At 59.4% G+C, this 57,671-nt stretch carries 48 protein-coding genes and 1 tRNA gene (1 of these 49 only partly in view); 43 read left to right on the top strand and 6 right to left on the bottom strand.

Going from position 1 to position 57,671, the window contains the following annotated elements; translation table 11 throughout:
• The first annotated feature begins 356 nt into the window (after window positions 1–356).
• From ACESWY_RS00755 to ACESWY_RS00735, 5 genes are all read left to right on the top strand, one after another.
• On the top strand, window positions 357–2,252 hold the full coding sequence (locus ACESWY_RS00755) for a BglG family transcription antiterminator (protein ID WP_373093259.1): 1,896 nt from the start codon (window positions 357–359) through the stop codon (window positions 2,250–2,252).
• 119 nt (window positions 2,253–2,371) lie between these two features.
• Entirely contained in the window at window positions 2,372–2,698 is a 327-nt protein-coding gene (locus ACESWY_RS00750) for a PTS lactose/cellobiose transporter subunit IIA (RefSeq protein ID WP_117648559.1), read from the top strand.
• A 46-nt stretch (window positions 2,699–2,744) separates the two neighbouring features.
• Window positions 2,745–3,038, top strand: coding sequence for a PTS sugar transporter subunit IIB (locus tag ACESWY_RS00745; RefSeq protein WP_117648560.1), 294 nt, complete (start codon window positions 2,745–2,747; stop codon window positions 3,036–3,038).
• Window positions 3,039–3,047: 9 nt separating this feature from the next.
• Window positions 3,048–4,397: a PTS sugar transporter subunit IIC gene (locus ACESWY_RS00740; protein ID WP_117776361.1), complete on the top strand. Its 1,350-nt coding sequence runs from the start codon at window positions 3,048–3,050 to the stop codon at window positions 4,395–4,397.
• Window position 4,398: 1 nt separating this feature from the next.
• Entirely contained in the window at window positions 4,399–5,853 is a 1,455-nt protein-coding gene (locus ACESWY_RS00735; RefSeq protein ID WP_373093260.1) for a family 1 glycosylhydrolase, read from the top strand.
• Between the two features lie 461 nt (window positions 5,854–6,314).
• Here ACESWY_RS00735 and ACESWY_RS00730 read toward each other — a convergent pair whose 3' ends face one another.
• Entirely contained in the window at window positions 6,315–7,145 is an 831-nt protein-coding gene (locus ACESWY_RS00730) for a C39 family peptidase (RefSeq protein ID WP_373093261.1), read from the bottom strand.
• Window positions 7,146–7,709: 564 nt separating this feature from the next.
• Between ACESWY_RS00730 and ACESWY_RS00725 the strand changes: the two genes are divergently transcribed.
• The 25 genes from ACESWY_RS00725 to ACESWY_RS00605 all read left to right on the top strand — a co-directional run bounded on the left by ACESWY_RS00725 (window position 7,710) and on the right by ACESWY_RS00605 (window position 35,487).
• The gene (locus ACESWY_RS00725; protein WP_260700062.1) at window positions 7,710–9,161 is read left to right on the top strand and encodes an APC family permease; all 1,452 of its coding nucleotides are present in this window, start codon (window positions 7,710–7,712) and stop codon (window positions 9,159–9,161) included.
• Between the two features lie 131 nt (window positions 9,162–9,292).
• Window positions 9,293–10,570, top strand: coding sequence for a metal-dependent hydrolase family protein (locus tag ACESWY_RS00720; protein WP_055310078.1), 1,278 nt, complete (start codon window positions 9,293–9,295; stop codon window positions 10,568–10,570).
• A gap of 117 nt (window positions 10,571–10,687) precedes the next feature.
• Window positions 10,688–12,073, top strand: coding sequence for a histidine kinase (locus ACESWY_RS00715; protein WP_373093264.1), 1,386 nt, complete (start codon window positions 10,688–10,690; stop codon window positions 12,071–12,073).
• 40 nt (window positions 12,074–12,113) lie between these two features.
• Entirely contained in the window at window positions 12,114–12,848 is a 735-nt protein-coding gene (locus ACESWY_RS00710; protein WP_343006507.1) for a LytR/AlgR family response regulator transcription factor, read from the top strand.
• A 91-nt stretch (window positions 12,849–12,939) separates the two neighbouring features.
• Complete coding sequence (locus ACESWY_RS00705; protein WP_343006508.1) at window positions 12,940–13,884, top strand: zinc dependent phospholipase C family protein; 945 nt, start codon at window positions 12,940–12,942, stop codon at window positions 13,882–13,884.
• A 101-nt stretch (window positions 13,885–13,985) separates the two neighbouring features.
• Entirely contained in the window at window positions 13,986–15,245 is a 1,260-nt protein-coding gene (locus ACESWY_RS00700; protein ID WP_373093265.1) for an MFS transporter, read from the top strand.
• A gap of 171 nt (window positions 15,246–15,416) precedes the next feature.
• Window positions 15,417–16,604 (top strand): glycosyltransferase, encoded by a 1,188-nt coding sequence (locus tag ACESWY_RS00695; protein ID WP_373093267.1) that lies wholly within the window; start codon window positions 15,417–15,419, stop codon window positions 16,602–16,604.
• Window positions 16,601–17,944: a histidine kinase gene (locus tag ACESWY_RS00690; protein WP_055310084.1), complete on the top strand. Its 1,344-nt coding sequence runs from the start codon at window positions 16,601–16,603 to the stop codon at window positions 17,942–17,944. The genes ACESWY_RS00695 and ACESWY_RS00690 overlap by 4 nt, the downstream gene beginning before the upstream one ends.
• Window positions 17,945–18,016: 72 nt before the next feature.
• Window positions 18,017–18,733, top strand: a complete 717-nt coding sequence (locus ACESWY_RS00685) for a LytR/AlgR family response regulator transcription factor (RefSeq protein ID WP_006235156.1) — start codon at window positions 18,017–18,019, stop codon at window positions 18,731–18,733.
• Window positions 18,734–18,829: 96 nt separating this feature from the next.
• Entirely contained in the window at window positions 18,830–19,297 is a 468-nt protein-coding gene (locus ACESWY_RS00680) for a YfcE family phosphodiesterase (protein WP_138340919.1), read from the top strand.
• A 410-nt stretch (window positions 19,298–19,707) separates the two neighbouring features.
• Window positions 19,708–19,785: transfer RNA gene (locus ACESWY_RS00675), tRNA-Asp, on the top strand.
• A gap of 359 nt (window positions 19,786–20,144) precedes the next feature.
• Entirely contained in the window at window positions 20,145–20,630 is a 486-nt protein-coding gene (locus tag ACESWY_RS00670; RefSeq protein ID WP_195239506.1) for an RrF2 family transcriptional regulator, read from the top strand.
• Between the two features lie 21 nt (window positions 20,631–20,651).
• Entirely contained in the window at window positions 20,652–21,557 is a 906-nt protein-coding gene (locus tag ACESWY_RS00665; RefSeq protein WP_195247015.1) for an HhH-GPD family protein, read from the top strand.
• A 114-nt stretch (window positions 21,558–21,671) separates the two neighbouring features.
• Window positions 21,672–22,211 carry a rubrerythrin gene (gene rbr / locus ACESWY_RS00660; protein ID WP_271737338.1) on the top strand — a complete coding sequence of 180 codons (540 nt, stop codon included), beginning with the start codon at window positions 21,672–21,674 and terminating at the stop codon, window positions 22,209–22,211.
• A gap of 279 nt (window positions 22,212–22,490) precedes the next feature.
• Window positions 22,491–23,123, top strand: coding sequence for a hypothetical protein (locus ACESWY_RS00655; RefSeq protein ID WP_117746790.1), 633 nt, complete (start codon window positions 22,491–22,493; stop codon window positions 23,121–23,123).
• A gap of 463 nt (window positions 23,124–23,586) precedes the next feature.
• On the top strand, window positions 23,587–24,021 hold the full coding sequence (locus ACESWY_RS00650; protein WP_373092789.1) for a hypothetical protein: 435 nt from the start codon (window positions 23,587–23,589) through the stop codon (window positions 24,019–24,021).
• A 154-nt stretch (window positions 24,022–24,175) separates the two neighbouring features.
• Window positions 24,176–24,388, top strand: a complete 213-nt coding sequence (locus ACESWY_RS00645; RefSeq protein WP_373092791.1) for a DUF6036 family nucleotidyltransferase — start codon at window positions 24,176–24,178, stop codon at window positions 24,386–24,388.
• A complete protein-coding gene (locus ACESWY_RS00640; protein WP_373092793.1) occupies window positions 24,385–24,948 on the top strand; it encodes a hypothetical protein in 564 nt (187 codons plus the stop codon). The genes ACESWY_RS00645 and ACESWY_RS00640 overlap by 4 nt, the downstream gene beginning before the upstream one ends.
• 51 nt (window positions 24,949–24,999) lie before the next feature.
• Window positions 25,000–26,355, top strand: a complete 1,356-nt coding sequence (locus ACESWY_RS00635) for a DNA recombination protein RmuC (protein ID WP_373092795.1) — start codon at window positions 25,000–25,002, stop codon at window positions 26,353–26,355.
• 126 nt (window positions 26,356–26,481) lie between these two features.
• Complete coding sequence (locus tag ACESWY_RS00630) at window positions 26,482–28,284, top strand: ABC transporter ATP-binding protein (RefSeq protein WP_373092797.1); 1,803 nt, start codon at window positions 26,482–26,484, stop codon at window positions 28,282–28,284.
• Between the two features lie 63 nt (window positions 28,285–28,347).
• Window positions 28,348–29,013, top strand: coding sequence for an endonuclease III (gene nth, locus ACESWY_RS00625; RefSeq protein WP_373092799.1), 666 nt, complete (start codon window positions 28,348–28,350; stop codon window positions 29,011–29,013).
• A 158-nt stretch (window positions 29,014–29,171) separates the two neighbouring features.
• Window positions 29,172–32,804: a transcription-repair coupling factor gene (mfd, locus tag ACESWY_RS00620; RefSeq protein WP_373092801.1), complete on the top strand. Its 3,633-nt coding sequence runs from the start codon at window positions 29,172–29,174 to the stop codon at window positions 32,802–32,804.
• Window positions 32,805–32,884: 80 nt separating this feature from the next.
• Window positions 32,885–33,748 carry a phosphatase PAP2 family protein gene (locus ACESWY_RS00615; protein ID WP_118226085.1) on the top strand — a complete coding sequence of 288 codons (864 nt, stop codon included), beginning with the start codon at window positions 32,885–32,887 and terminating at the stop codon, window positions 33,746–33,748.
• Window positions 33,749–33,793: 45 nt separating this feature from the next.
• Window positions 33,794–34,819, top strand: coding sequence for a threonine aldolase family protein (locus ACESWY_RS00610; RefSeq protein WP_118226087.1), 1,026 nt, complete (start codon window positions 33,794–33,796; stop codon window positions 34,817–34,819).
• A 77-nt stretch (window positions 34,820–34,896) separates the two neighbouring features.
• Window positions 34,897–35,487, top strand: coding sequence for a GNAT family N-acetyltransferase (locus ACESWY_RS00605; protein ID WP_373092804.1), 591 nt, complete (start codon window positions 34,897–34,899; stop codon window positions 35,485–35,487).
• A 21-nt stretch (window positions 35,488–35,508) separates the two neighbouring features.
• Here the strand turns inward: ACESWY_RS00605 and ACESWY_RS00600 are convergent, their stop codons facing one another.
• Entirely contained in the window at window positions 35,509–36,231 is a 723-nt protein-coding gene (locus ACESWY_RS00600; protein ID WP_373092806.1) for a GntR family transcriptional regulator, read from the bottom strand.
• A gap of 375 nt (window positions 36,232–36,606) precedes the next feature.
• On the opposite strand from ACESWY_RS00600, the gene ACESWY_RS00595 reads away from it, so the two are divergent.
• Complete coding sequence (locus tag ACESWY_RS00595; protein WP_373092808.1) at window positions 36,607–37,404, top strand: PTS mannose/fructose/sorbose/N-acetylgalactosamine transporter subunit IIC; 798 nt, start codon at window positions 36,607–36,609, stop codon at window positions 37,402–37,404.
• 20 nt (window positions 37,405–37,424) lie between these two features.
• Window positions 37,425–38,306 carry a PTS system mannose/fructose/sorbose family transporter subunit IID gene (locus ACESWY_RS00590; RefSeq protein WP_373092810.1) on the top strand — a complete coding sequence of 294 codons (882 nt, stop codon included), beginning with the start codon at window positions 37,425–37,427 and terminating at the stop codon, window positions 38,304–38,306.
• A 1,215-nt stretch (window positions 38,307–39,521) separates the two neighbouring features.
• On the opposite strand, the gene ACESWY_RS00585 is transcribed toward ACESWY_RS00590, so the two are convergent.
• The gene (locus ACESWY_RS00585) at window positions 39,522–40,391 is read right to left on the bottom strand and encodes a sugar phosphate isomerase/epimerase family protein (RefSeq protein WP_373092812.1); all 870 of its coding nucleotides are present in this window, start codon (window positions 40,389–40,391) and stop codon (window positions 39,522–39,524) included.
• Window positions 40,392–40,587: 196 nt separating this feature from the next.
• Here ACESWY_RS00585 and ACESWY_RS00580 point away from each other — a divergent pair, with 196 nt between their 5' ends.
• The 9 genes from ACESWY_RS00580 (at window position 40,588) to ACESWY_RS00540 (ending at window position 49,966) form a co-directional block, all read left to right on the top strand.
• Window positions 40,588–41,013, top strand: coding sequence for a PTS sugar transporter subunit IIA (locus ACESWY_RS00580; RefSeq protein ID WP_158572433.1), 426 nt, complete (start codon window positions 40,588–40,590; stop codon window positions 41,011–41,013).
• Window positions 41,010–41,477 carry a PTS sugar transporter subunit IIB gene (locus tag ACESWY_RS00575; RefSeq protein ID WP_118385297.1) on the top strand — a complete coding sequence of 156 codons (468 nt, stop codon included), beginning with the start codon at window positions 41,010–41,012 and terminating at the stop codon, window positions 41,475–41,477. Before ACESWY_RS00580 ends, ACESWY_RS00575 begins: the two co-directional genes overlap by 4 nt.
• 297 nt (window positions 41,478–41,774) lie before the next feature.
• Window positions 41,775–42,758 (top strand): SIS domain-containing protein, encoded by a 984-nt coding sequence (locus ACESWY_RS00570; RefSeq protein WP_373092815.1) that lies wholly within the window; start codon window positions 41,775–41,777, stop codon window positions 42,756–42,758.
• 160 nt (window positions 42,759–42,918) lie between these two features.
• Window positions 42,919–43,548, top strand: a complete 630-nt coding sequence (locus ACESWY_RS00565; protein ID WP_373092817.1) for an HAD family hydrolase — start codon at window positions 42,919–42,921, stop codon at window positions 43,546–43,548.
• Between the two features lie 355 nt (window positions 43,549–43,903).
• Entirely contained in the window at window positions 43,904–44,911 is a 1,008-nt protein-coding gene (locus ACESWY_RS00560) for a YitT family protein (RefSeq protein WP_118450051.1), read from the top strand.
• A 219-nt stretch (window positions 44,912–45,130) separates the two neighbouring features.
• Entirely contained in the window at window positions 45,131–45,850 is a 720-nt protein-coding gene (locus tag ACESWY_RS00555) for a GntR family transcriptional regulator (protein ID WP_373092820.1), read from the top strand.
• Window positions 45,851–46,112: 262 nt separating this feature from the next.
• Window positions 46,113–48,095, top strand: coding sequence for a RecQ family ATP-dependent DNA helicase (locus tag ACESWY_RS00550; RefSeq protein WP_373092822.1), 1,983 nt, complete (start codon window positions 46,113–46,115; stop codon window positions 48,093–48,095).
• The gene (locus tag ACESWY_RS00545; RefSeq protein ID WP_373092824.1) at window positions 48,095–48,853 is read left to right on the top strand and encodes a GntR family transcriptional regulator; all 759 of its coding nucleotides are present in this window, start codon (window positions 48,095–48,097) and stop codon (window positions 48,851–48,853) included. Before ACESWY_RS00550 ends, ACESWY_RS00545 begins: the two co-directional genes overlap by 1 nt.
• Before the next feature lie 144 nt (window positions 48,854–48,997).
• The gene (locus tag ACESWY_RS00540) at window positions 48,998–49,966 is read left to right on the top strand and encodes an SIS domain-containing protein (protein ID WP_373092826.1); all 969 of its coding nucleotides are present in this window, start codon (window positions 48,998–49,000) and stop codon (window positions 49,964–49,966) included.
• 132 nt (window positions 49,967–50,098) lie between these two features.
• Here ACESWY_RS00540 and ACESWY_RS00535 read toward each other — a convergent pair whose 3' ends face one another.
• The gene (locus ACESWY_RS00535; protein ID WP_373092829.1) at window positions 50,099–51,076 is read right to left on the bottom strand and encodes an L-lactate dehydrogenase; all 978 of its coding nucleotides are present in this window, start codon (window positions 51,074–51,076) and stop codon (window positions 50,099–50,101) included.
• Window positions 51,077–51,286: 210 nt separating this feature from the next.
• On the opposite strand from ACESWY_RS00535, the gene metA reads away from it, so the two are divergent.
• Both metA and ACESWY_RS00525 read left to right on the top strand, forming a co-directional pair.
• Window positions 51,287–52,213, top strand: coding sequence for a homoserine O-acetyltransferase MetA (gene metA, locus ACESWY_RS00530; protein ID WP_117765542.1), 927 nt, complete (start codon window positions 51,287–51,289; stop codon window positions 52,211–52,213).
• A 483-nt stretch (window positions 52,214–52,696) separates the two neighbouring features.
• Complete coding sequence (locus ACESWY_RS00525; RefSeq protein WP_373092832.1) at window positions 52,697–53,659, top strand: hypothetical protein; 963 nt, start codon at window positions 52,697–52,699, stop codon at window positions 53,657–53,659.
• 218 nt (window positions 53,660–53,877) lie between these two features.
• On the opposite strand, the gene ACESWY_RS00520 is transcribed toward ACESWY_RS00525, so the two are convergent.
• On the bottom strand, window positions 53,878–54,474 hold the full coding sequence (locus ACESWY_RS00520) for a 5-formyltetrahydrofolate cyclo-ligase (protein ID WP_373092834.1): 597 nt from the start codon (window positions 54,472–54,474) through the stop codon (window positions 53,878–53,880).
• Window positions 54,475–54,840: 366 nt separating this feature from the next.
• Window positions 54,841–57,671 carry the 3' portion of an insulinase family protein gene (locus ACESWY_RS00515; RefSeq protein ID WP_373092838.1) on the bottom strand. The gene runs 214 nt beyond the window's last position, so 2,831 of the gene's 3,045 nt are visible here — the last part of the coding sequence; its start codon lies beyond the right edge, outside the window — the gene reads right to left on this strand; its stop codon occupies window positions 54,841–54,843.

The raw sequence follows: 57,671 nt of genomic DNA, 5'->3' as shown, positions 1-57,671 counted from the left end.
CTCTCGTGGGCGCCAGGCAAGACGCCCACAAACTAGCCTCTCTTCATGAGCCCCGCGGCCCGCTCCGACCGCGGGGCTTTTGCTATTCACCTGGTCCCCGATGGGTGGGTAGTCATTGGGGACGTTCTTAAACGACTAGTCAAACAAGAACGTCCTCAATGACTACTAATTTAAATCTGTCCCCAATGACTGCGGAAAGCGCATCTCACACCGACGCATTGCTTTCGGGCCCTCTCTCCGTGCCCCCTATAAGTTCAGCTGGACTCCCCGCAACCTGTTCCGCGTTGGCGGAACGAGAGCGACGTGGAGTGTCATTCTTTACCGCGTTAGACTAGACGCAGGGAAAGGAGGAGGACATGGATGCTCGCGTCAAGCAGCTTGTAAATATGATCGAGGACGCTCAGCCTGTCGCTGTCGCGGTGCTTGCCAAGCGTCTCGAGGTAAGCGAGCGCGCCGTGAGAAACTATATCCATCGCGCAAACGACAATCTTGCGGGGGTTGCACGCATCGTTGGCAGCAAAGGGCAATATCGTATCGATGTTGCACATGCAGATGAGCTTGCTCGCTTGCTAGACGGTGCGGCTCTGGCCCATCCGGGCATTCCTGATACGCGCGACGGCCGTGTGTCCTTCCTTCTTAACGACCTCCTCATGCGGTCCCAGTGGGTGACGATTGAGGAGTATGCGGATTTACTCTACGTTTCGGCGCGAACTCTGTCCAATGACATGCGTCTGGTAGAGCAGAAACTCGCCCAATTTGACTTAACGCTCGAAAAGCGCCCACGCTACGGAATCCGCGTTGCGGGCGGGGAGTCGCAACGGCGCCTGTGCCTGGCCTCGCTGGTGAGGCCCGTGTTGCCCGACACTGACGATGCAAAGCTCGCCGAGCGCCTGCGGGCCATCGCCGCATGTGTGGACGATGCCCTGACGGCCTCGCCCGTCACGGTGAGCTCGCTGGCATCCCGCAATCTCATCATGCATCTTTACATTGCTCTTGGCCGCATCGAGCAGGGCTGCTATGTCCCAGCTGCAGAATCGGACGTTCAAAAACTGGAGGGAACGCGCGAATACGCCGCGGCTTTCCAGATTGCCGCAAACATCAAGGATGCCCTGGGCGTGAGCATGCCCCGAGAAGAGGTTGCCTTTATCGCAATCCATTTGCTCGGCAGGGGCACGGGCGTGCCCGAGAAGGGCTCTGCCGTTATCTCGGACGAGATGTGGGAGATTGCTTCCGAGATGGTACGTGCGGTCAACGATGAGTTTAGGTTTGACTTTAGCGGCGATCTTGAACTTCGCATGAACCTTGCTCGGCATATCGGCCCTCTGGGCTATCGCCTTGAATATCACATGCATATGGATAACCCCATGCTGCCCGATATCAAGACGAGGTTTCCGTTGGCCTATTCGATGGCAGCTGGCACCTCGCAGGTACTCGAGCGCCATTTTGGCAGCCAGCCCTCTGATGAAGAGCTCGGCTACATCGCCATGGCATTTGCCCTGGCCCTCGAGCAGCAAGCCGACCAGCCGCGTCGCAAGCGCATCCTGATCGTGTGCGCCTCGGGAGCGGGAAGCGCCCGTATGCTCGAGCACCAGTACCGCAAGCAGTTTGGCATGTATATCGATTCGATTGAGACATGCGATGTCGCCCGCGTGGGAACGTTCGATTTTTCGCACATCGACTACGTGTTCACAACGGTGCCGCTCAACGTCAAGTTGCCCGTGCCCGTCCGCGAGGCCGATTTCTTCTTGGAGACGAGCGATGTCAACGCTATCCGCAAGGTGCTGAGCGACGACACTGCGCAATCGGACTCCGTAAGCTCTTTCTTTAGCCGTGCCCTGTTCTTCAACCGCGTTGAGGCGTCGTCGAAGCAGGCCGTTCTCCGATATCTCTCCGAGCGCGCCGTCGAGAGCGGCCGTGTCGATGCCCAGTTTGCCCAAGAGGTCGCCGAGCGCGAGAGCGCGAGTGCCACCTCGTTTGGCAATGGGGTAGCCATGCCCCATGGGATGCATCCCTTGAGCGCCGAGGCCTTTGTTACCGTGGGCCTGCTCGAACACCCCATTCTTTGGGACGAATACGGCCATGAGGTCGATATCGTCTTTATGGTGTCGTTTGCCCGGTCGGGCGGCGATGAGGCGCGGATCTTGAGCTCACTGCTCGCCGAGATCTTTATGGACCGCCAGGGGGTCGAGCGCCTACGCGAGCGCCGGTCCTGGCATGAGCTGATGGCGCTTGTGCAAGCGCATACGGCTTAAGACTTCTTTTGTCGATAACCCTGTCTGTCTACCTGCAATAAACCTCGAGGATTGCGGGCGGGAGATAGGCGTTTCGAATATTCAAGTACAAACCAAACATCACGGGAGAGGAGACCGTTATGGACGATCAGGGAACCGAGATGGTTTCGTTTCAGCTGGTCGCTGCAGCGGGAGAGGCACGCAGCCTTGCCTTCGAGGCCCTTGAAAAGGCAAAAGCGGGGGATTTTGACGCCGCCGCCAAACTCATGAAGCAGTCAAAGGATGCGGGAATCAAGGCTCACCACATCCAAACGCAGCTGCTTTCGACTGAGGCAGCGGGCGAGCATCTGTCGGTGGATGTGTTGCTGGTCCATGCTCAGGACCACCTCATGTGCTCCATGCTTGCTCAGGAGCTCGTGCAGGAGCTGATCTGCCTGTATGAGTGCACTGCAACCAAGAACGCCTAGCGGCGTGCGGTGACTATCCAACCAATCAATGCGAAGGGAATCCCTTATGAAGATCCTTCTTGTTTGCGCAGCTGGTCTGTCTACAAGCATTCTGATGAAGAAACTCGAGAAATATGCGGAGCAAAACGGCATCGAGCTCGATATCGATGCGGTGGGTATCGGCGAGTATCAGGAGACGTGCGCCAATTATGACGTGCTGCTCTTGGGGCCGCAGGTGTCCTACCAGCTCAACACCGTCAAGCAGGGGAGCGGTAAGCCGACCGCGGTCATCCCCGCACAGGACTACGGCATGGGCAACGCCGCCAACGTGCTGGCACTCGCCCAGTCGCTGTTGGGTTAGGAGGCGACCATGGAGAAGTTCATGACCCTGCTTCAGGAAAAACTGACCCCTATCGCCAATTTCTGCGGCACCGAGCGCCACTTTGCCTCCATGCAAAAGGGCTTTATGAGCGCGATCAGCTTCATCTTGGTATCTGCCGTCTTTATGATCCTCGCCAACCCGCCGGTCACGGCCGACCTGGTGGCGCAGGGCGGGTTCTGGTCCGTCTTTGGCCCTTGGCTCGATTTTGCGACGGCCAATAAGCTCACGCTGCTCATCCCCTTCAATATGACGATGGGCATACTGTCGGTGATCGTGACGTTCGCAATCGCCTATAACCTGGCGGGCACCTACAAGATGCCCAAGCTTAACGCCGGCATGACCTCGCTGGTGATGTTCCTGATCGCCGCGGCGCCGTCGTCCTACTACCAGCTTGCTGACGAGTCCGTGCTCCAGGCGGTCCCCTGCACCTATCTGGGTGCGCAGGGCCTGTTTACCGCCATCATCGTTGCCTTGGTCTCCGTCGAGGTCACGCGCTTCTGCCAGACCAAGGGCATCACCATCAAGATGCCCGATGGCGTGCCGCCGTTTTTGTCCGAAACCTTTGGCGCCATCGTACCTATGCTCGCCAACATCCTCATCTTCTTTGGCGGCAACCTGCTGATCCAGATGATCGATCCCGCGCTGTCCATCCCCTCGGTTATCGAGAAGCTGCTCGCTGCCCCGCTTTCCGTCGCAGTTGACTCTGTGCCCGGCGCACTGCTTATCTGCTTCATGACGCTGCTGTTTTGGTGCTTTGGCGTCCACGGCAACATGATCGTAATGCCCATCACCGCCCCGGTCTCGCTTGCCGCCTTTGCCGCCAACGCCTCGCTCTATGCTGCCGGGCAGCCGCTTGAGTTCCACCCGGTGCTCATGTCGTTGGCCATCAACCTCATCGGCGGCACGGGTAATACGTTCTCTTTTGTGGCGCTCTGCGCGTTTAGGGCAAAGTCGCAGCAGCTCAAGGCATTTGGCAGGGCATCGATCGTGCCGAGCTTCTTCCGTATCTCCGAGCCCGCGATCTTCGGCGCGCCCATCATCTTCAACCCGATCCTCATGATTCCGTTTGTGCTAGGCGGCATGATCTCGGCCCTGCTGTATTGGGGTGCGGTCTCACTGGGTCTTGTCTCTAACTTCTACATCTTGGTGAGCGGCACGTTCCCCATCTTCGTTCAGGGCTTTGTCCAGTGCCTCGACCCGCGCATCTGGGTGTTTACGATCGTTTTGATCGTGGTCATGGCTGTGGTCTGGTACCCGTTCTTTAAGGTGTACGATAACCAGCTCCTGGCTCAGGAGCAGGAGAACGCCGCGGCAGCTTCTGCCGAGGATGCTGAGTAGCATGAGTTACTTTGACAGAACGTCTGCCGCCGGTATGCCCGAGGGCTTTTTGTGGGGTGGTGCCCTCGCCGCCAACCAGGCCGAAGGGGGCTGGAACGAGGGCGGCCGCGGCATGTCGCACTCCGACCTGATCCCACAGGGTTCCGACCGCTGGGATGTAATGTTTGGCAGGCAAAAGCCCGTGGACGATCCGGACAGGCTGTATCCATGCCGCTGGGGCAACGACTTCTTCCATCATTGGCACGAGGATGTCGAGCTCTTTGCCGAGATGGGCTTTAAGTGCCTGCGTCTTTCAATTTGCTGGAGCCGTATTTTTCCCACAGGGATGGAGGCCGAGCCCAACGGCGAGGGCTTGGAGTTTTACCGTCAGGTATTCGAGGCGCTGCGCGAGCATGGAATCGAGCCGCTTGTGACGCTGTCGCACTACGACTATCCGTTGGCTCTGGTCGAGCACTATGGTGGCTGGCAAAGCCGAGAGATGATCGAGCGGTATGCGCACTACGTCGAGACCGTCGGACGCGCGTACCAGGGCCTCGTGCGTTATTGGCTTACGTTCAACGAGATCAACAGCGTGGCGCTGTCCTATCTCAACGCGGGTGTCACGCTCGAGGATGAGCGTGACCGTGCAGCCGTGACCGCGGCGTTCTCGCACCATATGTTTATGGCGAGCGCTCGCGCTGTCGAGATCCTGCACAAGATCGATCCCGCAAACAAGGTGGGTTGCATGATCGCTGCCGGTGCGACCTATCCGTACCGTTGTGCGCCCGAGGACGTATGGCTTGCGTATGAGGAGGACCGCGGCCGCTACTTCTACACTGACGTGATGGCTGCGGGCGCCTATCCTACTTGGAAGCTGCGTGCGCTCGAGAAAGAGGGTGTTCACGTGCCCTTTGAGCCGGGCGATACGGAGTATCTGGCCGAGCATACCGTCGACTTCATCTCGTTCTCGTACTATTGCTCGCGCTTGGTGTGCGCCGATGACCAGGTGATCGCTGAGAAGGCGGAGGGCAACGTGTTCCCGACGCTGCGCAATCCGTACCTCAAGGATAAAGAGACTGCCTGGAAATGGCAGATCGATGCGCTGGGTTTGCGCGTGACGCTTGCCGGCTACCACGATCGTTACCATCTTCCGCTCTTTATCGCTGAGAACGGTGTGGGCGGACTCGATGCGCTGGAAGACGGCAAAGTCCACGATGCGTATCATATTGATTACCTGCGCAGGCATATTCTTGCGCTACGCGATGCAATTGTCGAGGACGGTGTTGACCTGATGGGATACACGCCGTGGGGCTGTATCGATCTGGTATCGGCCTCGACGGGGCAGATGAAGAAGCGCTATGGCTTTGTTTATGTCGATGCCGATGATACGGGCAAAGGCACGTTCGATCGCTACCGAAAGGACAGCTTCTGCTGGTATCAAAAGGTCATTGCATCAAATGGCGAGGACTTGAGTTAACCCTTGCAAGCCTGCTGCCCCCGCGGCCCGTTTCGGCCGCGGGGGCTTTTGCTATTTACCTAGTCCCCGATGAGACCCTCATTCTGTGGGTAGTCATTGGGGACGTTCTTAAAAGACTAGTCATTTAAGTCTGTCCCCAATGACTGCGGAAACCCGGCACTTGGGGACGTTCCTTTTCTGCTGGCAGCTTGGAACAGTCCTTAAAGCCCGCATCAATCAACTGCGGAAAGCGCATCCCAGAATGAGCGTCCAACATGGGACATAGTTTCCCTTGAGGGCCTCAACCGGAAAATGCATCCCGGAATGTTGCCGGAAAGTGGAACGTAGTTTCCCAAACGGGCCGCTAACGGAAAGTGCATCCCGCTATTGAGCTCCAAAATGGGATGCGCTTTCCGTGTCGGCAGTTCCTGGCAGCCTGGGGCTACTCATTTAAGTCTGTCCCCAATGATTATCCCCAATGACTAGTAGTAGGCCCACATGGCTTCGACTTCGTTAAGGACTTCTACGACGCCCCAGCGGCGGACGCTGCGGCTGGCCGAGTTGGGGTCGTAGACGCCAATCTGGTCGGCGTCGTCAATACCGTAAAGCACAATGTAGTGGCCCACGTTGGTAAAGGTGCCCGGCCGAACGGCGGCGATGACGGGCGCTCCCGAACGCAGCGCCTGGGTCATCGAGTCGCGATCGATATGGAGCTCCGTTCCGTTAAGTCCCAACTGCCACGCGCCGCTCGTCATAAACGACCATTCGGTTGCACCGGTGGGGGCGTAATTGCCCGCCTCGGAAAGCGCACACATATCGACGGGGGTCATATCGGTGCGTCCCGTCTTAAAGATGTAGACCATGGTGAGGCACGTAGGCCCACAGGCATTTTGGCGGATGGTGCCGCCGGCGTAAGGCAGCTCCGACCACGCAGGGTCGATCTGATAGATATGGGGCATCGTGCCGGCTTGCCATTGCGAGCGCGGGGTCGAAAAGGCGAAAGAATAACCGGGTGCGACGGGGGCCTTGAGCAGCTTGTCCTCGGCGGTGGGCTCGAGACCGGCCGAACCGTGGGACATACAGGAGCTCATAAGCACAAAGACCAGACAGGTAAGGATAGAGCACAGTGCGAGGCGAAGTCGACGAGCCGGCAGGGCGGGGGCATTCGCGTGCGATGTCGAGCGGTAGGGCTTGCCGTCGCGTCCGCCTTGGGGATGCGAAAAGAAGCGGTTGATATGGATGCCGGGCTGACGTGCGCCGTTGCGGCGCAGTTGCGGAACCTCGGCCTGACGCTGTCGAGTGCGCGCGCCCAAGCGGCCATCTTGCTGCGCGCTTGTGCCCGTGCTCAGACGGCCACTCTGCCGCGTTCTGCTTGCCTGCTGCCGAGACGAAGGCCTGGGTTGCTCTTGAGGACGTTGCGGATTGCTGCTCGTGGCACTTGTGGGCGTAGGCGTGGTACGGCCAGCAAGGCGAACGCTTTGTCGCCGTTGATCACCGTCGTTGTATCCGTATGCCATTCGTACCGCCTTGTCTCATGTATAACCTGTCCATCCTACAAAAAAGATGTGCAACAAATGGGTCTGCGCGTCAAAAGCTCGGTAAACGGTACGAAAGGCGCAAAACACACGGCCTCAAAAACAACTCTATATGCGTCCGATGAGCGTACGCCCGTCGGACGGGCGGCAACAATGAGCGGCAAACCGTGCCGTTCGTCCCAAAAACGGCGCCGCTCGTTTTGCAGTTCTGCCTTCGGTCGAGCTACAAGCGGAGCTGCTGCGCCAAGGCCGTATCTTAAAGCCACGAAATAAAAGAGCGCGGCAAAACAGACCGCGCAAGGGGTGACGTCAAGGGGCGTCAAAAAGGAAAGGAGGGGAACAATGGCGGACAAGAACGCAGAAGTTGCAGTCGAGGATAACGGCGGCATGAAGAAAACGCTTTCGCTCTGGAACTTCTTCACCATCGGTTTCGGTGCCATCATCGGTACCGGTTGGGTTCTGCAGGTCGGCGACTGGATGGTCGTGGGCGGCGGTCCCGTTCCCGCTATGATCGCATTCCTCTTGGGTGCAATCTTCCTCGTGCCCGTCGGAGCTGTTTTCGGTGAGCTCACGGCTGCCATCCCCATCTCGGGCGGAATCGTCGAGTATGTCGATCGTAGCTTTGGCCGTACTCTGAGCTACATCACCGGATGGCTTTTGGCCCTGGGCAACGGTATCCTGTGCCCGTGGGAGGCCATCGCCATTTCGACCCTCGTGTCCGAGATGTTCGGCAGCCTGCCCGGTCTTGAGTGGCTGCGCGCCGTCAAGCTCTACACCATCCTGGGCGCCGACGTTTACCTGTTCCCGACGCTGATCGCGCTCGGCTTCGCAGCCTACGTCATCTTCCTCAACTTCCGCGGTGCCAGCTCGGCCGCCAAGCTCCAGGCCTTCCTGACCAAGGCTCTGCTCTGCGGCATGCTGCTCGCCATGGGCGTCTCGCTGTTCACCGGCTCGCCGGACAACGCCATGCCCGTGTTCTCCCAGGTCACCGGCGCTGGCGGCGGTAAGGCCGCTACCGAGGGCACCAGCCTGTTCGCCGGCATCGTGTCGGTCCTGGTTCTGACCCCGTTCTTCTACGCCGGTTTCGACACCATTCCTCAGCAGGCTGAGGAAGCAGCCGAGGGCCTCAACTGGAACAAGTTCGGCAAGATCATCTCCCTGGCTCTGCTGGCCGCCGGCGGCTTCTACATGGTCTGCATCTACTCGTTCGGCACCATTCTCGACTGGCATGAGTTTGTTAAGAGCCCGGTTCCCGCGCTTGCCTGCCTCAAGGGCATCAACATGCTCCTGTACCTGGCCATGCTCGTCATCGCCACGCTTGGACCCATGGGCCCGATGAACTCCTTCTACGGCGCCACGAGCCGCATCATGCTTGCCATGGGCCGCAAGGGCCAGCTGCCCGAGAAGTTCGCCGAGGTCGATCCCAAGTCCGGCGCTCCCAAGCTCGCCTGCGTCGTTCTGGGCGTCATCACCGTCATCGGTCCGTTCCTGGGCAAGAACATGCTCATCCCTCTGACCAACGTGTCGGCTCTCGCCTTCATCTTCTCCTGCGGTATGGTCGCTCTCGCCTGCCTGCGCATGCGCTTCACCGAGCCCGACCTGCCTCGTCCCTACGAGGTGCCCGGCGGCAAGTTTGGCATCGGCCTCGCTATCGCTGCCTGCGCCATCATCATCGGCCTGCTCGTGATTCCGTTCTCTCCTGCCTCCCTCAACATGGTGGAGTGGAGCATCGTGATCGGTTGGTTGGCTATTGGCCTGGCCCTCATGGCTTTCACCAATTCCCGCAAAAAGTAACGCCTAGCCGGGGCGGATCGGGTGCGCGGAATCCTCTCTCCCGCGCACCGAACCCGGCACCACTTGGGTAGCTTTGTGAGGCCTTAACCCAACACGGCCTCGCCCACTATATGGATCCATAAGGAGGAACCATGTCCACTAAGTATGCAATCGTTGGCGGCAAGCTCATCGACGGTACCGGTGCCGAGCCGGTCGAGAACTCCCTCGTTCTCGTCGACGACAACGGCAAGATCGAGTACGCCGGCACTATGCAGGACCTTCCCGAGGGCGTTGAGGTCATCGACGCCGCCGGCAAGACCGTCCTTCCCGGCCTGATCGACACCCATCTGCACTTCTCGGGCAACCTGACCGACGATGATACCGATTGGGTCATGCAGCCGCTCCTCGAGAAGCAGGCCGTCGCCGTCAAGCAGGCCTACGACTGCCTCACTCACGGCCTCACCACTGTCTGCGAGATCGGCCGCTTTGGTATCCAGATCCGTGACTGCATCGACAAGGGCGTCTTTAAGGGCCCGCGCGTTCTGGCCACCGGCCTCGGCTTCTGCCGCGTTGCCGGCCACGGTGACTCCCACCACTGCACCCAGGAGCTCAACAAGGAATCCCATCCCTGGGGCGACCAGGTCGACGGTCCTTGGGATCTGCGCAAGGCCGTCCGTCGTCGCCTGCGCGAGAACCCCGATGCCATCAAGATCTGGGCTACCGGTGGCGGCATCTGGCGCTGGGACTCCGGTCGCGACCAGCACTATTGCTCCGAGGAGATCCAGGCCGTAGTCGAAGAGGCAAAGATGGTCGGCATCCCCGTGTGGAGCCACTGCTACAACAACCACGCCGCTGCCTACGATTCCGTTCGCTTTGGCTGCGAGCAGCTGATTCACGGCTTCGATATCGATGAGCGCACCATGGACCTCATGGCCGAGCAGGGCACCTTCTTCACCCCGACGATCGCCTTCCTGCCCACCTGGTACGCCACCTATCCGCCCGTCTACGTCCCCGAGCTGCACGACAAGTACGAGGGCACCCTGGTCGAGAAGGAGCTGCAGCGCAACTACGACTGCCTGCGCGAGGCCAAGAAGCGCGGCGTTGTCATGACGATCGGCTCCGACTCCTTCTCCTTCGTCACCCCGTACGGCACCTGCTCCATCGAGGAGATGTACGAGTTCGTCGACAAGATCGGCTTCACCCCGGTCGAGACCATCACCTGCGCCACCCTCAACGGTGCCAAGATGTGCCACATCGAGGACGAGACCGGTTCCATCGAGGCCGGCAAGTGCGCCGACCTGCTGGTCGTCAACGGTGACGTCGCCGCCGACATCCACGTGCTCAACACCGACAACATGGACGTCATCATGAAGGATGGCTGGATCGTCGAGGCTGGCACCTTTGGCGAGGCCAACAAATACAGCGCCTAAGATACCGTTTGTCGATGGCTGGATGTAAAACACAGTTTTTGATTGCATAATGCAATGGAGAGGGTCGCTTGCGGCCCTCTTTATTGCTATGGGTGCGATAGATAAAAGGGGATGACGGTGGATTTAAACAGGCTGATTCTGGGCAAGAGCTACAACTCTACCAAGGTCTTTCGTACGGCCCAGCATGTGGTCCAGGCCATCCTGCTCGGCGTTGTCGTTCCGGCGCTTATCCTGCTGCTTATCTGGGATTTAACCGATAACCCCAATCCCGTTCCGGGCGTTGTCGTTATTGCCGGCATGGTCATGCTGTGCTTCTTTTTCTCGTATGTCTTTGTGGTCCCCGACGACCTCACATCGAGCGCAACCGACCGTACGCTCGCCATCGCATCAAAAATATTCGCCTACACGTCGCGCGGCCTTACGCCCGAAGCGGCCCTGGGCGCCTCTAAAATTATCCTGTCCGAGACCATCGCCTCTGCCATCTGCTTTACCGATGGCAAACAGGTGTTGGCAAGCTGGGGCGAGGACTCGGCAAAGTGCCCCGCCGGCACCCCGGTCGTGCTCAAGACCACGCTCAGTGTGATTGAGACGGGCGAGCAGAGCGTGTTTTCGCGCGACACCTCCAATGAGACGGGCGGTTATTTTCCCCGCCTGCGCGCCGGCATTGTCGCGCCGCTTACCGTGCGCGGGCATTGCGTGGGCACACTCGAGCTGTACTATCCCCGCCTGAGCAGCATTGATATGCGCCAGACGGCCCTTGCCTCGGGTTTTGCCGACCTAATTTCCACGCAGCTCGCCAGCTTTGAGCTCGAGCGCCAGGACGAGCTTACGGCCCGCGTGGAGCTGCGCGCCTTGCAATCGCAGGTCGACCCGCATTTTCTATTCAATACCATTAGCACGATCGTGTCGCTCGTTCGAACCGAGCCCGACAAGGCGCGATCGCTGCTGATCGACTTTTCCAACTACTATCGTCAGACGCTTTCTGATTCCGATACGCTCACCACGCTCGAGCACGAGGTGGAACAGGGCACTCGTTATATCAATCTTATGCAGGCCCGGTATGGCGACGGCCGTCTGCGCGTTTCGGTCGACATCGACTTTGAGGTGCGCGACAGCCTGGTACCGCCGTTTATCTTGCAGCCGCTGCTCGAAAACTGCATCAAGCATGCGCAGCGCGAGACCGAGCCGCTTTCTATTCGTGTTAGGGCTTTTGAGACCGATGACGGCTTGGAGATTATCGTCGAAGATGACGGCATCGGGATGAGCGAAGAAGTCTGCGCGCATCTGTTTGAGCAGCATCGCCGAGAGGAGCCCGAGAGCATTACCGCCGACGGCTCCGTCAAGCGAGGTTGCGGCCTGGCGCTCTTCAACGTGCTTCAGCGCATCCATTTCTTTTACGGAGAAGATTCTGGTATGCGCGTGAAGTCTCAGGAGGGCGTGGGAACGCAGGTCATCGTTGAGTTGAACGGCGAGCCGCATGAGCCGGCGCCGCTAACGGTGTAGCACGCGGTTGGATTGAGAGAAAAAAAGAGGGGAAGCGCATATGTCCGAAGGCTGGAATATCCTGGTGGTTGATGACGAGCCTCCAATTAGGGCTGAGCTACGCTATTTGTTGGAAAAGGATACGCGTGTGGGTCAGATTGCCGAGGCGGGCAATGTCACCGAAGCCGTGGAGTCGATTCTGTCGAACAAGCCCGACGTGCTGTTTTTAGACATTACCATGCCCGGTCGCTCGGGAATTGAGCTTGCCGAGACGCTGCAGAACCTAAAGACGCCGCCGGTCGTGGTGTTTGTGACGGCATTTGCCGAGTATGCGGCCGATGCCTATAACCTCGATGCTGTCGATTACGTCGTCAAACCGGTCGAGGATGCCCGCCTGTCAAAGGCGCTCGACAAGATCGAGACTGCCCTGGGCGCTCGCCGTGTCGTCCATGCTCCGCGCCAGCCTTTGCGCCTGACGGTGGATCGCGGGGGCAAAAAGGTGTTCATTCCCGTGGCGGATGTCTGCTACTTTGAGGCGCGCGCCGATTTTTGCAACGCCGTCTGTGCCGATGGAACGTATCTGATCAATGAGTCGATTTCCTCGCTCGAGCGCCGCTTGGCCTCCGAGGGCTTTATCCGCGTCCACCGCAGCTATCTGGTCAATTTGGAAGACGTGCACAATGTCGAGATCGGCTCCACGGGCCTGATGGAGCTCAGGCTCGACCGTGTGAGCTCGACGGTGCCCGTGTCCCGTCGTCGCGCTGCCGAGGTCAAATCGCACTTGGGGCTAGCGTAAGGGTCGGTGTGCCATCGTTTGCCGTTACAGGTTTGGCATGACTGTGCGGTGGGCATAATGGATTGCATCGAATGAAATCGAAAGGATTATTATGCCCGCGCTCATTACGCATCATCTGTTTGGCGAGGAAAGCATCGACCGTCTTCCGCAGGGCGTTATCACGTCCGACGAGGAGCGCATCGCCTTTATCCTGGGAAACCAAGGTCCCGACCCGTTTTTCTTCCACATGCTCACGCCGCGCATCTCCGACTGCATGTCGCTTGCTCAGGTCATGCACCGCTCGCGCATGTCGCGCCAATTCTCGTGCCTGCGCGACGGCGTGTCGCACCTGCAGCCGCGCGATGCCAATCTGGGTCGCGCCTTTGCGCTGGGCCTGCTGTCGCACTATGTGCTCGATCGCAATGCCCACCCCTTTGTCTACGAGCAGCAGTTTGGCATTGTCGAGTCCGATCCCGAGCTCGAGGCTTCGGGCAGTCAAGTTCATGCCGTGCTCGAAAGCGACCTGGACGTGCTGATGCTGCAGCTCAAGCGCGATGGGGCTACGGTCGAGGATTATCCGCCGGCGGGCGAGATCGTCACTACCGACCGCATCAATCGCGTTGCCGGTGTGCTGATGAGCTATGTTGCCGGACGCGTGTACGGCATCGATATCCCGGTGGGAGAGTACGGCGGCGCCGTAGCCGACATGCAGCTGCTCTACCGCACTATCGAGCCCGCCGGTTCGGCCAAGACGCGCGCGATTGCCCTGCTCGAGGGCTTGGTGCACGATTATTCGCTGCTCGACGGCCTTGCACACCGTGTGACGACCGAGCTGCCCGAGCGTACCGGAAATCTGGGCCACTTGGCATGGAAGAGCCCCTTTACCGATGAAGTCTCGACCGAGAGCTTCCCCGAGGTCTTTGACCGCGCACTGCTCGATTACGAGCTCACCGTCGCCCGCTTTATCGAGACCGGCGATATGGAAGCCGTGACCAACCACGTCAATTACAGCGGTCGCGTGCTCGGCGCCGACGAAGAGTTCGACCGCGAGGAGTAGGGCTCGTGCGTGCCCCTTTGCCGAATCCTTACCGGCGCCTCTGGACAATTGGGGTACGATGAACTAACTGCATATCGGGCGAATACGAAGGGGCCCTGTCCATGAAATACACCAAGCTCGAGCGTAACTGGGTTATGTACGATGTGGGCAACTCGGCCCTCGTGCTGCTCAATACCTCGGTGGTGCCCATCTACTTTAACGCCATCAATACCGGTGCTTCCTCGGCAGACCTGGTGGTCGCCTGGGGCAACGCGCAGACGATTGCCTCGCTGGTCATTGCCATGCTCATGCCCATTCTGGGCGCGCTTGCCGATTACGCCGGCAACAAGATCAAGTTCTTCTTGGGCTTCTTCCTCACGGGCCTGGTTCTTTGCCTGGCGCAGGCTATCCCAATGTCCGCCATGGCATTTTTGACCGTGTACGTGCTGTGCACCATCGGCCTTAACTCTTCTATGACGTTCTACGACGCCATGCTGCCCGACATTACCACCGACGAGCGCATGGACGCCGTGTCCAGCTCGGGCTATGCCTGGGGCTACATCGGTTCCACCGTGCCGTTCATCATCTGCCTGGCGCTTATCATGGGTGGCCCCGCTCTTGGCGTCCCCACCATGCTGGCAACGCGTCTGTCGTTTGTCATCACCGGTGCCTGGTGGCTCATCTTTACCCTGCCGCTCATTCGCACCTATAAGCAAAAGTACGGTCGCGAGCGCGGTCCCCAGGACACCATCGGCCACATCGTGGGCGGCGTGTTCTCCGAGGTCGGACACACCATGCGCGAGATCGCCCACAACAAGACCGTGCTGGTCTACATGATCGCGTTCTTCTTTTACATCGACGGTGTGCACACGGTCATTTCCATGGCAACCAGCTACGGATCGGCTTTGGGCATCGACTCGACCCAACTGGTGCTGGCTCTGCTCGTTACGCAGTTTGTGGCCTTCCCGTCCGCCATCATCTACGGCAAGCTCGCCGGTCGCGTGGGCACACTCAACATGATCTTGGTGGCCGTCGCCGCCTATATGGGTATCGTGCTCTTTGCCGCGTTTTTCTTGAAGACCGCCTTTGAGTTTTGGGTGCTCGCTATTTTGGTCGGCTTGTTCCAGGGTGGCGTGCAGGCGCTCAGCCGCAGCTATTTTGGCCGCATCATCCCCAAAGAAAAGTCCAACGAGTACTACGGCTTCTTCGATATCTTTGGCCGTTACGCAAGCGTTATGGGCACCTTCCTGGTGTCGGTCGTCACCTCCCTGACCGGCAACCCGTCGCTGGGCGTCCTTTCTATTGGCGTTCTGCTGGTTGTTGGCTTTGTGCTGCTGGTCCGTCTGTCCCGCATGGCTCAGGCGACAGAGCATGCCGCATAGGAGCGAGCGGCTATTGTGCCTGTCCACGGTACTCTTTTGGGGTTATCCGCAATAAACATTGCGACTTGCGAGCAATGATTTGCCCAAGTGGGTATGATGGAATCAGCTAGGTCGCGGGGCGTCGCCTGTGTTTGGCGGCGTCCCGTTTTTGTGTTGCAGGGAGGGTAAGGCATGAACGCCACGGTCGTAATTCCAACGTATTGGGCGGGCGATGACGCTTGCGCAAACGCCCCTGGCACCTATGACCATTCGACGCGACTCAACGCCGACAATCCCGAACTCGACCGCTGCCTGGTCTCGCTTGAGCAGGTACGTGACATCCCGCGCATCATCCTTTTGGTGGTCTGTCCCGTTTCTGCCACAGCCGATGTGTCGCTGCGCGTGCACGAGATTGTCGACGCGCATCCCACGCTCAAGGTCACCGTTGTCACCAACACCCAGGCCTCGCGCATCGCAGACCGGGTTGCTCAGATCGCGCCCAAGGGTTCGGGCGAGTGCGTGAGCCTGCGAGGCTACGGTGCCATCCGCAATATGGGGCTAGCCTGCGCCGCTGTGCTGGGGCATGACGCGGTTATCTTCTTGGATGACGATGAGACTGTCATCGACGCCGACTTTATGAAGCGCGCGACCTATGCGTTGGGGCAGCAGACGCGTCAGGGCTTGCCGATCTTGGTCAAGAGCGGCTATTTCTACGATCGCGACGGCTCGCCGCTGGCTCCCACGGACAAGGCGGGCATCTGCCATCGTTGGTGGACCAAGCGCATCGAGTTCAACCGTTGGATGAAAAAGGCGCTCTCGGGCACCCGCATCTCGCGCTCCAACTACGTGTGCGGCGGCCTGATGGCCCTGCACGCCCGCGCCTTTACGCGTGTAGCCTTTGACCCGTTTATCACCCGCGGCGAGGACTTGGATTACCTCTTTAACATGCGCATGTTTGGCTACGACGTGTGGTTCGATAACGAGTGGACCGTGCGTCATCTGCCTCCGGAGTCCGAAAAGCGCTCACCGCGCTTTATGCAGGATGTATACCGTTGGTACTACGAAAGGGCAAAGTTGACATTCGCCGCGCATCAAAAGGAGCTCATTCCCGTTACGGCGGCATCGCTCATGCCCTACCCGGGCCCGTGGATTTCGCGCGAGCTCGACGACCGCGTGCGCAAGACCGCTATGGTCCGCAGCGTGTTTACCCGCGAGCATGAGGGCTACCTGCGCATCTGGCGCCATGGTATCGACGAGGCAAAGGCCTATGCGCGCCAAAACGCTGCAAGCTACCTGCGTTTCCAGAGCTTTTGGCCCAAGATCATGGACGGGCTTTGGCGTGACGCACAACTGATCAGTATCCTGGAGGGGGCCGAATGATCGACCGCCGCGCCCAGCGCGATAGTTCAATATCAATCTTTCGCATCATTGCCGTTGCCTGCGCCATTTGCGTGCTGGTGTACTTTATTTTTGCCTTGGTGACCGGTATCGAGCCGATCGCCACGGTGATTGCCTGCGCGCTGCTGTGCATCTTTCTGTGCATCTTTATCTTTTTGACGCTCAATCCCGATTCGGTGCGCTCCCAGTACACCGAGGAGACGCTCTCGGTGGCCTCGGCCATGCTCGAGGACATTAAGGGCGGTCTGACGCAGGAGTCGGCGCGTTTGGTGTGCCGGCGCATTTTGCCCGAGACGCGCGCCATGACAGTTGCCATCACCGACGAGGGCAACGTGTTGGCCTGCGCGGGCGAGTTTGAGGAAAAACTACTGCCAGATTCTCCCATCCACACGCTTGCCACGCGCTACGTTATCGAACATGGCATCGTGCAGTCGTTCAACCGTATGGTGGATGTCGTGGGCTCGGATGGCTCGCACAACCAAGTCCCCGCCGGCATTATCGCCCCCATCAAGGTGGGCGATCGTACCGTCGGCACGCTCAAGTTCTACTACAAGACCCCGCGCGCCGTCGACCGCACCCAGTACGCGCTTGCCTCGGGCTTTGCCGAGATCTTGTCCACGCAGCTCGCCATCCACGAGCTCGAGGTGCAAAAGGAACTCACAGCGCGCGCTGAGGTGCGTGCGCTGCAGGCGCAGATTAACCCGCACTTCCTGTTCAACACACTGAACACCATTGCATCGTTTACGCGCACCGACCCGCTGCGGGCCCGCGAACTGCTTCGTGAGTTCTCATCGTTCTATCGTGCCACGCTCGACAACTCGGGATCGCTCATTCCGGTCTCGCGCGAGGTTGCACAGACCAAGCGCTACCTTACCTTTGAGAAGGCCCGCTTTGGCGAGGACCGCGTGCTTGCGACGTTCGATGTGTCCGAGGACGTGGAAGATACGCTGGTGCCGGCGTTCGTGATCCAGCCGATTGTCGAGAACGCCGTACGTCATGGTATGGGCGATGACGACGCCCTGAGGATCGACGTGACCGTTCACCAAGACGGCGAGGATGCAATCTTGATTGCCGTGGCCGATAATGGCGTGGGCATGGATGAGGGTACCGCCGCCAGACTGTTTGACGAGCGCTCTGCCCGTCCCGACGCCAGCTCTCCCCAGGGTGGCGGCGCCGGTGTGGCCATGCACAATATTTCGGAGCGCATCCATCGCTTTTATGGGCCGCACTCCTATACGCGTGTCGAATCGGCGCCGGGCAAGGGCACCAAAGTGCTCCTTCATCTTGATTTGTCAGAGAGCATCTTTGACATTCAAGAGTAAAATAAAAGGCTACGGGCTCAACGTCATGCGGCGGATGCCCGGCGTAGTTAGTTGACGAAAGGTTTTATCCCTATGCTGCGTGCGATGATTGTGGATGATGAGGCGCCGGCTCGCTCGGAGCTTCGCTTCCTGCTCGAGCAAACGGGCAAGATCGGCACGATCACGGAGGCGTCGAGCGTCCGCTCCGCCATCGAGATGCTTATGGAAAGTCGCGTGGATGTCGTGTTTCTCGATATCTCGATGCCCGGTGCCTCGGGCCTGCAACTTGCCGAGGCGCTGCATAAGCTCAAAAATCCGCCGGCGATCGTGTTTGTGACTGCGTATAGTGACCATGCGGTCGAGGCATTCGACGTGGATGCCGTCGATTATCTGATGAAGCCGGTCGAAGAAGCTCGCTTGGATCGCGCGATCGAGAAGGTCATGCAACGCGCCAAGCCGGTTACGGACAGCAAGGTGACCATCGAGCGTATCCCGGTGGAAAAGGGCGGCCGCAAGGTGCTCATTCCCGTGGACGACATTCGCTTTATCATGGCCAAGGACGATTACTCCTGCATCTATACCGTCGATGATCGCTTTTTGTCGACGACCTCGCTGGCGCAGTTTGAGGCCAAGCTCTGCGACTTTGGCTTCTTCCGTGTTCACCGCCGCTATATCGTTAACTTGGCGTGCGTCACGGATGTGGAGACGGTGCCCTCGGGCGCCATCCAGCTGGGCATTACGGGCGTCGACGAACGCGTGCCGGTTTCGCGCCGCCGCGTCGTGCCGCTCAAGAAGGCTCTGAGTCTCTAGCACACTGGCCCCGCAGCCCTGTAGACCCATCGTCTGCGGAGCCGTGGGGCCTTTTTTGTATGTATCTGCCGAATCGTTTTTTGCGGAAGGGATCCCATGAACAGTGCAAGCGCCAAGCGTATCGACATCATCTCGGACACTCACGGCTATCTTTCGCCTGCGCTTCTGGACGAGCTCAAGGGCGCAGATCTGATCATCCACGCCGGAGACCTCACCTCAGAGATGGATTACGAACATCTATGCACCATCGCCCCCGTGCGAGCGGTCCTAGGCAACAACGACTACTACCGCGACTACGGCCCGGATGTAGACCGTCTGGCCCTCTTCACCTACGAAGGCCTCAAATTCGCCGTAGCCCACTACCGTGAAGACCTTCCGGTGGGATCCGTAGACGTAGCCATCAACGGCCACACCCACGTAACCAAAGAAGCCCAAGTGGGCCGTTGCTTAGTCCTCAACCCGGGCAGCGCCAGCTACCCCAGAGGCACCCGAGGCCCCACCATGGCCAGAATGCTAGTAAAAGACGGCAAGATCATAAGCACCAAGTTTATTGACCTAGACTAACCGCAACAAAAACGGGGGATGCAAGCCGCATCTCCCGTTTTTCTTTAAGCCAAAGGCCAAAGTTCAACAAGATCCATCAGACCAACCCCGCCGAGGAGCACGCGGGCTAGCCGCGCAGCGGCGCACGCCCGCAAAACTGGTTGAACAAAGTGACGGCAGGGAGGGTCTCCGGGGCTGAGGGCGGGGGTTAAGTTTGTCGCGAGTTCCGCACGCAAAGGAAAGCACTTAATGTGCTTTCCGTCTTGCGCAGGACTGTAGAGCAGCAAACTTAACCCCCGCCCTCAGCCCCGGAGACCCTCCCGGATGGCCCCGAAAAATTTTTTCAAAAAAGTTGTTGCGCGGCGGACAGACTTCTGTGTATACTAATCCCCGCAGCGCACGCGAGCGGAAACAAACGCGAACGTCTGCCTGGGGAGTTAGCTCAGTTTGGTTAGAGCGCCGGCCTGTCACGTCGGAGGTCGCGGGTTCGAGCCCCGTACTTCCCGCCAACGCAATTAAAGCCACGTCTTCGGACGTGGCTTTTTGCGTTTGATGCACTTTGTTTCGATAGAACGATCGCCCTGGTGCATCTTCGCCCAGAATCCCCGCGCCTTCGGGAACGCAAGTAAAATCTAATAAGTATATTTGTCTGAACAACAGCTTTGTTGCGCAACACCTGTTCTACGAGGCAGGGGGTTAGGTTATACTAAATTGCACTGTGCGCCGCATCTGATGCATTTCGCTCCAAGCGCGGCACTCAGTGGATATCCGATTTACCATTTGGATGTCCTGGCGGTCATTTAGCGTCTCGACACAAGCTCGGCCCCGGAGCTCGTTCGAGCTGTTCGTATTCCTTGAAAGGGGAAAAATGGACATATCGAGGAAGACTGATTACGCCCTTCGTATGCTGGCGATGCTTGCCGAGGATCCGGAGCGTTTGCTTTCTGTTCGCACCGCTGCCGAAGAGGTCAATGTCCCGTATTCGTTTGCCCGCTCGATTCAGCACGGTTTGGTCCAGGCCGGTATTGTGGAGAGCCTGCGTGGCGTCCACGGTGGCATGCGTCTCAAGGTCAGTCCGGACGATGTTACTATCCGCCAGGTCGTCGAGGCCGTTCAGGGCCCTATGGTTATGAACGATTGCACCGCGCCCGATGGTGACTGTGCGCGCATGGGCACGTGCTGCTATCATCCCCTGTGGGCCGGAGCCCAGGCGTTGATGCGCGACTACCTCGATTCCGTTTCGCTCGGCGACATCGTCGCTCACCGCCAGTTCCCGGCCGTCGATCCCAAGTTCGCCGACCGCGAAGCGTTTCCCGAGTACGCCACCTGCGCGTGCGCTTACCGGGAGGAATAACGCCGCATAAGGAGCATAGCCATGATTCAGGACCCCTTTCGTTCGATGATTCGTTCGGAAGGGGTCCTGCGTTATCGCGACCTTCCGTGGCGCCGTACGCGTGACCCGTACATCATTTGGCTTTCCGAGGTCATGCTGCAGCAAACACAGGTGCCGCGTGTGGAGGCGCGCATGCCGGTGTGGCTCGATCGTTTTCCGACTGTGCAGGCGCTTGCCCAGGCCGCGCCTTCCGATGTTTTGGACGCTTGGCAGGGCATGGGCTACAACCGACGCGCTCTGGCGCTTCACGGGGCCGCTCAGCGCGTTGTAGAGGACTGGGACGGGGAGTTTCCGCGTGAGACGCGTGACTTGGTCGCTCTGCCTGGTATTGGCCCGGCAACGGCGCAGGGTATCCGGTCGTTTGCGTTTGATCTTCCGGGTGTGTATCTAGAGACCAACGTGCGCACAGTCTTTCTGCATCACTTCTTTCCCGATGTACCGGCTGTTCCCGATCGCGAGCTGGTGCCGCTGATTCAAGCCGCCTGTCCGGCGGCCCCCGGTGCGGTGGCGGATGAGATCGCGCCCTTTGCCGTGCCTCAAGACGATGCCGACACGCCGCGCGCGTGGTATTACGCGCTGCTAGATTATGGCGCGTATCTTAAGAAGACGCTGCCCAATCCGTCCAGGCGCTCGGCGGGCTATAGTCGTCAGTCCAAGTTCGAGGGCTCGCGTCGCCAAAAGCGCGCCCACATTGTGCGCATGCTGCTGGCGGCGCGCGATGGGCAACCGGCAGGTATTACGCTCGATGAAGCCGTTGCAGGCGTTAACGAGATGGAGACGGCAGCCGGCCGAGAGCCGGTCGAGCGCGAGCTGGTCACAAGCATTCTTGCCGATCTGGAGCGCGAGGGCTTTTGCGGCTCCGAGGGCGATCGTTGGCTGAGTGTATAGCTCGCTCGAATCTGAAGAACAGGATTATAAGGTTTAAATTCTCGGCATGAGGGCATCCTAAAGACAAGGCCGCTCAAAGTCTATGGGCGGCATGTGTTGAAGGGAAGTACACCTATGGATTTTGAGAACTCTCAGACCAAGAAGAACCTCGAGACCGCTTTTGCCGGTGAGTCCCAGGCGCACACCAAGTATCGCTACTATGCATCCAAGGCCAAAAAGGACGGCTACGTTCAGATTTCGAATATCTTTGCCGAGACGGCGGGCAACGAGTCCGAGCATGCCAAGCTGTGGTTTAAGTATCTGCACGACGGTGCCGTTCCGGGCACTCTGGACAACCTGCGCGACGCCGCCGCGGGCGAGAACTACGAGTGGACCACGATGTATGACGAGTTTGCCAAGACCGCCGAGGAGGAGGGCTTTGCCGAGATCGCCGAGAAGTTCCGTGGCGTCGGTGCCGTGGAGAAGGCTCACGAGGAGCGCTACAACAAGCTCGTCGAGCGCATCGAGTCGGGCGAGGTGTTTGAGCGTGAGGGCGTGAAGGTGTGGAAGTGCCTGAACTGCGGGCACCTGCACGTTGGTGCCGAGGCGCCTGAGGTGTGCCCGGTGTGTAACCACCCGAAGGCGTACTTTGAGGAGCAGGTGGTGAACTACTAGCGCTTGGCGCTGGCGTGAGCTGGGCCGGGAGGGCCGGACTACCTTCCCTCCTCGCTCACGGCTTCGCAGGGTCGCGTTGAGGGAAGGTAGTCCGGCCCTCCCGGCCCGCTTTGGTTCGTTGCGTGCTCGCTACAGAAAAGCTGATAACTAAGTTTGTGTGCCGCCCCTATCGGGGCGGCACGTTTTTGTATGGGGACTGGTTGGGACGGCACCGTTCATGGGTGGGGTACACTGGGTGGCGACTTTTAGTTTATCTACTACCTGATGGGGTGTTTTTGTATGGGTAAGAAGTCTCGGGCTCGGGTTGCTGCGGCGGGAACTCGCAAGGATCCTGGTCGTCGGGTTGCCGAGGGTAAAAAGGTCGATCGTGTCGAGAAGGACAAGAAGGTTGGCGCGCATGCTCATCCTGAGTGGGCGCCTCACCTCAATACGGCTAGCGAGGATCTGACTGCTAAGTTGTTTACTCTGGTCGAGGTTATCTTGGGCGTGGTGCCCGTGGTGGTCATTGGCTTGTTCTTGGCTTCGAAAGATGCCACGAGTGTCGATAAACTCACCGATGTCTTTTCTCAGGACCCCTCGATGGTGGTTACGTTTATCTCTGCGTGCCTGCAGCCGTTTGTGGCGTACATGTTGTACATGATTTATCGCAAATACTGCGAGGGCGACGCTGGTTTTGCCGCCGGCAACCTGATCGGTCTTTTGTGCTCCGAGATCCTACTGCTCAATATCCCAGGCGTCATCGGTATGGGCATCTTGCTGTGGCGTGTTTGGCGCAACGTCGCCCCGCACTTTGAGAGCTGGTTGTTTGAGCGTCGTGCAATGGGCGTGCTGGCAGACATTGCGGGCTCGCTCGTGATTTTAGCCTTGGCGTTTATGTGCGCCACCGCCGCCCGCGGTCTCGCGGGCATGTAGTCTGTCCTCACCGACCACGGAGCGCAGGGCAACTGCTGGTTTCACCGCTCCGGACGTCAGACCCGCGGCGCATCCCTTTCCCTCTCGCTCACGGCTTCGCAGAGTCACGCGAGGCAAAGGCATGCGCCGCGGGTCTGACGACGCGGGCTTGCCAACGAGTTTTGGCTAATAGATTGGTTTGTGTGCCGCCCCTTTGGGGCGGCACTTTTTGTGTGGGGTCCCGGTCTCCACAATTTTCGTCAAGCTTTTGGTTAGATTTTGGTCAGTTGGCGTAAGGGTGGAAGGCCAAAAGATTGCTGGCGAAAAAAGCTCAGAGAAAGTGCTGGTAGGGGGGTTGTTGAGCTTTTCGACAGCTTTTGAGCAAAAGAAACTTTGTGGCTATTGCCGGCGATTGCGTTGTCGCGGTCATGGCGGTGCGGGATGCTGGTCGTAAGCGTCGAATGCTCCGATTTTGGAGGCCAGCATGGATCTGTTTCTTGAGACTCCGCAGCAACAAGCTGAGCGCATGCTGCGTCAGCAGCAACGACTCATGGAGATGCAAATGCAAGGGGCGGCAGCCCAGCCCTTTGCGCAAAATGTCGTGCCCGCTGCTGTACCTGCAGCTGTGCCCGGGTGCGAATCGGCATCAGAGGCCTATTCCGTACAGCAAGATTCATATGCGCAGGAGCTCGCGTTCGACAAGCGTCGTGCGCGTCGTCGCCGCGTGGGCCAGCGCCTGCGCACATTGGCGATGATCGTGCTCATTCCGCTAGGCCTTGCGGCGATTTTCTTGGTCTCGTATGCGCTCACCTGCATCCTCAACGGTGCTTCGCCCAGCGAAGTGCTCCAACATCTGTCAGCCCTCGGCCAGCGCCTAGGCGATGTCATAACAACAATCCGCGCCGGCTGGGAGAGTTAGCGTTTGTCACATTAGGACTTCTAGGGTGTAGGGATTATCGCCACGAGTGGAATCCTTGCATCCTGTGGGTCCTGTCGTGCGACTGAATAGTATTATTGAAGATGAATAATAATAGGATTTGTTATGTATAAGCAGGATTTAGAGCAGACTCCTCTTGGAGGACCTGGCGGTAATGAAGCTCTATGCCTACCGTCCGAACGACATCATCGATCTTCATAGTCAGGCATTCGTCGACCGACTTGATTGGGGGCTGCTCGAACGGCTTATATTCGACGAGGGCGAGGCGCTGGCGTCGTCGCCTTCGGAGCGGAGTTATCAAGAGATGGTCTGCGCATACAGCCAATACAAAAAGGAGGTGCTCGGTTGAATCTGACCTTTGAGGGATTCTTAAAAGGCTATTGCCGAGAGCTATCCGGACAGCAGTCGCTCAGTTTTAGAAAACTGGTTAAGCAAGCGACGACGGTTGCGCCGCGCGTGGCGGAGCCCCTGTTTTTGCTCGCTTTGGCACAGGGTAAAGCCGAATACGTTCTGGGCTTATCCGAGGGTTCGTGGATGGAAGAGGGTTACCGAGGCGTTTTGTCCTTGTACGCCCAAACGGGTAGCCTGGCATCTCTATGCGCCGAGGACAAACTCCCCAACCGTTATGCCAACGTTTGGCGTGCGTATAGAGCGGTGAAGGAAAAGCCAGTGGCGGACAGGAGGATCAACGCCCTGATGCGAAAAAGAACGTTGGGAGCGCTAGGGGAATCGGGCGTAACGCGCTACGGTCTCTGCCGCGATTTGAATCTGAATAAGGGAAACGTGTACGCATACTTAGCCGGTGATGACTCAAAGGTGAGCAGGGAGACGGCGCGCCGCATTATGGAATATGCGGAGGAGAGGGGCGCCAAAGAAGGGGCCGGGCGCCCAGTGCGCGTGGCGGGGTAAGATTGATCGCGGTTTTGATTGATGATCGATTGGGTTTGTTGGGCGGAGACTATGTCTGCTATTGATATCGTGCTTGTTGTGATCGCCTTGGTGGCGGTGGGGGTTGCTGTGGCTTGTGCCCTGCAGCTCAAGGGCCTTCGCACCGAGCTGCGGGAGCGTGGCGATAGCGGGGCAGAGATGCTGGCTGCGCTCGAGCAGGCCAACAACGCGCTCGACATCCTGAACGTTGCGTTGGCAGAAACCCGCCGCACGGCAAATGCCATCGCGCAACAGCAGACGACCGATGCGGCCGTAGAGCAGCAGCGCTACCTGACCATCGCGCGTGAGTTCTCGCAGGCTGGCGACCGTATGGATGACCTGCGCCGCGAGACGGCCCAACAGCTCGGTGCCAACCGCGAGGGCATCGAGCACCGCCTGGACAAGGTGCGCGAGACGGTCGATGCCCAGCTGGGCGCCATCCGCAAGGACAACAACGTGCAGCTCGATCAGATGCGCGCGACGGTGGACGAGAAACTCTCCCGTACGCTCAACGATCGCCTGTCTGCATCGTTTAAGCAGGTGAGCGACCAGCTCGAGGCTGTGTACAAGGGTTTGGGCGATATGCAGTCCATTGCCACCGGCGTGGGCGATCTCAAGCGCGTGCTGGGCAATGTAAAAGCGCGCGGCATTTTGGGCGAGGTGCAGCTGGGTGCGATCTTGGCGGACATCCTTACGCCCGACCAGTATCTGGAAAACGTTGCCACCAAGCCTGGCGCCTCGGAGCGTGTTGAGTTTGCCGTCAAGCTGCCGGTAGACGAGGGCGATCCCGTGCTGCTGCCGATCGACTCCAAATTCCCGGGCGATGCGTACGAGCACCTGCTCGACGCGCAAGAGTCGGGCGACGCGGAGGCCGTCGCCGCAGCGCGCAAGACGCTCGATATGATGGTGAAACGCGAGGCAAAGGACATTTGCGAGAAGTACCTGAGCGTGCCCGCGACGACCAACTTTGGCATTCTGTTCGTGCCGTTTGAGGGCCTGTACGCCGAGGTCGTCAGCCGCTCCGGGCTTATCGAGACTCTGGGCCGCGACTATCACGTCAACGTTGCCGGCCCCAGCACCATGGCGGCCATCCTCAACAGTCTGCAGATGAGCTACCAGACGTTTAAGTTGCAAAAACGCACCGATGACGTGCTGCGCGTGCTTTCCGCCGTCAAGGCTGAGCTGCCGCGCTATCAGGCGGCGCTGCGCCGCGCCCAGCAGCAGATCGAGACCGCGGGTAAAACGGTCGAGGGCATTATCACCACGCGCACCAACGTTATGGAGCGCAAACTCAAGGACATCGATGCGCTGGAGGATGCCGAGGAGGCGGACGCGATCTTGGGGCTCACGTCCGCGGGCTTGCTCGCAGACCAAAAAGACGAGGACTAGCCGCAACGAACGGCGGGGCGCCGGCGTAAACGCGGGTGCCCTGCTGCTTTTCGCGTCGCACGTGCCTGAAGTGCGCTTTAGCGTGCAACAATGGCGTTTCGCCCTATCAGATGCGAAAGGAAGCCCATGTCTCAGAGAAGCACCAGTCCGCTCAAACGCTCCACCGTTCGCCGCACGCTGCAGCGTTTTTGGGACGTCACGCGCACACAACCGCTGATTGTCTTTCTCTCGGTGTTCTCGTCGGCGGGCTACATCTTTTTGCTCACGTTTGCCAACACCTACGTGATGGCCCTTATCGTTGACCGCGTTCAGGCCGGCCCCGTGGCGGGTGACCAGGTGTTTGAGGTCTTTGGCCCTTACATTCTGGCGCTGGTGCTCGTTAACCTAGTGGGCCAAATCCTCTCCAAGCTGCAGGACTACACCGTCTACAAGCTCGAGATTGCGGGTAATTATCACTTGGCGCGCCTGTGCTTTGACACACTCTCCAATCAATCCATGACATTCCACACCAGCCGCTTTGGCGGATCGCTTGTGAGCCAGACGAGCCGTTTTATGAGCGGCTACACGGGTCTGGTGGACGTAACGGTGTATTCGCTCATTCCCACCATCACCTCGGTTGTCTGCACGGTGGCGGCGCTCGCCCCGGTGGTGCCGACGTTTACCGTGATCCTGGTGGGCATTATGGTCGTCTACATCGCGTTTGTCTGGCTTATGTACAAGCGCATCATGCCGCTTTCGGCCGCGACGTCCGCCGCGCAGAACAAGCTGTCGGGCGTGCTGTCCGACGCGGTCACGAATATCCTGGCCGTCAAGACCTGTGGGCGCGAGGACTTTGAGCGCGACCTGTTCGATACCGCCGACCGCGCCGCGCGCGATGCCGAAACGGTTTCGATGCACGCCATGATGCAGCGCAACTTTACGACCTCGGGCCTTATCGTCATCACCATGGCCGTGGTGAGTGTGTTCGTCGCGGGTGGCAACGCGTGGTTTGGCATTTCGGCCGGCGCGCTCGTCATGATCTTTACCTATACGTACAACCTCACCATGCGTCTGAACTACGTAAGCTCCATGATGCAGCGCATCAACCGCGCGCTGGGCGATGCGGCCGAGATGACGCGCGTGCTGGACGAGCCGCGTCTGGTGGCAGACGACGAGAACGCCCCCGAGCTCAAGGTGGGCGAGGGCGCGATTGATTTTGAGCACCTGAGCTTTGCATACCGTGACGCCGCGGCGGGCGTGAGCGTGTTCGACGACCTGACGCTCCATGTGGCGGCGGGCCAGCGCGTGGGCCTGGTGGGCAAATCGGGCTCGGGCAAGACGACGCTCACCAAGTTATTGTTGCGCCTGGACGATGTACAGGGCGGTCGCGTGCTCGTGGACGGCCAGGACGTCTCGCGCTGCACGCAGCAGAGCCTGCGCCGCCAGGTTGCCTACGTGCCGCAGGAGGCGCTGCTGTTCCATCGCTCCATTCGCGAGAATATCGCCTACGGCCGCCCCGACGCCACCGACGAGCAGATCCGAGAGGCCGCGCGCCTGGCAAATGCCCTGGAGTTTATCGACCGCCTGCCCAACGGCTTTGACACCATGGTGGGCGAGCGCGGCGTCAAGCTCTCGGGCGGCCAACGCCAGCGCGTGGCCATCGCCCGCGCTATCCTGACCGACGCGCCGATTTTGGTGCTCGACGAGGCGACGTCTGCCCTGGATAGCGAGTCCGAGGCGCTGGTGCAGGAGGCGCTCGAGAACCTTATGCGCGGCCGCACCTCCATTGTGGTGGCGCATCGCCTGTCCACCGTGGCGGCGCTCGACCGCATCGTGGTGCTGGCGGACGGCGAGATTGTCGAGGACGGTACGCATGCGCAGCTTGTCGAGGCGGGCGGCGAGTACGCAAGCCTGTGGGGCCGCCAGACCGGCGCATTTTTGGAGGCGTAAAGACCCCATACGTGGGACAATCGTGCCAATAGGTTTGTTATGCCGCTGAGCCGAGGAGTCGTTATGCCACGCGAGACCAATGCCGCCAAACGCGAGCGCGCCGTTGAGGTGTGCGAGCGCCTTAACCGTCGCTATGGCCCGGTCGAGTGCTTTTTGGACCATGAGAATCCCTTTAGGCTGCTCATCGCGGTGCTACTCTCGGCGCAGACGACCGACGCGCAGGTCAACAAAGTGACGCCGAAGCTGTTTTCCCAGTGGCCCACGCCCGAGGCCATGGCGGGGGCGAGCGTGGCCGATGTGGCCGATACCATTAAGTCGCTTGGCTTTTATAAGAGTAAGGCCAAACACGCCGTGGAGGCCGCGCAGATGATCGTCGCCGATTATGGCGGCGAGGTACCGGCCGACATGAAGGAGCTCGTCAAGCTGCCGGGCGTTGGCCGCAAGACGGCGAACATCGTGCTCAACGTGGGGTTTGGCATTGTCGAGGGCATCGCGGTCGACACGCACGTCAACCGCATCGCGCACCGCCTGATGCTGAGCCCCAAGACGCATGCCAAGGAGCCGCTCAAGACCGAGCAAGATCTGCTCAAGATTTTGCCGCACGAGTATTGGGAGTCGGTCAACCACCAGTGGATCACCTTTGGCCGCGAGGTCTGCGACGCCCGCAAGCCTAAGTGCGACGAGTGTCCGCTGGCGGATTTGTGTCCCAGCGTGCGCGTGGCGGGGTAGGGCGGAACGCATTTTCGTCTGGCGTTTTTTGCGGGGCTTGGTTTGCCCTTGAGCCGGAGTCCTTCTCCATGCGCTACCATGACAACAATGATCTTTGACGTACGACCCGCCGAGCTTGCCTCGGCGGGCTTTTGGCGTTGCGATGCCGGAGGAACAGCATGCTCATTCACCGTATAGCCGCGCAGCTCTACACTGCCGAGGCCTTGCAGGCCGTCGAGGCCGGACTCGATGCCGGCGAGGACGTGACGCTGGCCGTGTCGCAATCGGGCCGTACGCTTATGGCGGCAGCCCAGTTTGCGCGCCGTCCGCGCCCCACGGTCTACATTGTGAGCGGCGAGGACGCGGCCGATCGCGCCGCGCGCAGCCTTGCCGCCTACGTGGGTCTGGCACACGTGTGCCGTTTTCCCGAGCGCAAGGACTATCCGTGGCGCGAGCAGGCGCCCGACGATGCTGTGGTTGCCCAGCGCTGCGAGGCCCTGGGACGCATCGTTCGCGGTGACAACTGCATCATGGTCGCCTCGGCCCGCGCGCTGCTGCGCTGCGTGCCGCCGGTCGAGAGTCGCTATTGGGAGTCCACCACTTTTGCGGTGGGCGAGGAGATTCCTTTTGACGAGGTGCCGCAGCGCCTGGTGGGCATGGGTTACACCAATGCCGGCGCCGCCGACGCGCCTGGCCTGTTCCACGTGCACGGCGACACCGTCGAGGTGTTCCCCGCGCAGGAAAAAGCGCCCGTGCGCATCGAGTTCTTCGGCGACGAGATCGATCGCATCCGTCGCATGGTGAGCTCAACGGGGCAGACCATCGGCAACGAGGACAGCATCGAGATCTTCCCCTGCCGTGAGCTGGCGCTTACCGACGAGGCCGTCCACAACATGCATGTGGCGCTTTATCGCGCCAGCCAGGACGACAGCAAACTGGCCGCATTGCTCGAGATGGTGGATGCGCGCATCGTCACGCCCGAGCTCGACCGCTTTTTGCCGGTGATGTACGGCCAGACCGTGAGCCCGCTGGCGCACGTGAGCGGCAAGGCGCTCGTGGTGCTGTCCGAGCCGCGCTCGCTGTTCGACGATTGCCTGCGTGCCTACGAGGATATCGAGGCCCGTGCCGGCGAGGCGGGGGTCGACCGACTGGATGGCCTGTATGTACGTGCCCAGCAGCTCGATTTTGGTGCTCAGCAGCGCCTGAACTACGTAAGCCTCATCCGTGCCGGCGGTGCGGTTACGGCCGAGCTCAAGATTGAGCAGCCGGCCATCGCGGGTTCGGACAATCGCTTTATGACGCGCATTCAGGAAGTCGTGGGCAAGCGTTACGCCTGCGTGTTTGCCATTCCCGACCGCGGTGCGCGCGAGTCGATGGAGCTCACCTTTGGCGACGAGGGCATTACCTTTGAGGAATCGCTGACCGCGGCGCCCGAAAACGCCGGCGTCATTGGCGAGCGCGTGCGCGTGGCGGCGGCAGATTCTGCCGACCGTGCTGCCCGTCAGGATGCCCATGCTGCAATTCGCGAGCGCAAGGCCGACGCGCTCAACGCCCGCTCGCTCGAGGCAGGTGCCGCCCAGGCAGCCGCCGGCGCCGCCGTGCCCACCATCTCGCGCGGGCGCGTGACCTTTGTGGACGCTGCCCTGCCGCAGGGCGTGGTGGTGCCCGATGCCAACCTGGCCGTGTTCTCGATCGCCGACCTCAACGCCCGCATGGATGCCAACCGCGCGCGCAGCCGCCGCAAGGTTGACATTACGCAGATCACCTTCCCGTTTAAGCCGGGCGACTACGTGGTGCACGCTACCCACGGCATCGCGCTCTTTAGCGAGATCGCGCGTCAGGAAGTGGGCGGCAAGGAACGCGACTACTTTTTGCTGGAATATGCCGATGGCGACAAGCTCTACGTGCCGCTGGAGCAGGTTGACCGCATCACACGCTATGTTGGCCCCGACGGCGACAAGCCGCGCCTGACCAGGCTCAACACTGCCGACTGGACGCGTGCCACCAATAAGGCGCGCAAGAATGCCAAAAAGCTGGCGTTTGACCTGGTCGACCTGTATACGCGCCGCTCGTCGATCGCAGGCATCGCCTGCCCGCCCGATACGCCCGAGCAGATCGAGATGGAGGAGAGCTTCCCCTACGACGAGACGCGCGACCAGCTGGAGGCTATCGCCGACATCAAGGCCGACATGGAGGCGCCCAAGCCCATGGACCGCCTGCTGTGCGGCGACGTGGGTTTCGGCAAGACCGAGGTTGCCCTGCGCGCGGCGTTTAAGTGCGTGGACTCCGGCCGCCAAGTCATGGTGCTCTGCCCCACGACCATTCTGGCCCAGCAGCACTACGAGACGTTTTTTGAGCGCTTTGCCCCGTTTGGCCTGGAGGTCGAAGTGCTCAGCCGCTTCCGCACCCCGGCGCAGCAGAAGCGTGCGCTTAAGGCGTTTGCCGAGGGCACGATTGATGTGCTCATCGGCACGCACCGCTTGCTTTCGGCCGATGTGAACCCCAAGAACCTGGGCATGGTGATCATCGACGAGGAGCAGCGCTTTGGCGTTCAGCACAAGGAGCAGCTCAAGAACCTGCGCGAGCAGATTGACGTGCTCACGCTTTCGGCAACGCCGATTCCGCGAACCATGCAGATGGCCACGAGCGGCGTGCGCGACATGAGCCTGATCACCACACCGCCGACCGGGCGTCGTCCCGTGATCGTGCACGTGGGGGAGTACGACCCCGACGTGGTGAGTGCGGCGATTCGCCTGGAGGTGGGCCGCGGCGGTCAGGTGTATTACGTGTCCAACCGCGTCAAGACTATCGACGACGCCGTGGCGCGCGTGCACGAGGCCGCGCCCGAGGCGCGCGTGGGTGTGGCACACGGCAAGATGAGCCCGCGCGAGGTCGAGGACGTGATGATCGAGTTCGCGACCAAAAAGATCGACGTGCTCATCGCCACGACCATCGTGGAGAGCGGCATCGACAACTCGACCGCCAACACACTGATCATCGAGGACTCGCAGCGCCTAGGTCTGGCGCAGCTCTACCAGCTCAAGGGCCGTGTGGGCCGCTCTGCCACGCAGGCCTATGCGTACTTTATGTTCCCGGGCGAGCTGCCGCTTACCGAGGAGGCTACGGCACGCCTGACCGCACTTTCCGAGTTTCAGGACCTGGGCAGCGGCATGCGCATCGCCATGCGTGACCTGGAGATCCGTGGTGCCGGCTCGCTCATGGGCGCCGAGCAGCACGGCAACCTGTCGAGTGTGGGCTTTGACCTGTTTACGCAGATGCTGGGGCAGGCCGTGGCCGAGGCGCGCGGCGACGACGATGCCGGCGTGGAGGCGGCGAGCGTGGGCATTAACCTGCCGGCCGACTACTTCTTGTCCGAGGAGTACATGCCGGCGGTGGACCAGCGCGTGCTCGTGTACCGCAAGCTCGCTGCGGCTGAGGACCTGGAGAGTATCGACGAGGTGCAGGAGGAGACCGAGGCCGCGCATGGCGAACTGCCGTTGGCGGGACTCAACCTGTTCAACCGCGCGCGCATCCGTATTCGCGGCGAGCGCCTGGGGCTCGAGAGCGTCACGCTCAGTGGTGGACGCATTACCTTCCTGGGGGTTGACGTTCCCAAGAAGGTGGCCTTTGAGTTCAAGAATCGCTATGGCGCGGTGAACTTCCCCAAGAGCCGCAAGCTATCGGTGCCCTACAAGGCGGGCGCCGGCGCGGGCAGCGGCCTGGGTCGCGGCCTCGACGCCAACGACGGCACCGGCCCGGTGGCCGCGGCACTCATGCTGTTGCAACAATTAGGCGCGAGCGACGATGACTAACAAGTAGGGGGCGTGGCGGGACGAAGTCATCTTTGTCCCGCCACGTTGCGAGTTGATTCCGGCCCCATCGAAAGGAAAGCATGTTCGGATACATCTATAAGAAAGATGTCGCCATTATCGCGGTTGTCCTGTGCCTTTGTCTGGGCGTGGGCAGCTTCTTCGATTATCAGATTTCGAGCGCGCTGTTCAATATCGGCAGCATGTACGGCCGCTTTATCGAGGCTGCCGGCGAGCTACCGTTCGAGCTGACGGCAAGCGTCGCGGGCGTCATGCTCGTGCGTGCGGTGCGTCCCGACTCCAGGGGGAGCAAATGGCTCGCCGTGCTCGGCATCCTCGTCAACGTTGGCCTGGTCGGCTACGAGATCGTTTCGTCCCTGCGGGTTGGCGGCAAACTCATCGCTGCTCAGTTGGTGCTGACATTTGTGCTGGTCATCGTCGCTAACCTTATCGTCTATCGCCTCACGCGCGCGACCGCGCCCGACGAGCTCACGCGCTGGGCGTTGATGGTACTTGCCGTGTGGGTCGCTCAGGCCATTATCCTCAACGTGATCGTCAAGCCGCTGTGGTCGCGCCCGCGCATGCGCGTGATCGAGGTGACGCCGGGGCTCGATTTTCAGCCGTGGTGGGTGATCGGCAACCCCGACAAGTGGACCTATATCGCCGCCGGCGTGATCAAGGACGGGTTCAAGTCGTTCGCGAGCGGACACACGGCGCACGCGGCGATCGGCCTTATGCTCGCCGGGCTTCCCGCGGCAGCCTTTAAGGAAAAACCTTCGCGTCGCCGCGTGATCTTTTGGGCGGCGGCTGTGGTCGCGGCGCTCGTCGCCTTTGGCCGTATCGTGATCGGAGCTCACTTTTTGAGCGACGTGAGCTGCGGCTTTGCCCTGGTGTTGGCGCTTGAGTGCCTTGCCGCGCGCGTTGCCTATCCCAACGGCGTACAATAGCCCCGTTTGAATCATCGGGCCCGTGCCCGGCTAGAGAGGATTGCCATGCTCGCGTTTAACAACGACTACTCCCACGGCGCACATCCGGCAGTGCTGCAGGCACTCGTCGACACCAACATGGAGCCGCAGCCCGGCTACGGTACCGATGCGCACACCGAGCGCGCCAAGCAACTTATTCGCGAGGCCTGCCAGGCCCCCGATGCCGACGTGTTTTTTCTGGTGGGCGGCACGCAGGCCAACGCGACGGTGATCGACATGCTGCTTGCGCCCTACGAGGGCGTCGTTGCTGCTGAGACTGGCCACGTCGCCTGCCACGAGGCGGGCGCTATCGAGTTTGGCGGCCACAAGGTGCTCACCATCCCCGGCTACGAGGGCAAGATGCATGCCGAGGACCTCGAGAACTATATCCAGGTGTTCTACGAAAACGAGAGCTACGAGCACACGGTGTTCCCGGGTGCCGTGTATGTGAGCCTATCGACCGAGTACGGCACGCTGTACTCCAAGGCCGAGCTCGCGGCGATTCACGCGGTGTGCCAGAAGCGCGAGATTCCGCTGTTTGTGGACGGTGCTCGCCTGGCCTATGCGCTGGCGGCCGATGAGTGCGACATTACCCTGCCCGAGCTGGCGCAGCTGTGTGACGTGTTCTACATCGGCGGCACCAAGTGTGGTGCGCTCTGCGGCGAGGCTGTGGTGTTCTGTGGCATGCACGCCCCGGCGCACCCCATTCCGCGTATTAAGCAGCATGGCGCACTGCTCGCCAAGGGCCGCCTGATGGGTGTGCAGTTCGAGGCTCTTTTTACCGATGGCCTGTATTTTGAGATTGGTCGCCAGGCGATTGAGACCGCTCAGGCGCTTCGTCGTGTGCTGCACGAGCGCGGCTACCAGTTCTTCTTGGAGACGCCCACGAACCAGCAGTTCGTGATTCTGCCCAACGAGGATATGGCCCGCATTCGCGAGCATGCGGCGATCGAGTACTGGGAAAAGTACGACGATACTCATACGGTGGTGCGCTTTTGCACCAGCTGGGCCACGACGCAGGAGGACATCGACGCGCTGGCGGCTGTCCTGTAGCCTGATGTAATGACGAGGGGCCGCCCTGCGCTGGGTTTGGCGCAGGGCGGCCTTTGCTTTTGGGGGAGAAGAGTTGTATGACCGAGATGTCCGAGCCGACGATTCGCCTGGCGACGCCCGAAGACGCGCCGGCGTTGCTTGCCATCTATGAGCCATATGTGCGCCAGACGGCGATTACCTGCGAATACGAGGTGCCGAGCGTTGAGGAGTTCGCCGGGCGCATCGAGCGTACGCTCAAGCGCTATCCGTACCTGGTGATGGAGCTGGACGGGCGTCCGATAGGCTATGCCTATGTGAGTCCGCTCAACAGCCGCGAGGCATACGACTGGTCGGTCGAGACGTCGATCTACCTGGCACGCGATGTGCGCCATGGCGGGCTGGGTCGCAAGTTGCACGATACGCTCAAGCAATGCCTGATTGCGATGGGCATCACCAACATGTGCGCGCTCATCGCCGTGCCGCACGATAAGGACGACGAGTATCTGACGCACAACAGCCAGGATTTCCATGCCCATATGGGATATCGCCTGGTGGGTGCCTTCGACCGCTGCGCCCAAAAGTTCGGCCGCTGGTACGACATGTGTTGGATGGAGCTGGTCCTAGCCGAGCGCACGCCCAACCAGCCCAAGCCAACCTGGTTCCCCGACCTCCCCAAACCTACCATTTAGGGACAGGTTTATTTTGGCAGGTTAGCCGATGGGCTCGGTGTATTTGGCGCGGTCGGTGCGTTGGATGCGCTTGGAGACATGGAGCGGGCGGCCGTCGGTGTCGTAGACGTAGTCGGTGATTAGGATCAGCGCCTGCCCGCGCTCAACGTTGAGCAAAAACGCCTCGTTTTGCGAGGCATAGCACACTTCAAAGGTCTTATGCCCCTGTGCCGGCGCGCGATGGAATTCCTGGCGCAGCGTGGCGTAGAGCGAACCGTTGATATCGCGGTCGATGAGTGCTTCAAAGCTCGGTGGTAGATAGGTAGTCTCCAGGCACAGCGGCGCATCGTCCAGATAACGCAGACGGACAAGTTTGACGAGCTTGCTGCCCACGGCGGCGTCAAAGAACTTAGCTATGCTGCCGCCCGCCTTGGTAAAGCCCGAGTCCACCGTGCGCGTGGTGGGCTTCATTCCCTGGCCTTCGACCTGCTTGGTATAGCTCGAAAACACCAGGTTGTTCTCGTGGAGTGCCGGCGTGTCGGCCACAAAGGCACCACGCCCGCGCTCGGTGCGAACCAGACCCTCATCAACGAGCACCTTAAGGGCATGGCGCACGGTGCTGCGCGACAGCCCTGATTCGTCCATGAGTTCCATCTCGGACGGCAGCTTGTCTCCGCGTGCGTAGATGCCGGCGGCGATGCGGTCACGCAGCATGCTCGCCAAGCGCTCGTATTGGGCCAGTTTCTTCTTGACCGAAATGCTCATACGGCTAACCTGTATCCTACTTTTATGCCTAATCAATCAAGCATGTATCTTTTATATACCCATAAAACTGCTGGTAATGAGCCGGTAAAGGGCACGTACCTTTCCCTTTCACCAAGATTGAGTTGAGCAATATAGCGCATCTAGATATTAGTCAACTCATAATTAGTTTAGTTCTATAAGTTTTACTAATTAGCCACCTATTGACCGTTCGCCTCTAAAAATCTACCGTTTGTCCTGGTTAATTGGAAAATTAGTGTATACAACATATAAGACGTATATGATGACTTATATCAGACGGGTACAAGATCCGGACTTGTATGCTGTCCTTCGCAACGTAGGATGTTGTGATTAGGAATAGTTGGAAAGGAGACGGTAATGAATCAGCTTTATGCAGCAGTAGCCGTTGGCCTCGTGGGTGTCATTTGCATCATGGACTCACGCATGTTGGGTCGATTGAGCATTGAACGACCTCTTATTGGCGCGACTATGGTCGGTATCGTATTGGGAGATATTCCTACCGCTTTGGCGGCTGGCGCAACGCTGGAACTGATGAGCATTGGCCTGATTAATGTCGGTGCTGCAATGATTCCCGATATGAATATGGGATCAATTGTTGCTACGGCGTTTTGCATTCTGACGGGCGCTGGCCCAGAGGCTGCATTGACTATTGCGGTTCCCGTAGCTGCCTTTGGCCAGGCAATTGGTCTTGCGGTACGTATGGTGCTCGCGGCGTTTTCCCATAAAGCAGACGTTCTCATTGACCAGGGAAAGTTCAAGCAGGCACTTCATCTGCACATTATTTGGGGAAATGTCCTGTATGCGCTGATGTATTTCGTTCCCATTTTCTTGGCGATCTATGTGGGAACTGATTTCGTACAGGCTATTGTGGGCATGATTCCCGATTGGGTGACTAGCGGTCTCAGCCTTGCTGGAAATGTTCTTACGGCGCTCGGTATGGCTCTGCTGCTTAATATTATGCTCACGAAGAAGATGGCCCTGTTCTTCTTCGTTGGATTCTTTGCTGCCGCTTTCCTCAGCATTAACGTGACTGCAGTTGCTATCTTCGCAGTTCTGCTCGCACTTATTCTCTCAGACATTAAGTTTCATGATGGCGGAAGCCAGCTCGCGGCGCAGTCGGCAGATGATTACGATCCGCTTGAGGACGACGACTAGGTATCGAGGAGGTCATTAAAATGGTGGAGCAGACTGTTGGAGCTCAGGCATCCGAAACTACTGAGCTTAAAAGCCTTGAACCGCAAAGCGTTTCTGAGAATAAACGACTTTGGCAATTCTTTTGGCGAACATGGGCGATTCAGGCTTCGTGGAATTACGAGGGCCAAATGAATCTGGGCTTCCTGTATTCAATCGCCCCTACTCTTGATCGAATCTATGCGGATGAATCTGATCCCGAGATTCTGCAGCGAAAGAAAGACGCTTATCATCGCCACACCGCTCTTTATAACATTACGCAGCAGCTTAATAGCTTTGTGCTTGGACTTGCTGCGTCCATGGAGGAAGAGTATGCGCGCGATCCGAAGAACTTTAACCCTGAAGTTATCAACAGCTTAAAGGTTTCGCTCATGGGTCCGCTTTCGGGCATCGGTGATTCATTGCTCGAGGGAACCCTTCGAATTATTTCCTTTGGTCTTGGTGCGTCTCTCGCCGCTCAGGGTTCAATTCTCGGTCCAATTTTGGCTCTTTTGATTTCAGGTATTCCTAAAGCCCTCATTACCTGGTTCGGCGGAAAGTTCGGATATACGCTCGGCGCTGATTATGTCAAGCAGCTACAGGGTGGCGGCATGATGGAGCGTGTCATGTATATGGCGAGCGTAGTCGGTTTGATGACCGTGGGCGCAATGATTGCCACCATGGTTGGGATTACGACTCCTCTGCAATTTCAGGACGGTGCCGTAGTGATTCAGGATGTCTTGGACGGCATTTTCCCGGCAATGATTCCTCTGGCAGTTACCATGCTGTTCTACTGGCTTCTTAAAAAGAAGGCAAGTCTGACAGTTCTCCTGCTCGGTGGCATCGCAGTGAGCCTTATCGCTAGCTTCTTGGGCGTGCTCGCTTAGACCTTGCTTTAAGAGGGATTAAAATAATATGTTTTAATCAGGGGCATCGACCGTGTCGGTGCCCCTGATTTCGTCTAAAGTGATTCTGGATTGATGCCTTGTTGGCATTGTTTATAGAAAGTCGTTTTCAATGGCGTGATGACAAATTAACCTAATACTCATCGCTGCGCTGATCGTCTTCGACTAATGGGTATCCAGGCTTTAGTCAAGAGAACCGGGCTTATAGGACAAAATGTGTGTCCGCATTGGGGGCATCGGCGCAGGTCGATGCCCCTTTTTCAGCCGTTTAAATTCCGAGTCCGTTTTTAACCATTCGGACAGAATATGTGTCCGGTTTGCCCATCGTTCCCGCGGGTCGATGACCTTTTCCGGAACCGTTAAACCCTTTCGGAAGAGGTGCCCATGAAGGCCGTTTACGGGATCGCTCGCCCTTTTTGGAAGAGGTGGATGCAGAGATGTGAATATGGGAGGGGGTACATGCGGGCTCCGGGTATGTTTGCCCCTTGTGTCTGCGATTGTTCCTGCGTGGGTGTTTAGAACTGTCCGCGAGCAAATATAGGGTAGATTGGTTTGCGTGAGATCCTCGAGGCATTTGCCTTATTAAAACGTTAGAAGACTGCTGTCAGCGGTCACTGAAGTGTGGCGTTTGGGTGCGATGAGGTGTCTGAGCGAATTCTTAGCCCCTGCTCCACGGCCTATAGTACATCTCGGTTGCCGTTAAACGGTTCGATACTTGTCTTCGTTGCCATTGGATTGCCAAGCGATGCGGAGGCGAGGAATTTCCATATTGGGTAACGGACTAAGGCATGGGAGGCTTTTGGGCTGAAGCGAGTGCGCTGGTCGTTGCGGAACGCGATTGACTAATCTATGCGGGCTTTGCGTTGCAGCGGCTGGGGCGTACTCGAGGTGATGGAGGTGTGCGGATGGTGGTTGAAATCGGGAAGACGGTCGGATTTCTATCCAAAGCCGGCAAATAGGGTTAAGTCTGCATGAACTAACAGCCGTATTCCAGGCGCTTGGATGCCGGATTGACTTGCTTCGAATCGGGCGCTGCTCCAACTATTTCGGTAACAAACCTGCTCTGGCTAGTCTCCATCTGTAACGTTAACTCCCCCTTGCATGCCTCTTTGAGGTCTGCTAGAACGGTAATGTCTTTTCAGAGAAAATGGGCATCAGCTGACGCTGATGCCCATTTCAAAGCTGCTTGTCATCAAATTATCGTGAGCCAGCTGCCGCTATGCCCTCAATGCTGCGGTAGGCCTCTAAATAGGCAGACATCGAGCGCGCGTCTGCTGCCATTGGATTCGTGAGTGTTTCTGAATCCGTGCATTCAACGCTTAGAACTCCTGTGTAGCCGTTGCGCTCAAAGGTCATAATATCTTCCGCGATATTTCGATTGCCATCACCGAGTGCGAGATGAAGCGAACGTTCTCCTGTGTCAACATAATGCGAATGAATCAAATTAGCGCCAAATGCGTCGAAATATCCCTGTATGGTATCTCCAGCGCTGACCATTGCACCGATATCGAGGCATACCTTAAGGGCCGTTTCATCAACCATCTCAAGTAACAACTCGAGGTCCTTAACAGTATTGGCAATTCGCGATTCCGGTGCTCGAAGTGCTTCAATGGCAAGATTTATGCCTTGCGACTCTGCATAGTGAGCAACTTTCTTGAGCATAGATGCACTTCGCTCTCGTGCTAGTTCTACCGGTTCATCGTAGTATGCCCAACCGCTGGTAACTAACACCTGGCTTGCTCCAAGCGTTTTTGCAACATCGATCGCACGGGTAAAGTATGCAAGGGTGCGATTTTGAATTGACTTATCCTTTGCGGCCATATTGTGCGGCTTGGGGTTGCATTGTTCGGGGCAGATGCCGTGAACACGTACGCCGAATTTATCCATTAATGCTAAAACGCGTTCCGTTGGATCGTTTTGCTGGTAATCCATAAAAAAATGCTGCGGGGATGTCCACAGCTCAACGCACGGATAACCCAGCTTGGATGCGTTTTCAAAAAAAACGTCCAAGTCATAAAACATGTAATGATGGTTCATGGTGGCAAGTTCGATACGTCGCCCGGTCATCAGTTCTCCCTTCAGACAAAATGGTATAAAACGTCACAGACGTTATATATAATTATAGCCAAGGAGGTGTCCTATGCCAGTTTGCTTGTCTGTTCGCCGTGAACGGTAGGAAATAGCCGGCAAACGGAAAGAAATATATTATCTAGACATACACGTATATAACGTCTATGATGTAGACAACCGATAGGAGGTAATGATGAATCAGATAATTCTTGCATCGCATGGTGGGCTTGCCGCTGGAGCCCGCGATACACTTGAAATGATTATCGGAGATGTATCACGTGTCCATGTCATTTCATTGAAAAGAGATGATAAGGACCAAATTGACGAGCGCACAATTGCCTTAATCGATTCTTTTGATGCGTCCGATAAGGTCTACATTTTGACGGATATGATGGGCAGCAGCGTAAATAACTCAATGGTATCTGTCTTGTCAAAGAGGGCTTCAGTAAGTGTGATCGCTGGGATGAACTTCCCTCTGATTCTCGAGATAGCATTGTCGAGCGATCCGCTTCCGCAATCGCGGCTTGATGAAATAATTGCTCAGAGCAGGGCGGGTATTCAGGATGTAGCTGCCCTTTTGGCTCAGAAGGCACAGGAAGATGAGGAGGACGACCTATGATTAAGCTTGTTCGTTTGGATTACCGCTTGGTTCATGGACAGGTTCTGGCAGCATGGGTAAATCAAATCAGCGCACAACGAATTATTGTCGTTGACGACGCTGCGGCCAATGACGAGATGAGGTCTGCTGCATTAAAGTTGGCAAAACCTGCGGGGATCAGGCTCAATATCTTTACAACGGAGAAAACCATTGCAAAGATGCCTAAGATTCTTGAGCTAAAAGAAAACATCATGATGGTATTCGGTACAACTAGGGCCTTAGTTGATGTTTGCAGTGCGACTGGTGCAATTACTGAAGTGCAGTACGGCGCGACCTTTAACAAAGAAGGTTCGAAGCAGATTGACCAAAGCGTTTTTCTGGACGATTCGGAAATCAACGATACGCGCGAGCTGCTTGGGATGGGGATTAAGCTCTACAGCCAGCAGACTCCGTCATTCCCGAAGGATCCAATTACGTCTGTCTAGTGTTTGCTGAGTAGCGCAACACCCGACGCGAATGATGGATAAATTCGTGACCGCCATCGTGGGCGGCATCGCCCTCTTCGCGGCCGGCATCCTGGCCTAGTCGCGACCAAGCGCCTAACCGCTTTCCCCGGGGGCCTGCCTGGCATCCCATACCCCAGGCAGGCTTCCATTCCTATACGTGACAATGGGACAGTCCCTTTGTCGCATTCTTAACGGGCCGACGACTCGGTCCAAATCACGGTAACCCTGCGTGCGTCCGGCAAAGTGGCGCCGCAAAAATCGAAAGGAATGTGTCAGATGTACGAGATCGACCTTAACCTCCCTAAGCAGATCGTCGCTGACGTCCTGTCCAACCACGAGATCCACAGCGTCGCCTTCGTCGGCTGCGGTGCTTCCATGTCCGACCTTTACCCCGCCAAGTACTTCCTGGCCAACAACACGGACAAGCTGAACGTTCAGATTTTCACCGCTAACGAGTTCAACTACGACACGCCTTCCTGGGTCAACGAGCACACCTTCGTGATCACCTGCTCCCTCGGTGGCTCCACGCCCGAGACCGTCGAGGCCAACAAGACCGCCAAGAAGCACAACTGCCCGGTCGTCTCCCTCACCAACAAGCCTGGCTCCGCTCTGACCGTCGACGCCGACCACGTTATCGTTCACGGCTTCCACGCCAACTACGCTGCCAAGTGCGAGAAGCCCGGCTATGCCATCGCTCTTGCTGTCGAGATCCTTCAGCAGACCGAGGGCTATGACCACTACGAGGACATGATCACCGGCCTCACCAACGTCTTCGATCTCTGCGAGAACGCCGCTCAGCACTGCAAGAAGCTCGCCAAGAAGTTCGCCGAGGACTTCAAGGACGACAAGATGATCTACTTCATGGCTTCCGGCGCCTCCGAGAAGATGGCTTACTCTCACGCCGCCTTCCTGTTCACCGAGATGCAGTGGATCGACGCCGCCGCCTACAACACCGGCGAGTACTTCCACGGCCCGTTCGAGGTTTCCACCGAGGGTAAGCCCTACGTCTTCTTCATGTCCGATGGCGCCACCCGTCCGATGGACGCCCGCGCCCTCACCTTCCTTGAGCGCATGGGCGCCAAGGTCGCTCTGATTGACTCCAAGGACTACGGCCTGGCTGATGCCGTGCCCGCGAGCGTCATCACCTACTTCAACCCGCTGCTGCACCTCGCCGTTATGCGCGAGTATGGCAACCAGATCGCCGAGGCTCGTCAGCACCCGCTGACCATGCGTCGCTACATGTGGAAGCTTTCCTACTAATCACAAGTAAGTAGACCTTACAGGTTGATTGAGAGGGGATGGGGTTTGCGCCCCGTCCCCTTTTTTGCTCTGGGGAGGGCGTGTCTGTCGTGTCATAAAACCCCAGATAAAACCTACCAAAATAAACCTGTCCCTTTTTGGCAGGTGGGAGGAGATGCGTATGATCAAGGCGGTGCTGTTTGACATGGACGGCGTGCTGGTCGATACCGAGTGGTTCTACAACCGTCGCCGCGTGGCGTTTATGGAGGAGCATGGCATTACGTACGATAGAATTCCAGATCTTTCGGGGTCTAATGAACCGGCAATCTGGGAAGCTTTAGTTCCTGGCAATCTCACGTTACGCGAGGAATTGCTCACGGAATATAAAAAAAGATATTGCCCCGCTCATCCCGTTCCGTATGCCGAGCTACTCAACGAGCAGACGGAGCCGGTGATGCGTGAGCTGCACGACCGCGGCGTGAAGTGCGCCATCGCGAGCTCGTCCTATCGCGAGCTGATCGACGAGCTAGTGGAGATTGCCGGTATTGCCGACGTGCTGGACTACACTATCAGCGGTCACGAGTGCAGTGCGTTTAAGCCCGACCCCGAGATCTACCTGCGTGCCATGGAGGCGCTGGAGGTGGAGCCTACCGAGTGCCTGGTTATCGAGGATTCGCCTTTGGGCATCGAGGCCGGCAAGCGCTCCGGCGCCCGCGTCCTGGCACTGCGTCCGCACGAGGGCGTCAACCTCGACCAATCGCGAGCCGATGCCGTTATCGATAATCTGACCGACATTTTGGCCGCTTTGTAATGTCAATCCGCCGCGAGAAGCACAGGTTCAAACGTTTTTTGCGGTGGACTGGCTCAATTTGGTTTCGATTTTGATCCGTTTGGCTTCGATTCGGGCTAAGTGAGTAGACTTTTTGGCGCAGGCTGAGCACAATGCATATCTTCCTTTGTAAAACCGCAGGTCACAGAGGTGGCTGTTTTGGGTGTGCTCGGCAGATCGTAAAAAGTCTACTCACTTGGAATTTAGCCCTTTGGTCGTGGGGGTTGCTGGTCCCGTTTTGGTTGTCGAGAGAGGGTGAATTGAAGCGCCCCCGCACGCTCCATGCTACAATCGCGGGCATGCCCCACAACTACATCTGCCTTCGAAGGGAGCCTACGTGGCGAACGCCATCGAACAGCTCACGGATCGCGTGCTCGTGCTCGGCCGCCTCACCATCGTCCGCCGCGCCATCACCGCCGTGGCGGTCACCATTTCTGCCGTTCTCCAGACATTTCTGATCCAGGCGTTCATTCAACCCGCCGACCTGCTTCCGAGCGGTCTCACCGGCGTCGCGGTCCTACTCGATCGCGTTACCTCGCTGGGCGGCGTCCACATCGACATCTCGCTCGGTATGCTTGCGCTCAACATTCCCGTGGCGCTCCTATGCTGGAGCGGCATCAGCAAGCGCTTCGTCATCTTCTCGATGATGCAGGTCGTGCTCTCATCGCTGTTCCTCAACATCTTTCACTTTGCTCCGTTTTTGGGCGACAAGATCATGCTCATCATTTTTGGCGGCGTGGTCTCGGGTCTGGGCGCTGCCATCGCGCTAAAGTCCGGCGCATCCACCGGCGGCACCGACTTTATCGCGCTGTGGGTCTCCAATCACACGGGCAAGACTATCTGGGGTGTCATCTTTGGTTTCAACTGCTTTATCCTGGCGATCTTTGGCTTTATGTTTGGCTGGGACAATGCGGCGTACTCCATCGTGTTCCAGTTTATTTCGACCAAGACCATCGACAGTTTCTATCGTCGCTACGACCGCGTGACGCTGCAGATCACGACGCGCAAGGCAGACGAGGTCATGACCGCCTATGTTGACCATTTTCAGCACGGCATTAGCTGTGCCGAGGTCATCGGCGGATACAGCCGCGAAAAGATGTACCTGCTGCACGCCGTTGTCTCGACCTACGAGAGCCAGGACATTATCAAGCTGGTGTGCGACATTGATCCCGGTGCCGTGATCAACGTGTTCCACACGCTCAACTTTGTGGGCGGCTGGTGGGGCGGTCATGTCGACGAGCCCATGCCCACGGCCGTACCCGATCCCGACAAGCCCGCGCGCATGGCCAGCAGGCAGGCGCGCCTCAGCGAGCAGGACAGCCTGCAGCAGGACGACGGCAAGTAGGGTATTGGCATTTTGCCGGCCCGGCGCAACCCTTCCGCATGAGCCCCTCGAAAGCCCCGTTGCTTTCGAGGGACTTTCGTTTGCCCAGATAAAACCTACCAAAATGAAGCTGTCGCTTTTTGGTAGGGATGGTGTATCGTTTTATCAATATGAGATAATATGAAACTAGACGTTATATACGTATTAGTTATTTCGATATTTCGATAAGAGTGATCAGATATGCCTGCACCCAAAAATGCACCGCTTTACCAGCAGATTTATGACGAAATCAAAGATGCGATCGAGAAAGGTGTTTATGCACCCAAGGAGCGTATTCCGTCCGAGCTTGAGCTAGCCGAGCAGTACGACGTGAGCCGAATTACGGTGCGCCGCGCCGTCGAGGAGTTGTGCTCCGATGGCTACCTGGTTAAGCAGCAGGGCCGCGGCACCTTTGTTTCCACGCCGCACATCAATCGCCAGTTTCACGCCTCGACGCTGCAGACGTTTACCGCGCTGTGTGCCAACAACGGCATGAAGGCCGGTGCGCATGTGATCGATCGCCAGATCGTTCCGGCGCGCCAAAACGAGATGGAGTTCTTTGGCCTGCAGAAGGATGCGCTGCTGCTGCATATCAAGCGCGTGCGTACGGCCGACGGCGAGCCCATCTTTGAGGAGAACATCTTTGTGCCGTTTGATGCCTACCGTGAGCTGTTGACGGCCGATCTTGAGGACAAGTCGATTTTTGCCGAGGTCGAGCGTGTTGGCGGAATCCCGATTGTCTCGGTTGGCTACCGTACGGTCGAGGCCGTTCGAGCTAATGCCGAGCAGGCGGCCGAGCTGGGCATTGCCCCGCATGATCCGCTGCTCAACCTGCGCGCCGGCTTTACCGGTCCCAATGGCGAGCCGGTCTTGCTCGGCAAACAGTACTACGTGGGCAGCCGCTACGTCATGGTCATATAAGTTACGCGGTTTTACCAAACCGCGTAACGGGCCGACGCCGCAAGCCCGCCAGAGCGGCAATTTGCAGAATGAGCGTGGATAATCTCCCGTTTTTGGCTCAACGGCGTGCTCAAAGTGGGAGATTATCCACGCTCATCCGGAAAGTGTCCAAAAATCCGCGCTCGTTCCCTTCGGATTGCATCGCCCGTGGCCGGCAGCGGCGCGGCACCGGTCCGCGTGGCGGCGTATAATCGGCGGCAGATGACTTGAACGTTAGGAAACCATGACCGATAGCATGCAGCAGATGGCGCTCGACACGCTCGGCGCCTATTTTGGCTACACCTCGTTTCGCCCGGGACAGGACCGCATGGTCGATGCGATCCTTGCCGGTCGCGATGCGCTGGGCGTTATGCCCACGGGCGCCGGCAAGTCCATTTGCTACCAGGTGCCCGCGCTCATGCTGCCCGGCATCACCTTTGTGGTGAGTCCGCTGCTGTCGCTTATGGAGGACCAGACCCGTGCGCTGCTTGCGGCGGGTGCGCGACCCAGCTATCTCAACTCCAGCCTTACCCCGGCTCAGCAAAACACCGTGCTCAAGCGGGCGTGCGAGGGCCGCTACCAGCTTATGTACGTGGCGCCCGAGCGCCTGCTCGAGCCACGCTTTTTAACCTTTGCACAGGAGGCCGCGGCCGACGGCGGCATCGGCGTGCCGCTCGTGGCCATTGACGAGGCGCACTGCGTGAGCCAATGGGGCCAGGATTTTCGCCCCGCCTACCTGCAGATTCGCGAGTTCATCGAATCGCTTCCGCAGCGTCCCATTGTGGCGGCCTTTACCGCTACGGCAACCGAGCGCGTGCGTGCGGACATCCAGCAGATGCTCGGCCTGCAAAACCCCGCGACGGTGGTGACGGGCTTCGATCGCAAGAACCTCTACTTTGGCTGCGAGGAGATGGGCGACAAAGCCAAGACCGCCTGGGTGCGCGACTATGTGATCGCGCATTCGGGCGAGAGCGGCATCGTGTATTGCTCGACCCGCAAGACCGTCGATGCGCTGGCAGGTGAGCTTGCCGAGGCGCTGGGCCCCAGTGGCATTCGCGTTGGCCGTTACCATGCCGGCATGGGCAACGACGCCCGCCGCCAAAGCCAGCGCGCCTTTATCGACGACGATATCCAGGTGATGGTTGCCACCAACGCCTTTGGCATGGGCATCGACAAACCCAACGTGCGCTACGTGATTCACAACAACGTGCCCGAGAGTATCGAGGCCTACTACCAGGAGGCTGGCCGCGCTGGCCGCGACGGCGACCCGGCCAGCTGCCACTTGCTGTGGAACGGTAACGATTTTCGCATGTGCCGCTTTCTGATCGACCGCGGCGATGCTGCCGACGAGGCGCTCGACGACGAGCAGCGCGCGTGGGCGCTCCAGAATCGATATCGCCTGCTCAGCCAGATGGAGGGCTACTGCAATACCACCGGTTGCCTGCGCGAATACATGCTGCGCTACTTTGGCGACGAGGCCGCGGCCGAGCATGCGGCTGCGGCTGGCGCGGGCACCACCGCCACGGACGACGCCGAGGGCTGCGGCAACTGCAGCAATTGCCTCACGCAGTTCGAGGTCGAGGACGTCACCGATATGGCCCGCGCCGCTGTGCGCTACGTGGCCGCGCGACCCATGCGCTTTGGCAAGTCGCTCATCGCCGACGTGCTTCACGGCGGCAACACCGAGCGCATTCGCCAGATGCATCTGGACGAGGACCGCGGCTATGGTGAGCTGTCGAGCGAATCGGTCGGGCGCATCAAGGACATCATCGGCCAGCTGTGCGGCCGCGGTTATCTGGCTACCTCGCAGGGGCAGTACCCGGTCGTGGGGCTGGGCCCGCGCGCCGGCGAGGTCGAGGACGAGGCGTTTGCCTTTACCGTTAAGCGTCGCGCGTCCAAGCGCAAGGCCTCGGCCCGTGCCCGCCGTGCGGTTGATCTGCTGCGCGAGGAGGCCGAGCTGGATCAGCGCCCGCGCGTGGGTGACGATGTCGAGCTGTTCGAGCGCCTGCGTGCCCTGCGCAAGGAGATTTCGACCGAGCTGGAGATAGCGCCGTACATGGTCTTCTCCGACAAGGCCCTGCGCGGTCTGTGCCGCCTGCGCCCGCAGACGCGCGACGAGCTTATCCAGGTCAACGGCATCGGCGAGAAAAAGGCCGATGCCTTTGGCGAGCAGTTTATGGCAGCGATTGAAGAGTTTGAGTCCGAGCATGCACGGAATGGAGCGTAATGATGGCATCCGACGATAAAACCGAGCGCACTGAGGTGTCCGCCGTGCCGCTGTACCAGCAGGTAATGGACGACCTAAAAGGCGAGATCGCGCGTGGCGTGTACGCATCCGGCTCGCGCATTCCTTCCGAGATGGAGCTCGCGAAGTACTACGGCGTGGGACGCATCACCGTGCGCCGCGCCATCGAGGAGCTGTCGCGGGCGGGGTATCTCAACCGCCAGCAGGGGAGGGGCACGTTTGTGTGTGCGCCCAAACTCAAGCGCAAGATTGTCCAGAAGGGTGATGTTCAGAGCTTTTCCGAGGGTTGCGCTGCCAACGACATGGCGGCCGGAGCACGCCTGGTGTCGCGCACGGTGGTTGCGGCGACGCGCGAGGACGCGGCGTTTTTTGGGGTGGAACCCGGCTGCGAGCTCATCGTTGTCGAGCGCGTGCGCACGGCAGACGGCGTGCCCGTCATGCTCGAAAACAACGCTTTTGTGCTGGCTGACCATCCCTATCTGCAGACGCTTGCCGACAAGGATCTCACGGACAATTCCATCTTTGCGCTCGTTGCCGAGCATTCGGGCCGCGCGCCGCTCAAGTCCGACCCCTGTACTGTGGAGATTGCGCTTGCCGATGCTCAGGCGGCCTCGCTGCTGGAGGTGCCGGTCGGCGAGCCGCTCTTCTATATGGAGGCGTACTTTACCGATGAGGACGAGCGGCCCTTGCTGCTCGGACGCCAAAAGATCGTGGGTTCGCGCTACGTGTTCGACATCTAACGTCCACAGATAGAACGATATAGAACAAATTTGGTGAGATGGCTTCACGTGCGTCGTCATGCGTGCTATAAATAGGACAACATAGAACGACCGCAGGTACGAGCTGACGTCGTTCAAAACCGCCACACAAGGAGGAGCATCACCATGAACGCACACGATCTGATTCAGGAAATTATCGAGCGCAAGGGCAAGATTGAGAATGTCTTTTGGATCGCCTGCGGCGGTTCGATGATCGACCTGATGCCGGCCAACGAGCTGCTCAAGCGCGAGGCAACCACGTTTACCTCGACGGTCTACACGGCACGCGAGTTTTGCCTGATGGCCCCCAAGAGCCTTGGCGAGAAGTCGCTCGTCATCGCCTGCAGCCACAGCGGCAATACGCAGGAGGTCGTCGACGGCTGCGAGATGGCGCTGGCAGCCGGCGCCGAGGTCGTGGCCATGACCGACTGCGAAGGCTCCAAGATCGATAACGGCAAGTGGACTACCTGGGTCTATCCGTGGGGCGAGGACGTGCCGCAGGCCGAGGTGCCGCAGGGCATCGGCGCTCTGATCGCTGCCGAACTGCTCGACCAGCAGGAGGGTTACGAGGCACTCGCCGACATGTACGCCGGCCTTAAGCAGATGGATGCCCTGCTGCCCGCTGCCCGCGAGAAGGTCAACGCCGAGCTGGGCGATCGCTTTGCCGAGCTCTGCCAGCAGCACGAGTTCTTCTATATCCTGGGTTCCGGCCCCAACTTTAGCCAGACCTACGCTATGGCCATCTGCTCGCTCATGGAGATGCAGTGGCAGCACTGCTGCTATATCCACTCCGGCGAGTACTTCCACGGCCCGTTCGAAGCCACCGAGCCCGGCGTGTTCTACTTTGTACAGCTCGGATCGGGCGAGTGCCGTCCCATGGAGGAGCGTGCACTTGCGTTCCTCAACACGCACACCGATACGGTTATGGTGCTCGATGCGCTCGAGTACGGCGTGGACGAGGTGCCCGCCAGCGTGCGTTCGTTCCTGGAGCCGATCTTCTTCTATGCGATGAGCTGCGAGCTGCGCGCCGCCCGCGGCAAGGTGTTCGACCACAGCCCCGAGGTCCGTCGCTACATGGGCATCGAGCAGTACTAGGCACCGGGAAAAGTATTCACCTTCGATTCGCAAGGGCACTGCGTGAGTCAAAAAAGCGGGCCGCGCCGGGGATTTCCGGCGCGGTCCGCTTGGTATCGCGTTTAGATTCGCGAGATTGCGGCGATTGACGGTCTACTTGCCGACAACGCCTTCGGCGTCCCACCAGTCGAGCTGGGCGATGTTGTCGCGGATGTGCTGGCAGCTCTTGTGGAAGCCCTCGAGCTCGTGCTCGGACAGGTCCAGTGTGTAGACTTCCTCGACGCCCTCGGCACCGATCACGCACGGCAGGGAGGTAAAGATGCCCTCCTCGCCATACTGGCCGGTCATAAGCGTAGAGGCCGAAAGCACGGCGTGCTCGTTGTGCAGCACAGCGGCGCAGACGCGTGCGGCGGAGTTGGCGACGGCGTACTCGGTGCACTGCTTGCCCTGGTAGGTCACATAGCCGCCCTTGCGTGCAAGCTCCTCGACCTCCATGTGGTCGAAGGCGTACTTGTCGGGGTTCTCGGCCTGAAGCTCGTTAAGGCTCTTGCCGGCGATGGTCGCGGCCTTAAAGGCTGCAAGCTGGCTAAAGCCGTGCTCGCCGATCATATAGGCGTCGATGGACTTGGGGCTCACACCGACCTTCTTGGAGATCTCGGTGCGCAGGCGGGCGGAGTCCAGGCCGCAGCCCGAGCCGATGATCTTCTTGGGATCGTAGCCGGTCAGGTGCCACAGCTCGGTGCACACGACGTCGCAGGGGTTGGAGATGCTCACGAAGATGCCGTCAAAGCCGGCATCGACGATGCACTTGGCAAAGGTGCGGGCGGCGTCGGTGGTAAAGAACAGCTCGCCGTCGCGGTTGCCGGCGGCCAGTGCGACCTTGCCGGCGGCATTGACGATGACATCGCAGCAGGCCAGCTCCTCGTAGTGGTCGTAGCAGTTGACGATCTTGGTGTTGTACGGGACAAATGAAAGGGAGTCGCGCAGGTCCTGGACCTCGGACGTCACCTTGGCCTCGTTGATATCGCACAGGTACAGCTCATCGGCAATGCCCTGCATAAGTAGGCTGTTGGCGACATGTGCTCCTACGTGGCCCTGGCCGACCACACCGATCTTACGCGTCTGGTACATATATGTATCCTTTCGGCCGAGTTTTTCGCGTCGAACCATTGTAGCGTTCTGCTGTTACTTTGCTAGGCTAAAGTGCCGTAGATTTTGGGACATGCCTTAATCTCTACTTTTGGAGTGATTTGGGCCGCTGACGGCATCGCTGGGCGATGCGCTCGCGCGGATGGGGCCGGTCGTTGTACCATAGCTGCAACTGACTCGTAAGGAGCATCCATGCCCATTCGTATCCCCGACGCTCTCCCTGCCGCCGCGCAGCTCGAGAGCGAGAACATCTTTGTCATGACCGAGTACCGCGCGCTGCACCAGGACATCCGTCCGCTGCGCGTGCTCATCCTCAACCTCATGCCCACTAAGATCGCCACCGAGACGCAGATCATGCGCAAGCTCTCCAACACGCCGCTGCAGGTGGAGGTGGACCTGCTGCGCACCAAGACGCACGAGGCCACGCACGTGAGCGCCGGCCACCTGGAGACGTTCTACCGCACGTTCGACGACATCCGCGACATCCACTACGACGGCCTGATCATCACGGGCGCGCCGGTGGAGCAGATGCCGTTCGAGGAGGTCGACTACTGGCCCGAGCTCTGCCAGATCATGGATTGGTCCACCACGCACGTGCACTCTACGCTGCACATTTGTTGGGGCGCGCAGGCGGGGCTCTACCATCATTACGGCATCCAGAAGCATGACCTGCCGGCAAAGGCGAGCGGCGTGTTTGAGCATTATCTGGTGAAGCCGCAAAGCCCGCTGGTCCGCGGCTTTGACGACCGTTTCTATGCCGTGCATTCGCGCAACACCGATGTGCGCCGCGAGGACGTGGAGGCCGAGCCGCAGCTTGAGGTCGTGGCCGTATCCGACGAGGTGGGCCTGTACATCGTCAAGTCGACCGACAGCCGTCGCTTCTTTGTATTTGGTCACCCCGAGTACGATACCGACACGTTGCGTCTGGAGTACGAGCGCGACGTTAAGCGCGGGCTCAACCCTCAGGTGCCGGCGCATTACTTCCCGAACGACGACCCCACCGCCGAGCCGCGCAACGTCTGGCGCAGCCAGGCTCAGCTGTTCTACACCAACTGGCTCAACTACTACGTCTACCAGACCACGCCCTACGACCTGGCCCGCGCCGGCGAGGAGCACTAGGCTGTAGCTGTGGTTGCTGCTGCGGCCGTTGCTGTGCTCGCGGCGTGACGAACGTGGATTTTCGGACACACGAACGTGGATTTTCGGACACACGAGCGTGGATTTTCGGACGTTTACAAATCGAGCGTGGATAATCTCCCACTTTTGGCTCAAAACTAGGCTCAAAACGGGAGATTATCCACGCTCATTTTTTAGGCATGTAGATGCCGATGGCTCGGCTAAGAGACGGTGCATGCAGAGGCAAAGTCGCATTTGGCGTAGTCTTGAATCTCGACGGGTTTTTCTTTCTGATAATCCAATGGACCAAGGCCTCAAAATGTGGAGACAGGGACCTCTTGGCAAGGCTTCTACCTGCAGATATAAGCCATCAGCCTAAATCGTCCAAAACCGTCAAGCATTTGGTCAGCGCCTGGACGGTATTTGGTCAGACTTCGCATGAAACCGTCTGGTACGTTTGCGCCGTTCCAAGAGTTGGGAGGCGACATGGGAAACATGACGGCGAATCAAAGACTTGCAAGTCACATTAAGGCGTGCGAACAGCAGATGAGCTGCGTGTACGCGCGCACGGCGGCGGAGGCAAAGCAGATTGAGCGGCGGGCGGAGGCGGGAAGTCTAGAGGCGGTCATGCCGGGGCTGTATGCGCGTCCGGAATACTGGTCCGAGCTCAAGTTTCGGCAGCGTTATCTGCATCGGGTGCGGGCGCTTGCGCAAAAGCACCCCGACTGGACATTTTGCTCCTATACGGCGGCTGTTATCTATGGCCTTTCGGTTTCGCATGCCAATTTGACGCACATCCATATCGCCGTGGCGCCGGCGCAATCGACGACGCCGGGCTCTCAGGTCATTCGTCATCGGTATGCTTATCGAACACGGGCAAGCCAGATGGATATTGCCGTGACCGATATCGATCAAACGATTGCGGATTGCCTGGTCGATGCATCGTTTGTCGAAGGGCTGATCATTGCGGACTCGGCGCTCCATGAGCAGCTTTTGTCGAAGGAGCATCTCGTTGAGACGGTCGATAAGCTTGGCCTGAATCGTCGCGGTGTTGTGATGGCGCGCAGGGTTGCGCGGTGTGCCGATGGTCTGTCGGAAAGCGGTGGCGAGTCCAAGGCACGTGCCCTGATGATCGAGCGCGGCTGGCAGATGCCGGAGCTGCAAGTTGAACTGTTCGACCCGGTTGAGCCGGGACGGCCGTATCGCGTCGACTACTTGTGGCGCGTGGGCGACCAGCTGATTATCGGTGAGTTCGACGGATTCGTTAAAAGCGAGAAAGCGGCGGAGGAGGGCAAGCTCGCAAAGGCGCAGTTCGATGAGCGTCAGCGCGAGTCGAGGCTTTCGCTGCTTGATAACTGCAAGATCGTGCGCTTGTGCTGGGATGATCTAAGGGATCCGACAAAGCTCGATCGCAAGCTCAAAGTCGCCGGCGTGCCGCGTGCGTGCTGAGGCAGTTGCAAGGCGTTTGGCTGCACGAGCGTGGAAATCCGGACGGACGAGCGTGGGAATTTAGACGCGCATTGGTTGAGCGTGGATTTTCGGACACACGAGCGTGGATTATCGGACGTTTGAATAATGAGCGTGGATAATCTCCCGTTTTTTGCCCCCGAACAGGCCCAAAGTGGGAGATTTTCCACGCTCATCTTGCGGGTGCGATACAACGGCGGTTAGGCGCTGACGATGTGGGGTAGCGGCAGGTCGTGGGCGTCGGTGGGAACGTGGTCGACACGCTGCTCGTCAAAGGCGATGCCGATGATTTGACATGCGGGCGAGAGCATGGGCAGGTAGCGGTCATAGCAGCCGCCGCCGTAGCCCAGGCGTGCGCCGGCGCGGTCGAAGGCTACAAGCGGTACGACGATCATGTCGAGAGCTTCGGCAGGCACGATAGGGAAGCGGCTGCTGTCGATGTCCGTGGCCGCGAAGGCCCGCGTGGGGTGGCCGATAAACGGGGCCGAGGACGCATCGGCAGCAGCAACTGCCCGCATGCACATGCGCTGGCCACAAGCTGCGGCGTCTGTTGCCGAGAGCATGCACGGATAGGCTACGCGCCAGCCGCGCGCGGCGGCCGCAGCGGCAAACGCGGTAGGGTCGACCTCGGAACCCATCGCGGCATAGATGGCAACGGTGTGCGGCGCCGCGGCATCCAAGCGATCCAACAGCTCAACAAGTCGCGCACAGATAACGGCAGACTTCGCCGCCCGCACATCCAAATCAATTGCATCGCGCCGAGCAAGCGCCGTCCGCCGCAACTCAGCCTTGTCCATCCCAGCCTCCTCTAGCAAACCTACCAAAAAGGGACAGGTTTATTTTGGCAGGTTTTATCTGGGCAAATACCCAAACCACCACACAAACCATCGCAAAGGGGGCAGTTCATGGACGCCTTCGTGGTGGTTTTGACGAAGAGCGGGTGTTCGCGGCGGTTTGTCTCGATCTGTAACAGTAACTCGGCAAAATCGGACCTAGATGTTACAGATTGAGACAAAGGGCCGGCGTCATCCGAAAACGTCTCGATTTGTAACATCTGGAGCTAATATTGCCGTCTTAGCGTTACAGATCGAGACAAACCGGCAGACTGCGGCAAAAGAAAAAGGTAGATTTTCAGGCATATCCCAAAAATCTACCTTTGTGCCTTAGCCCAGCAGGTCGATGACGTTAAAGCCGGCGTTGCTCTTGGCGATGACGTCTCGGCCGCCAAAGACACAGGTAGGCGACTCGGCTGCAATGCGCGTCACGTCGGCGCCGAGCGAGCGAAGCTCACCGGGCGTGGCGGCGAGCATCTGGGCGCGGCGTTCCTCGCGTGCGTGCGGATCGAGCCCGGCCAGGTAGGTCGTGTTGCGGCGCTTGGTAAGCGCGTACGGCTTCACCGGCGCGTCCATGCCGCTCACGCAGCTCACGATAAAGCCCTCAAAGGCGGCCTCGTCGGGCTCAAAGCTGCCGAGCCATTCGCCTGCGCGTGCCACGCGTTCAATCGAGGGGTCGATTGCCGGGTCACGGTAGGTGTAGAACGCCGCCTGACGCTCGCCGGCCGCGCGGAATCCGCAACCGTACGCACCGCCCTTCACGCGGATCTCGTTCCACAGGTAGTCGTAGGAGAGCGCGTTGGCAGCAACCGCCCAGGCGCCCGTCACGTCGATGCCCAGACGACGAGGGTCGCACGCGCTTGCCGCAAAGCAGATATCGCTGGGGATGACAAAGGCCTCCTGGCGGTCGCACGGCGCCGGCACCACGAGCGTGTCGCGGCCGGCATCGGCACCGTCGCCCGCGCCCAAACCCAGGTCGCCCGCAGCATCCCAGTACGCGTCAAAGTCCTCGTCACTGCCGGTAAAGCTCGCCATGCAGCCATCGGCCACAAAGATGCGGTCTGCCAGCTCGGCAAGCTTGGCACGCAGACCGTCCAGGCGCTCGTCAAAGTGGTCGAGCAGGTCGCGCAAGAACAGGTAGAAGTCCACGCCCGAAAGCTGCTCGCGCACCACAGCCGAAGGCGAGCTGTAGCTCATCGCGCGACCGAGCGCCGCCGAGTGACCGTTGTTGATAAAGCCCTGCTCAAGCCCAATGCGAATCTGCGTGAGCACGTCGCGCACGCGGTCGGCGTCGGCGTCGAGCAATAGCGTGCTCGACCACACCTCGCGCGGCAGGCTCGCCAGCGCATCGACCTTCTCGGATAGGGCGCCGGCGCTCACCAACAGATAAGGGCGCACGCCGTCCACGTCGGGCTGGGTCATGACCTCGGTCGTAAAGCTCAAAAAGCCCAGCTTGCCGGCGAGCAAGTTGTCGAGCTCCTCGGCCGAGTGCTCGCTCGTGGGTAGCTGCTTGAGCAGACGGCAGAGCAGTGTCACATAGGGCAGGTCCTCAAACGCGACGCAGCTCAGGTCGAAATACTGCATGGCGTAGGCCAGGCGGTTGGTGGGGATGCCGTGGCGTAGGCAGGGGATGGGCGCAGTCGTGTCCACAACGAGCGGCGGCTCGGGGCGCGCCTCGCCAATGTCGGAAACGCGCAGGCGCGGCAGCGTGGCCTTGGCCTCGGGTGTGTCCTCGGCCTCCTGCGCGGCACGCAGCGCGGCCGTGCACTCGACCACATCGGCCAGCTCGGCATCGGTCATGGCGTCGCGCTTGGCTGCCAGCTCGGCGGCCTCGGCACCCTCCGAACCCTCGGCGGCGTCCACCGGCACCAGCTCGACCAGCGCCATGTGGTCGTTTTCCAGCACCAGCTCGCGCAGCAGGTCCTCAAAGTAGCTGCCGTCCAGCTCGCCACGCAGCTCCTCGTACACCGGGCCGTACTTGAGTGCCAGCGTCGCGGCGTCGTCATCGTAGAGCCAGGTGCTCAGCGCATCGCACGCAATGGCCACGCCGTCGGCGATACCGTAGTCGCGCTGGCGCAGATCGTACTCGTTGCTGCTGATGATGGCTTCCAGGCGCTCGCGCGGAACGCCGTGCTCGCACAGGTCGCGGCAGGCGTCCTGGAACACGCGGCGCAGCTCGCGCGCCACGCCGGGCTGCGCGTTTTGCAGCATGATGAGCTCGTAGGGCTGCAGGCTCTCGGCCGCAGTGTAGCTCACCACGTTGCCGCCCAGGCCGGCGGCCAGAATGGCCTTCTTAACCGGCGCTTCGTTGGAGCCCAGCAGCGCCTCGAACAGGATGTCCGCCGCGATCGTGCGCTTGCGGTCGAGCGCACTGCCCAGCACCAGGCCCAGGCCCACCAGGGCGTTCTCGGGCGTGGTGGCCATCTCGACGCGCTTATACTCGCAGGTCACAGGCTCCTGCACGTCCAGCGGATTGGGCGCCAGCGCGGACGGGTCCTCGCCGGCGGCAACGGCAGCGTCCATGCGGCGGCTCGCGGCACTCGGCTGCGACAGATAGCGCTCGTCCAAAAAGGCCAGCGCGCGGTCCACGTCCAGGTCGCCGTAGAGCGTGATGTAAGAGTTGGAAGGATTGTAGTGGCGCGCGTGCGTGTCCAGGAACTGCTCGTAGGTGAGCGCGGGAATCGCGCGCGGGTCGCCGCCACTCTCGTGCGCATAGGCGGTGTCGGGATAGAGCGCGGCGTTGACGGCGTCGTCCAGCACGCTCATGGGGTCGGACAGCGCGCCCTTCATCTCGTTGAACACCACGCCGTTATAGCGCAGCGTGCCCTCGCGCAGGCTCTCGGAGCTGCCGTCGCCCTCGCCCTCGGCGCCCTCCGGCAGGTCCAGCTCGTAGTGCCAGCCCTCCTGCTCAAAAATGGTGGGCTTGGTATAGATGGCCGGGTTGAACACCGCGTCCAGGTACACGTCCATCAGGTTGTACAGGTCCTGCTCGTTGGTGGTGGCAACGGGGTAGATGGTCTTGTCGGGGTAGGTCATGGCGTTGAGGAACGTCTGCATGGAGCTCTTGATCAGGTCGACAAACGGCTCCTTGACAGGGAACTTGGCCGATCCGCACAGCACCGAGTGCTCAAGAATATGGAACACGCCGGTGGAATCGGCCG

It is taken from the genome of Collinsella aerofaciens ATCC 25986, from assembly GCF_964237925.1.
Taxonomy (GTDB): Bacteria; Actinomycetota; Coriobacteriia; order Coriobacteriales; family Coriobacteriaceae; genus Collinsella; species Collinsella aerofaciens_BJ.
Note: the sequence above shows the minus strand (reverse complement) of the source record. Positions and strands in the feature narration are given on the sequence as shown.

What these genes read in the sequence shown, in the direction of transcription:
- ACESWY_RS00755 (WP_373093259.1), top strand. Translation starts at nt 357, where the DNA reads ATGGATGCTCGCGTCAAGCAGCTTGTAAATATGATCGAGGACGCTCAG.
- ACESWY_RS00750 (WP_117648559.1), top strand. Translation starts at nt 2,372, where the DNA reads ATGGACGATCAGGGAACCGAGATGGTTTCGTTTCAGCTGGTCGCTGCA.
- ACESWY_RS00745 (WP_117648560.1), top strand. Translation starts at nt 2,745, where the DNA reads ATGAAGATCCTTCTTGTTTGCGCAGCTGGTCTGTCTACAAGCATTCTG.
- ACESWY_RS00740 (WP_117776361.1), top strand. Translation starts at nt 3,048, where the DNA reads ATGGAGAAGTTCATGACCCTGCTTCAGGAAAAACTGACCCCTATCGCC.
- ACESWY_RS00735 (WP_373093260.1), top strand. Translation starts at nt 4,399, where the DNA reads ATGAGTTACTTTGACAGAACGTCTGCCGCCGGTATGCCCGAGGGCTTT.
- ACESWY_RS00725 (WP_260700062.1), top strand. Translation starts at nt 7,710, where the DNA reads ATGGCGGACAAGAACGCAGAAGTTGCAGTCGAGGATAACGGCGGCATG.
- ACESWY_RS00720 (WP_055310078.1), top strand. Translation starts at nt 9,293, where the DNA reads ATGTCCACTAAGTATGCAATCGTTGGCGGCAAGCTCATCGACGGTACC.
- ACESWY_RS00710 (WP_343006507.1), top strand. Translation starts at nt 12,114, where the DNA reads ATGTCCGAAGGCTGGAATATCCTGGTGGTTGATGACGAGCCTCCAATT.
- ACESWY_RS00705 (WP_343006508.1), top strand. Translation starts at nt 12,940, where the DNA reads ATGCCCGCGCTCATTACGCATCATCTGTTTGGCGAGGAAAGCATCGAC.
- ACESWY_RS00700 (WP_373093265.1), top strand. Translation starts at nt 13,986, where the DNA reads ATGAAATACACCAAGCTCGAGCGTAACTGGGTTATGTACGATGTGGGC.
- ACESWY_RS00695 (WP_373093267.1), top strand. Translation starts at nt 15,417, where the DNA reads ATGAACGCCACGGTCGTAATTCCAACGTATTGGGCGGGCGATGACGCT.
- ACESWY_RS00690 (WP_055310084.1), top strand. Translation starts at nt 16,601, where the DNA reads ATGATCGACCGCCGCGCCCAGCGCGATAGTTCAATATCAATCTTTCGC.
- ACESWY_RS00685 (WP_006235156.1), top strand. Translation starts at nt 18,017, where the DNA reads ATGCTGCGTGCGATGATTGTGGATGATGAGGCGCCGGCTCGCTCGGAG.
- ACESWY_RS00680 (WP_138340919.1), top strand. Translation starts at nt 18,830, where the DNA reads ATGAACAGTGCAAGCGCCAAGCGTATCGACATCATCTCGGACACTCAC.
- ACESWY_RS00670 (WP_195239506.1), top strand. Translation starts at nt 20,145, where the DNA reads ATGGACATATCGAGGAAGACTGATTACGCCCTTCGTATGCTGGCGATG.
- ACESWY_RS00665 (WP_195247015.1), top strand. Translation starts at nt 20,652, where the DNA reads ATGATTCAGGACCCCTTTCGTTCGATGATTCGTTCGGAAGGGGTCCTG.
- rbr (WP_271737338.1), top strand. Translation starts at nt 21,672, where the DNA reads ATGGATTTTGAGAACTCTCAGACCAAGAAGAACCTCGAGACCGCTTTT.
- ACESWY_RS00655 (WP_117746790.1), top strand. Translation starts at nt 22,491, where the DNA reads ATGGGTAAGAAGTCTCGGGCTCGGGTTGCTGCGGCGGGAACTCGCAAG.
- ACESWY_RS00650 (WP_373092789.1), top strand. Translation starts at nt 23,587, where the DNA reads ATGGATCTGTTTCTTGAGACTCCGCAGCAACAAGCTGAGCGCATGCTG.
- ACESWY_RS00635 (WP_373092795.1), top strand. Translation starts at nt 25,000, where the DNA reads ATGTCTGCTATTGATATCGTGCTTGTTGTGATCGCCTTGGTGGCGGTG.
- ACESWY_RS00630 (WP_373092797.1), top strand. Translation starts at nt 26,482, where the DNA reads ATGTCTCAGAGAAGCACCAGTCCGCTCAAACGCTCCACCGTTCGCCGC.
- nth (WP_373092799.1), top strand. Translation starts at nt 28,348, where the DNA reads ATGCCACGCGAGACCAATGCCGCCAAACGCGAGCGCGCCGTTGAGGTG.
- mfd (WP_373092801.1), top strand. Translation starts at nt 29,172, where the DNA reads ATGCTCATTCACCGTATAGCCGCGCAGCTCTACACTGCCGAGGCCTTG.
- ACESWY_RS00615 (WP_118226085.1), top strand. Translation starts at nt 32,885, where the DNA reads ATGTTCGGATACATCTATAAGAAAGATGTCGCCATTATCGCGGTTGTC.
- ACESWY_RS00610 (WP_118226087.1), top strand. Translation starts at nt 33,794, where the DNA reads ATGCTCGCGTTTAACAACGACTACTCCCACGGCGCACATCCGGCAGTG.
- ACESWY_RS00605 (WP_373092804.1), top strand. Translation starts at nt 34,897, where the DNA reads ATGACCGAGATGTCCGAGCCGACGATTCGCCTGGCGACGCCCGAAGAC.
- ACESWY_RS00600 (WP_373092806.1), bottom strand. Translation starts at nt 36,231, where the DNA reads ATGAGCATTTCGGTCAAGAAGAAACTGGCCCAATACGAGCGCTTGGCG.
- ACESWY_RS00595 (WP_373092808.1), top strand. Translation starts at nt 36,607, where the DNA reads ATGAATCAGCTTTATGCAGCAGTAGCCGTTGGCCTCGTGGGTGTCATT.
- ACESWY_RS00590 (WP_373092810.1), top strand. Translation starts at nt 37,425, where the DNA reads ATGGTGGAGCAGACTGTTGGAGCTCAGGCATCCGAAACTACTGAGCTT.
- ACESWY_RS00585 (WP_373092812.1), bottom strand. Translation starts at nt 40,391, where the DNA reads ATGACCGGGCGACGTATCGAACTTGCCACCATGAACCATCATTACATG.
- ACESWY_RS00580 (WP_158572433.1), top strand. Translation starts at nt 40,588, where the DNA reads ATGAATCAGATAATTCTTGCATCGCATGGTGGGCTTGCCGCTGGAGCC.
- ACESWY_RS00575 (WP_118385297.1), top strand. Translation starts at nt 41,010, where the DNA reads ATGATTAAGCTTGTTCGTTTGGATTACCGCTTGGTTCATGGACAGGTT.
- ACESWY_RS00570 (WP_373092815.1), top strand. Translation starts at nt 41,775, where the DNA reads ATGTACGAGATCGACCTTAACCTCCCTAAGCAGATCGTCGCTGACGTC.
- ACESWY_RS00565 (WP_373092817.1), top strand. Translation starts at nt 42,919, where the DNA reads ATGATCAAGGCGGTGCTGTTTGACATGGACGGCGTGCTGGTCGATACC.
- ACESWY_RS00555 (WP_373092820.1), top strand. Translation starts at nt 45,131, where the DNA reads ATGCCTGCACCCAAAAATGCACCGCTTTACCAGCAGATTTATGACGAA.
- ACESWY_RS00550 (WP_373092822.1), top strand. Translation starts at nt 46,113, where the DNA reads ATGACCGATAGCATGCAGCAGATGGCGCTCGACACGCTCGGCGCCTAT.
- ACESWY_RS00545 (WP_373092824.1), top strand. Translation starts at nt 48,095, where the DNA reads ATGATGGCATCCGACGATAAAACCGAGCGCACTGAGGTGTCCGCCGTG.
- ACESWY_RS00540 (WP_373092826.1), top strand. Translation starts at nt 48,998, where the DNA reads ATGAACGCACACGATCTGATTCAGGAAATTATCGAGCGCAAGGGCAAG.
- ACESWY_RS00535 (WP_373092829.1), bottom strand. Translation starts at nt 51,076, where the DNA reads ATGTACCAGACGCGTAAGATCGGTGTGGTCGGCCAGGGCCACGTAGGA.
- metA (WP_117765542.1), top strand. Translation starts at nt 51,287, where the DNA reads ATGCCCATTCGTATCCCCGACGCTCTCCCTGCCGCCGCGCAGCTCGAG.
- ACESWY_RS00525 (WP_373092832.1), top strand. Translation starts at nt 52,697, where the DNA reads ATGGGAAACATGACGGCGAATCAAAGACTTGCAAGTCACATTAAGGCG.
- ACESWY_RS00520 (WP_373092834.1), bottom strand. Translation starts at nt 54,474, where the DNA reads ATGGACAAGGCTGAGTTGCGGCGGACGGCGCTTGCTCGGCGCGATGCA.